The 57021-nt window shown below is 67.7% G+C and carries 50 protein-coding genes (1 of these 50 only partly in view); 35 read left to right on the forward strand and 15 right to left on the reverse strand.

Going from position 1 to position 57021, the window contains the following annotated elements; all coding sequences use genetic code 11:
- The 24 genes from AC07XB_RS21040 to AC07XB_RS21155 all read left to right on the forward strand — a co-directional run.
- Nucleotides 1–96: acyl-CoA dehydrogenase family protein (locus AC07XB_RS21040; RefSeq protein WP_492368639.1), on the forward strand; the 96-nt coding region annotated here is incomplete at its 5' end.
- A 161-nt stretch (nt 97–257) separates the two neighbouring features.
- Nucleotides 258–2102 carry a bifunctional isocitrate dehydrogenase kinase/phosphatase gene (aceK, locus tag AC07XB_RS21045; RefSeq protein ID WP_492812823.1) on the forward strand — a complete coding sequence of 615 codons (1845 nt, stop codon included), beginning with the start codon at nt 258–260 and terminating at the stop codon, nt 2100–2102.
- Nucleotides 2099–2770, forward strand: coding sequence for a carbonate dehydratase (gene can, locus AC07XB_RS21050; protein WP_416050198.1), 672 nt, complete (start codon nt 2099–2101; stop codon nt 2768–2770). Before aceK ends, can begins: the two co-directional genes overlap by 4 nt.
- 92 nt (nt 2771–2862) lie before the next feature.
- Nucleotides 2863–4059 carry an acetyl-CoA C-acetyltransferase gene (locus AC07XB_RS21055; RefSeq protein ID WP_492812825.1) on the forward strand — a complete coding sequence of 399 codons (1197 nt, stop codon included), beginning with the start codon at nt 2863–2865 and terminating at the stop codon, nt 4057–4059.
- An 84-nt stretch (nt 4060–4143) separates the two neighbouring features.
- On the forward strand, nt 4144–4824 hold the full coding sequence (locus tag AC07XB_RS21060; RefSeq protein ID WP_416050200.1) for an SDR family oxidoreductase: 681 nt from the start codon (nt 4144–4146) through the stop codon (nt 4822–4824).
- A 48-nt stretch (nt 4825–4872) separates the two neighbouring features.
- Nucleotides 4873–6003, forward strand: coding sequence for an acyl-CoA dehydrogenase family protein (locus AC07XB_RS21065; RefSeq protein ID WP_492832995.1), 1131 nt, complete (start codon nt 4873–4875; stop codon nt 6001–6003).
- A 97-nt stretch (nt 6004–6100) separates the two neighbouring features.
- Entirely contained in the window at nt 6101–6805 is a 705-nt protein-coding gene (locus AC07XB_RS21070) for a 2-hydroxychromene-2-carboxylate isomerase (RefSeq protein WP_492374272.1), read from the forward strand.
- Complete coding sequence (locus tag AC07XB_RS21075) at nt 6802–7491, forward strand: HAD family hydrolase (RefSeq protein WP_492812831.1); 690 nt, start codon at nt 6802–6804, stop codon at nt 7489–7491. The genes AC07XB_RS21070 and AC07XB_RS21075 overlap by 4 nt, the downstream gene beginning before the upstream one ends.
- Nucleotides 7488–7913, forward strand: a complete 426-nt coding sequence (locus AC07XB_RS21080) for a YchJ family metal-binding protein (RefSeq protein ID WP_174428625.1) — start codon at nt 7488–7490, stop codon at nt 7911–7913. The genes AC07XB_RS21075 and AC07XB_RS21080 overlap by 4 nt, the downstream gene beginning before the upstream one ends.
- Nucleotides 7910–8599, forward strand: coding sequence for a glutathione S-transferase family protein (locus AC07XB_RS21085; protein ID WP_492374273.1), 690 nt, complete (start codon nt 7910–7912; stop codon nt 8597–8599). The genes AC07XB_RS21080 and AC07XB_RS21085 overlap by 4 nt, the downstream gene beginning before the upstream one ends.
- 63 nt (nt 8600–8662) lie before the next feature.
- Entirely contained in the window at nt 8663–9565 is a 903-nt protein-coding gene (locus tag AC07XB_RS21090; RefSeq protein WP_492832998.1) for a dienelactone hydrolase family protein, read from the forward strand.
- A gap of 273 nt (nt 9566–9838) precedes the next feature.
- Entirely contained in the window at nt 9839–11326 is a 1488-nt protein-coding gene (gene bioA, locus AC07XB_RS21095) for an adenosylmethionine--8-amino-7-oxononanoate transaminase (protein ID WP_492374275.1), read from the forward strand.
- Nucleotides 11316–12533: an 8-amino-7-oxononanoate synthase gene (gene bioF / locus AC07XB_RS21100; protein WP_416050206.1), complete on the forward strand. Its 1218-nt coding sequence runs from the start codon at nt 11316–11318 to the stop codon at nt 12531–12533. The genes bioA and bioF overlap by 11 nt, the downstream gene beginning before the upstream one ends.
- Nucleotides 12530–13252 (forward strand): dethiobiotin synthase, encoded by a 723-nt coding sequence (gene bioD / locus AC07XB_RS21105; protein WP_492374276.1) that lies wholly within the window; start codon nt 12530–12532, stop codon nt 13250–13252. Before bioF ends, bioD begins: the two co-directional genes overlap by 4 nt.
- A gap of 57 nt (nt 13253–13309) precedes the next feature.
- Nucleotides 13310–14356, forward strand: coding sequence for a biotin synthase BioB (gene bioB / locus AC07XB_RS21110; RefSeq protein WP_492374277.1), 1047 nt, complete (start codon nt 13310–13312; stop codon nt 14354–14356).
- Nucleotides 14357–14453: 97 nt separating this feature from the next.
- The gene (locus AC07XB_RS21115) at nt 14454–16496 is read left to right on the forward strand and encodes an acetyl/propionyl/methylcrotonyl-CoA carboxylase subunit alpha (protein ID WP_493688088.1); all 2043 of its coding nucleotides are present in this window, start codon (nt 14454–14456) and stop codon (nt 16494–16496) included.
- 95 nt (nt 16497–16591) lie between these two features.
- A complete protein-coding gene (locus AC07XB_RS21120) occupies nt 16592–17533 on the forward strand; it encodes a 2-hydroxyacid dehydrogenase (protein ID WP_492374279.1) in 942 nt (313 codons plus the stop codon).
- 119 nt (nt 17534–17652) lie between these two features.
- Nucleotides 17653–18588 (forward strand): hydroxymethylglutaryl-CoA lyase, encoded by a 936-nt coding sequence (locus AC07XB_RS21125; protein ID WP_183032151.1) that lies wholly within the window; start codon nt 17653–17655, stop codon nt 18586–18588.
- A gap of 25 nt (nt 18589–18613) precedes the next feature.
- Nucleotides 18614–19129, forward strand: coding sequence for a YbaK/EbsC family protein (locus tag AC07XB_RS21130; RefSeq protein ID WP_492830281.1), 516 nt, complete (start codon nt 18614–18616; stop codon nt 19127–19129).
- 69 nt (nt 19130–19198) lie between these two features.
- A complete protein-coding gene (locus AC07XB_RS21135; RefSeq protein WP_492830283.1) occupies nt 19199–19447 on the forward strand; it encodes a DUF1289 domain-containing protein in 249 nt (82 codons plus the stop codon).
- A 33-nt stretch (nt 19448–19480) separates the two neighbouring features.
- Nucleotides 19481–20167, forward strand: a complete 687-nt coding sequence (locus AC07XB_RS21140) for a 2-hydroxychromene-2-carboxylate isomerase (RefSeq protein ID WP_492830285.1) — start codon at nt 19481–19483, stop codon at nt 20165–20167.
- A gap of 19 nt (nt 20168–20186) precedes the next feature.
- Nucleotides 20187–21119 (forward strand): MBL fold metallo-hydrolase, encoded by a 933-nt coding sequence (locus AC07XB_RS21145; protein ID WP_492830287.1) that lies wholly within the window; start codon nt 20187–20189, stop codon nt 21117–21119.
- Nucleotides 21120–21191: 72 nt separating this feature from the next.
- Nucleotides 21192–21788, forward strand: coding sequence for a GatB/YqeY domain-containing protein (locus tag AC07XB_RS21150; RefSeq protein WP_492830289.1), 597 nt, complete (start codon nt 21192–21194; stop codon nt 21786–21788).
- Nucleotides 21789–21959: 171 nt separating this feature from the next.
- A complete protein-coding gene (locus AC07XB_RS21155; protein WP_492830291.1) occupies nt 21960–22562 on the forward strand; it encodes a GNAT family N-acetyltransferase in 603 nt (200 codons plus the stop codon).
- A gap of 10 nt (nt 22563–22572) precedes the next feature.
- Here AC07XB_RS21155 and AC07XB_RS21160 read toward each other — a convergent pair whose 3' ends face one another.
- The gene (locus tag AC07XB_RS21160; protein ID WP_492374287.1) at nt 22573–23310 is read right to left on the reverse strand and encodes a GntR family transcriptional regulator; all 738 of its coding nucleotides are present in this window, start codon (nt 23308–23310) and stop codon (nt 22573–22575) included.
- 158 nt (nt 23311–23468) lie between these two features.
- Between AC07XB_RS21160 and AC07XB_RS21165 the strand changes: the two genes are divergently transcribed.
- Nucleotides 23469–24998: an SLC13 family permease gene (locus AC07XB_RS21165; protein ID WP_492830293.1), complete on the forward strand. Its 1530-nt coding sequence runs from the start codon at nt 23469–23471 to the stop codon at nt 24996–24998.
- A gap of 17 nt (nt 24999–25015) precedes the next feature.
- The gene (locus AC07XB_RS21170; protein WP_492830295.1) at nt 25016–27424 is read left to right on the forward strand and encodes a hypothetical protein; all 2409 of its coding nucleotides are present in this window, start codon (nt 25016–25018) and stop codon (nt 27422–27424) included.
- A 68-nt stretch (nt 27425–27492) separates the two neighbouring features.
- On the opposite strand, the gene AC07XB_RS21175 is transcribed toward AC07XB_RS21170, so the two are convergent.
- Nucleotides 27493–29079: an ABC transporter substrate-binding protein gene (locus AC07XB_RS21175; protein ID WP_492830297.1), complete on the reverse strand. Its 1587-nt coding sequence runs from the start codon at nt 29077–29079 to the stop codon at nt 27493–27495.
- Between the two features lie 291 nt (nt 29080–29370).
- On the opposite strand from AC07XB_RS21175, the gene AC07XB_RS21180 reads away from it, so the two are divergent.
- Nucleotides 29371–30006: a glutathione S-transferase family protein gene (locus AC07XB_RS21180; RefSeq protein WP_492830299.1), complete on the forward strand. Its 636-nt coding sequence runs from the start codon at nt 29371–29373 to the stop codon at nt 30004–30006.
- Between the two features lie 7 nt (nt 30007–30013).
- On the opposite strand, the gene AC07XB_RS21185 is transcribed toward AC07XB_RS21180, so the two are convergent.
- The 10 genes from AC07XB_RS21185 to AC07XB_RS21230 form a co-directional block, all read right to left on the reverse strand.
- The gene (locus AC07XB_RS21185; RefSeq protein ID WP_492374292.1) at nt 30014–31411 is read right to left on the reverse strand and encodes a hypothetical protein; all 1398 of its coding nucleotides are present in this window, start codon (nt 31409–31411) and stop codon (nt 30014–30016) included.
- Nucleotides 31408–37824, reverse strand: coding sequence for an AAA domain-containing protein (locus tag AC07XB_RS21190; RefSeq protein WP_492830301.1), 6417 nt, complete (start codon nt 37822–37824; stop codon nt 31408–31410). The genes AC07XB_RS21185 and AC07XB_RS21190 overlap by 4 nt, the downstream gene beginning before the upstream one ends.
- Nucleotides 37821–38510: a 4Fe-4S single cluster domain-containing protein gene (locus AC07XB_RS21195; RefSeq protein ID WP_492374294.1), complete on the reverse strand. Its 690-nt coding sequence runs from the start codon at nt 38508–38510 to the stop codon at nt 37821–37823. Before AC07XB_RS21195 ends, AC07XB_RS21190 begins: the two co-directional genes overlap by 4 nt.
- Nucleotides 38507–40387, reverse strand: coding sequence for an AAA family ATPase (locus AC07XB_RS21200; protein ID WP_492830303.1), 1881 nt, complete (start codon nt 40385–40387; stop codon nt 38507–38509). The genes AC07XB_RS21195 and AC07XB_RS21200 overlap by 4 nt, the downstream gene beginning before the upstream one ends.
- A gap of 144 nt (nt 40388–40531) precedes the next feature.
- Entirely contained in the window at nt 40532–42697 is a 2166-nt protein-coding gene (locus AC07XB_RS21205) for a TonB-dependent receptor (RefSeq protein WP_492830305.1), read from the reverse strand.
- 167 nt (nt 42698–42864) lie between these two features.
- Nucleotides 42865–43332: a hypothetical protein gene (locus AC07XB_RS21210; RefSeq protein WP_492830307.1), complete on the reverse strand. Its 468-nt coding sequence runs from the start codon at nt 43330–43332 to the stop codon at nt 42865–42867.
- Complete coding sequence (gene zigA, locus AC07XB_RS21215) at nt 43322–44617, reverse strand: zinc metallochaperone GTPase ZigA (RefSeq protein ID WP_492812862.1); 1296 nt, start codon at nt 44615–44617, stop codon at nt 43322–43324. Before zigA ends, AC07XB_RS21210 begins: the two co-directional genes overlap by 11 nt.
- Before the next feature lie 267 nt (nt 44618–44884).
- A complete protein-coding gene (gene dksA / locus AC07XB_RS21220) occupies nt 44885–45304 on the reverse strand; it encodes an RNA polymerase-binding protein DksA (RefSeq protein WP_006164034.1) in 420 nt (139 codons plus the stop codon).
- Between the two features lie 605 nt (nt 45305–45909).
- A complete protein-coding gene (locus AC07XB_RS21225; RefSeq protein WP_492374299.1) occupies nt 45910–47007 on the reverse strand; it encodes a CobW family GTP-binding protein in 1098 nt (365 codons plus the stop codon).
- Between the two features lie 101 nt (nt 47008–47108).
- Entirely contained in the window at nt 47109–47630 is a 522-nt protein-coding gene (locus tag AC07XB_RS21230) for a Fur family transcriptional regulator (RefSeq protein WP_492374300.1), read from the reverse strand.
- 147 nt (nt 47631–47777) lie between these two features.
- On the opposite strand from AC07XB_RS21230, the gene AC07XB_RS21235 reads away from it, so the two are divergent.
- From AC07XB_RS21235 to hslU, 4 genes are all read left to right on the forward strand, one after another.
- On the forward strand, nt 47778–48677 hold the full coding sequence (locus AC07XB_RS21235; RefSeq protein ID WP_492374301.1) for an alpha/beta fold hydrolase: 900 nt from the start codon (nt 47778–47780) through the stop codon (nt 48675–48677).
- Between the two features lie 328 nt (nt 48678–49005).
- Nucleotides 49006–49992 carry a tripartite tricarboxylate transporter substrate-binding protein gene (locus tag AC07XB_RS21240; RefSeq protein ID WP_492374302.1) on the forward strand — a complete coding sequence of 329 codons (987 nt, stop codon included), beginning with the start codon at nt 49006–49008 and terminating at the stop codon, nt 49990–49992.
- A gap of 242 nt (nt 49993–50234) precedes the next feature.
- Nucleotides 50235–50771 carry an ATP-dependent protease subunit HslV gene (hslV, locus tag AC07XB_RS21245; protein ID WP_006162714.1) on the forward strand — a complete coding sequence of 179 codons (537 nt, stop codon included), beginning with the start codon at nt 50235–50237 and terminating at the stop codon, nt 50769–50771.
- 92 nt (nt 50772–50863) lie between these two features.
- On the forward strand, nt 50864–52195 hold the full coding sequence (gene hslU, locus AC07XB_RS21250; RefSeq protein WP_492830310.1) for an ATP-dependent protease ATPase subunit HslU: 1332 nt from the start codon (nt 50864–50866) through the stop codon (nt 52193–52195).
- A gap of 88 nt (nt 52196–52283) precedes the next feature.
- On the opposite strand, the gene AC07XB_RS21255 is transcribed toward hslU, so the two are convergent.
- A complete protein-coding gene (locus AC07XB_RS21255) occupies nt 52284–52835 on the reverse strand; it encodes a YcnI family copper-binding membrane protein (RefSeq protein ID WP_492812870.1) in 552 nt (183 codons plus the stop codon).
- A 255-nt stretch (nt 52836–53090) separates the two neighbouring features.
- Between AC07XB_RS21255 and AC07XB_RS21260 the strand changes: the two genes are divergently transcribed.
- The 3 genes from AC07XB_RS21260 (at nt 53091) to AC07XB_RS21270 (ending at nt 54433) form a co-directional block, all read left to right on the forward strand.
- Nucleotides 53091–53672, forward strand: coding sequence for a hypothetical protein (locus tag AC07XB_RS21260; protein ID WP_492374304.1), 582 nt, complete (start codon nt 53091–53093; stop codon nt 53670–53672).
- Between the two features lie 88 nt (nt 53673–53760).
- Nucleotides 53761–53964 carry a CsbD family protein gene (locus AC07XB_RS21265; protein WP_150989795.1) on the forward strand — a complete coding sequence of 68 codons (204 nt, stop codon included), beginning with the start codon at nt 53761–53763 and terminating at the stop codon, nt 53962–53964.
- A gap of 172 nt (nt 53965–54136) precedes the next feature.
- Nucleotides 54137–54433: a hypothetical protein gene (locus tag AC07XB_RS21270; RefSeq protein WP_492374305.1), complete on the forward strand. Its 297-nt coding sequence runs from the start codon at nt 54137–54139 to the stop codon at nt 54431–54433.
- A gap of 23 nt (nt 54434–54456) precedes the next feature.
- On the opposite strand, the gene AC07XB_RS21275 is transcribed toward AC07XB_RS21270, so the two are convergent.
- Together AC07XB_RS21275 and AC07XB_RS21280 are read right to left on the reverse strand one after the other, a co-directional pair.
- Nucleotides 54457–55080, reverse strand: coding sequence for a response regulator transcription factor (locus AC07XB_RS21275; protein WP_492374306.1), 624 nt, complete (start codon nt 55078–55080; stop codon nt 54457–54459).
- Entirely contained in the window at nt 55077–56480 is a 1404-nt protein-coding gene (locus AC07XB_RS21280) for an ATP-binding protein (protein ID WP_492374307.1), read from the reverse strand. The genes AC07XB_RS21275 and AC07XB_RS21280 overlap by 4 nt, the downstream gene beginning before the upstream one ends.
- A 214-nt stretch (nt 56481–56694) precedes the next feature.
- On the opposite strand from AC07XB_RS21280, the gene AC07XB_RS21285 reads away from it, so the two are divergent.
- Nucleotides 56695–57021: the 5' portion of a copper chaperone PCu(A)C gene (locus AC07XB_RS21285; RefSeq protein WP_416050237.1), read on the forward strand. 153 nt of this gene lie beyond the right edge of the window; only the first 327 of its 480 coding nucleotides appear in the window; the start codon lies at nt 56695–56697; its stop codon lies beyond the right edge, outside the window.

Here is a 57021-nt window from a genome sequence, read left to right on the forward strand (position 1 = left end):
CTGTGGCGCGACGCCAAGCTGTACGAGATCGGCGCGGGCACCTCGGAAATCCGCCGCATGCTGATCGGGCGCGAGCTGTTCTCGCAAACCATGTGATGCCGGCGCAGCACGCGGCCGGGCGCGGCGCCGCAAGGCGGCAGCGCCAGCCTAAGTGCCCCACCGCCCACGCCGAATTGACCGAAAGAGCACTCGCCCGGCCGCCGAACCAATTTACAATCTCCGGAAACCACCTCCAGCCTTAGTCACCGGTCTGCGACATGTCCCACTTCCCCAAGCTGCTGTCCTCGCAGATCGCCTACGACGTGGCCCGGACCATGCTGGACGGGTTTGACAAGCATTACCGGCTGTTCCGCGAAGTCAGCCACCTGGCCAAGCTGAAGTTCGAAGCGGCCGACTGGCTCGGCCTGCAGCAACTGCAGCGCGACCGCATCGACTTCTACAACGAGCGGGTGCGCGAAACCAGCGTGATCCTGGAAGACGAATACGACGCGGAAAATATCGAGGACGAGATCTGGCAGCAGATCAAGCTGCACTACATCGGGCTGCTGACCAACCATCACCAGCCGGAACTGGCCGAGACCTTCTTCAACTCGGTGTGCACGCGCATCCTGCACCGTTCGTACTTCAACAACGACTTCATCTTCGTGCGCCCGGCCATCTCGACCGAGTACATCGAGAACGAGGAGTCGCCCACCCGGCCGACCTTTCGCGCCTACTATCCGGGCAGCCGCAAGGGCATGGCGGCGTGCTTCGAACGCATCGTCCATAACTTCCAGCTCGAGCGGCCGTTTGACGATCTCACGCGCGATATCGGCTATGTGGTGCGCGCCGTCACCGAGTATTTCGGTGACTTCCGCATTGCGCCGAATTTCCAGATCCATGTGCTGTCGTCGCTGTTCTTCCGCAACAAGTCGGCGTTCATCATCGGCCGTATCCTGAATGCCGATCGCACCTTCCCGCTGGCGATTCCCATCGTGCACACGCCCGATGGCAAGCTGTCGCTCGATACGGTGCTGCTCAAGAAGGTGCAACTGCTGATCCTGTTCTCCTTCACGCACTCGTACTTCATGGTCGACATGGAGATCCCGTCGGCGTACGTGACCTTCCTGCGCGACATCATGCCGCGCAAGCCGCGCGCGGAGATCTATACCTCGCTGGGCTTGCAGAAGCAGGGCAAGAACCTGTTCTACCGGGACTTCCTGCATCACCTGCAGCATTCGTCGGACAAGTTCATCAGCGCACCCGGCATCAAGGGCCTGGTGATGCTGGTGTTCACGCTGCCGTCGTACCCTTACGTGTTCAAGGTGATCAAGGACTACTACCCGGCGCCGAAGGAGACCACGCGCGAGCTGGTCAAGTCGAAGTACCAGCTGGTCAAGCAGCACGACCGCGTCGGGCGCATGGCCGATACGCTGGAGTACTCCGACGTGGCCTTCCCGCTGTCTCGCTTCGACGATGCGCTGGTGCGCGAGCTGGAGCTGCATGCGCCGTCGATGATCGAATACCAGCGCGGCAAGGATGGTGGCGAGGAAATTGTCGTGCGCCACGTGTATATTGAGCGCCGCATGACGCCGCTGAACATCTGGCTGCAGGAAGGCTCGGATGCGCAGGTCGAGCACGGCATCGTCGAGTACGGCAACGCCATCAAGGAGCTGATCGCTGCCAATATCTTTCCCGGCGACATGCTCTACAAGAACTTCGGCGTGACGCGCCACGGGCGCGTGGTGTTCTACGACTACGACGAGATCGAGTACATGACGGACACCAATGTCCGCCACGTGCCGCAGCCGCGCAACGAGGAGGAGGAACTGTCGGGCGAGGTCTGGTACAGCGTCGGGCGGCACGACATCTTCCCCGAGACCTATCGCACCTTCCTGCTCGGCGACGCGCGCGTGCGTGCTGCCTTCCTGCGGCACCACGAAGATTTTTTCGATCCTGCCATGTGGCAGGCTCACAAGGACCGGCTGCTGGCCGGGCAAATCCATGATTTCTATGCCTATGATGTTTCTGAACGCTTTATCCATCGCTATGCCGCCGGCGGCGGCGACGCCGAAGCGCGCGCGCACGGCAACGATCCCGCACCCGCAAGGAGAGTCGCATGAGTGACGCTATCGCCCAGCTTTTCCGCAACAACCGCGAGTGGGTGGACCGCGTCAATGCGGAAGACCCGAGCTTCTTCATGCGCCTGGCCAACCAGCAGGCGCCCGAGTACCTGTGGATCGGCTGCTCGGATTCGCGCGTGCCGGCCAACCAGATCCTCGGGCTGGCACCGGGCGAGGTGTTCGTCCACCGCAATATCGCCAACGTCATCGCCCATAGCGACCTCAACGCGCTGTCCGTGATCCAGTTCGCGGTGGAAGTGCTCAAGGTGCGCCACATCACCGTGGTGGGCCATTATGGCTGCGGCGGCGTCAAGGTGGCGCTCAAGCGCCAGCGCATCGGCCTGGCCGACAACTGGCTGCGCCATGTGCGCGACGTGGCCGACAAGCACGGCGCCTACCTTGGCACCATCACCCGCGAGGAAGATGCGCATACGCGCCTGTGCGAGCTCAACGTGATCGAGCAGGTCAACAACGTGTGCCAGACCACGGTGCTGCAGGACGCGTGGGACCGCGGGCAGCCGGTCACGGTGCATGGCTGGGTCTACGGCGTGTCCGACGGCCTGCTGCGCGACCTGGGCATGGCCGCCAGCAGCAACGACGAGCTGCACGCACAGCTTGAGGCCGCCTACCGCCAGTTCGGCGATCCGCCGCAAGCGTCGATCCGCTGAACATCGGTCATCAGTCGTCGGCAAGTACAGAGAGATTCCCGGAAGAGCCAACAATCGCCGCCAGCCAGCGCCCCAATCATTGGAGACACACCATGCATGATCCCGTAGTCATCGTATCCGCCGCCCGCACCCCCATGGCGGCTTTCCAGGGCGAGTTCGCCACGCTGACGGCGCCGCAGCTCGGCGCCGCCGCCATCCGCGCGGCGGTCGAACGCGCGGGCCTCGCGCCGGAGCAGATTGAGGAAGTGGTGTTCGGCTGCGTGCTGCCCGCGGGCCTGGGCCAGGCGCCCGCCCGGCAGGCAGCGCTGGGCGCTGGCCTGCCGCTTGGCGTGGCTTGCACCACCGTCAACAAGATGTGCGGCTCCGGCATGCGCGCCGCCATGAATGTGCATGACGCGCTGATCGCGGGCGCGTTCGAGATCGGCATCGCGGGCGGCATGGAGAGCATGACCAATGCGCCGTACCTGGTGCCCAAGGGCCGCGGCGGCTACCGCATCGGCCACGGCATGATCTTCGACCACATGATGCTCGACGGTCTGGAAGACGCCTACATCAAGGACGAAAAAGGCGGTGGCCGCTCGATGGGCACCTTCGGCGAGGACTGCGCGGCCAAGTACGACTTCACCCGCGCGGCGCAGGACGAGTTCGCCATGGAGAGCGTGCGGCGCGCCCAGCAGGCCACCGAGCGTGGCGACTTCCGCTGGGAGATCGCGCCGGTGACGGTGCCGGGGCGTGGTGGCGACACCATCATCGATACCGACGAAGGCCCGCGCCGCATCAAGGTCGACAAGATCCCATCGCTCAAGCCCGCTTTTGCCAAGGACGGCACCATCACCGCCGCCTCGTCGTCATCGATCAACGACGGCGCTGCCGCGCTGGTGATGATGCGCGAATCCACCGCCAAGCGGCTCGGCCTGGAACCGCTGGCCCGCCTGCTCGGCCACACCTCGCATGCGCAGGCGCCCGGCTGGTTCACCACCGCGCCGGTGGAAGCGATGAACAAGCTCTACCGCAAGCTCGGCTGGACTACCGACAGCGTCGACCTGTTCGAGATCAACGAAGCGTTCGCCGTGGTGCCGATGGCCGCCATGCACGACCTTAAGATCCCGCGCGACAAGGTCAACATCCACGGCGGCGCCTGCGCGCTGGGCCACCCGATCGGCGCCTCGGGCGCGCGCATCATGGCTACGCTGATCGGTGCACTGCGCAAGACCGGCGGCAAGCGCGGCGTGGCCAGCCTGTGCATCGGCGGCGGCGAAGCCACCGCGGTGGGGCTGGAGATCGTCTGAACCCGCGGCATCGACCGCAACTGAGCAGCTGCCGCCACCGCGCGGCAGCCAGGCCGCAAACGATATAGAAGAAGGAGTACTGCCTTGCCAACCGCTCTCATCCTTGGTGCCTCGCGTGGCATCGGTCTCGAATTTGTGCGCCAGTACCGTGCCGATGGCTGGCGGGTGCTGGCCGTCGCGCGCAGCGATGACGGCATCAAGGCCATCGAAGCGCTTGGCGCGGAGGCGTTGCGCGCCGACCTGACCGACGCGGGCCAGGTCGCCGGGCTGGGTTGGAAGCTGGACGGCGAGTCCATCGACGTAGCGATCTACAACGCCGGCGTGATCGGCCCGCGCACCGAAGGCGCGCAGCCGGTCACCCGCGAAGACTTCGACAAGGTGATGCACGTCAATGTGCTGGGGCCGATGATGGCGCTGCCGTTGCTGCTGCCGCTGGTCGAGGCCGGGCGTTCGGGCAAGGGTGGCGTGCTGGCGGTGCTGGCTTCGCGCATGGGCAGCATCGGCACCATGGACAGCAACCGCAGCTGGCTCTACCGGGTCAGCAAGGCGGCGGCCAACGCGGCGCTCAAGGCCGCCTCGCTCGACGCGCGCCACGCTACCTGCCTGGCCTTCCACCCGGGCTGGGTGCAGACCGAGATGGGCGGCAAGGAAGCCGACCTCACGCCGCAGCAAAGCGTATCCGGCATGCGCGGCGTGATCGCCGGCGCGACGCGCCAGGATAACGGTGGTTTTCGCAACTACGATGGCAGCGTGATCCCGTGGTGAGCACGGCATTCATGGTTCCCGACTCCGCTACCACCTTGGTGAATTGACATGCTGCTCACGCCAGAACAGGAAATGATCCGCGATGCCGTGCGCCAGTTCGTGCAGCAGGAGATCGCGCCGCACGCCGCCGCGTGGGATCGCGACAAGACCTTCCCGCAGGCGGTGCACCGCGAGCTGGCCGCGCTCGGCGCCTACGGCGTGGCGGTACCCGAGCAATACGGCGGCGCCGGGCTCGACTATCTCTCGCTGGCGCTGATCCTGGAAGAAATCGCTGCCGGCGATGGCGGCACCTCGACTGTCATCAGCGTCAACAACTGCCCGGTGTGCAGCATGTTGATGGCTTTCGCCAGCGAGGCGCAGAAGCAGCGGTGGCTGGTGCCTCTCGCGCGCGGCGAGATGCTCGGCGCTTTCTGCCTGACCGAGCCGCACGTGGGCTCGGATGCCGCCGCGCTACGCACCAGCGCGGTGAGGGATGGCGACGACTACGTGCTCAACGGTGTCAAGCAATTCATCACCAGCGGCAAGAACGCCGACGTGGCCATCGTGCTCGCGGTCACCGACAAGGCGGCGGGCAAGCGCGGCATCAGTGCCTTCCTGGTGCCCACCGCGACGCCCGGCTACATCGTCGCGCGGCTGGAGGAAAAACTCGGCCAGCATTCGTCGGACACCGCGCAGATCCTGTTCGAGGATTGCCGCGTGCCGGCAGCCAATATGCTGGGCGAGGAGGGCGCCGGCTACAAGATGGCGCTGTCCGGCCTGGAAGGCGGACGCATCGGCATCGCCTCGCAAAGCATCGGCATGGCACGCGCGGCGTTCGACGCGGCGCTGGCGTATGCCAAGGAACGCGAGAGCTTCGGCCAGCCGCTGTTCGCGCACCAGGCCGTGCAGTTCCGCCTGGCCGACATGGCGACCAAGATCGAGGTGGCGCGGCAGATGGTGTGGCATGCCGCGTCGCTCAAGGATGCGGGGCGGCCTTGCCTGAAGGAGGCCGCCATGGCCAAGCTGTATGCCAGCGAGATGGCCGAGGAGGTCTGCTCGGCCGCCATCCAGGTCTTTGGGGGCTACGGCTATGTCAGCGATTTCCCGGTCGAGCGCATCTACCGGGATGTGCGCGTCTGCCAGATCTACGAGGGCACCAGCGACATTCAGAAGATACTGATCGCTCGGGCGCTGGCCTGAGGGCGGCTCGCGCGCAGCACGGAACCAACCTGTTGGCGCATCATCGAATCACCGAAGCATTGAACCCAAACGGCCAGACGCCAGGAGCCCCCAGACAATGACTGCTGCCATCGATTTCTACTTCGATTTTTCCTCGCCCTACGGCTACTTCGCCAGCACGCGCATCGACGAGCTGGCGCAGAAGTACGGGCGCATCGTCGCATGGCATCCGATCCTGCTCGGCGTGGTGTTCAAGACCACTGGCAGCTCGCCGCTGCCGCAGGTGCCGCTCAAGGGCGACTATTCCTGGCGCGATTTCGAGCGCACCGCGCGCTTCCACAATATCGAGTACAAGCGTCCGACGCACTTCCCGCTGCCCACCACGCAGGCCGCGCGCGCCGTGCTGTGGCTGCAGAACCATCACGGCGACGATATCGCCACCGCGTTTGCCAAGTCGGTCTATCACGCCCTGTTCGTGGATGACATCAACATCGCCGAGCCGGCCGAACTGGTGAAGCTGGCCGAGCCGCTCGGCATCGACGCGCATGCCATGGATGCCGGCGCGAGCAGCTTCCAGATCAAGGACCAGCTCAAGGCCGAGATCGACGTGGCCATGGCCAAGGGCGTGTTCGGCTCGCCCTTTGTGATCATCGACGGCGAGCCGTTCTGGGGCTTCGACCGCTTCGACCAGATCGAAGCACACCTCAAGAGCAAGCGCCCGATGGCGCTGCGTGCCGTGCCGGGCATGGACAGCAATGCAAGCCATACCGAAAACAGCGCAGATAACAGCACAGATAGCAGCAAGGAAAAGAAACCCGCATGAATGCCAGCATCAAGCCGATCCGCCATCCCCGTTTCGACTGCGTGATTTTCGATTGCGACGGCGTGCTCGTCGACAGCGAGCCCATCGTCAACCGCGTGCTCAACGAGATGCTCAACGAGCTTGGCATCCGCATCTCGATCGAGGAATCCACCAAGTGGTTTCTCGGCCGCGCGGTGCGCGAAGAGCTCGACAACATCGCCAGCCGGCGTGGCGCGCCGCTGCCGGAAAACTGGCTGTCGGAATGGTTCGTGCGTCGCAACGCAGTCCTTGAGGCGCAAGTGCAAGCGGTGCCGCATGTGCGTGAGGCGGTGCGCGCGATCGTCGCGACTGGCTTGCCGGTCTGCGTGGCCTCGGGCGCGGATCGCATCAAGGTCAAGCTGCAACTGACGCGCACCGGCCTGGTGGAGCTGTTCCAGCAGGACGAGCGCGAGCATATCTTCTCGTCGACCGAGGTCGAGCGCAGCAAGCCGGCGCCCGACGTGTACCTGCTGGCGGCGCGCACCATGGATGTGGAGCCGGCGCGCTGCGTGGTGATCGAGGATAGTCCGACGGGCGTGACCGCAGGCGTTGCCGCGGGCATGACGGTGCTCGGCTACGCTGCGCGCAACGCGGCGCAATCGCTGCTGGCAGCCGGCGCAGTCACTACCTTCACCGATATGCGCGAGCTGCCGGGGCTGATCGGATGAAGGCGCGCGCGTCCGGCGCCGGCACTGGCGGCTGCCCATGCGGCGGGGGCGACTACGCCACCTGCTGCGGGCGCTTTCATCGCGGCGAGGCGCTGCCGTTCAACGCAGAGCAATTGATGCGCTCGCGCTATAGCGCCTATGTGCTGGGCGACGTGGACTGGCTGCGCCATACCTGGCATCCATCTACCTGCCCGGACGATCTTGCCGCGGACACGGACACGCGCTGGCTCGGGCTCGCGGTCAAGGCGCATGCGCAGCAGGACGAGACGCATGCCCAGGTGGAGTTCGTGGCGCGCTACAAGGTGGGCGGGCGCGCCTGGCGGCTGCACGAGCGCAGCCGCTTTGTACGCGAGCCGCGCAGCGCCGGCGAGGCGCCGCGCTGGCTTTATGTCGATGGCGAAATGCTGGGGGAGACACCATGACGGAATCGATGGCTGCTGCTGCTGCGCGGGACACGGAGTACCTGCTGTATGGCTTCGCACAATCCGGCAACACCTACAAGGTGGCATTGCTGCTGGAAACCGTCGGCGTGCAGCGTGGCCGCACGCTGTGGACGCCGCGCTTCGTCGACTACTTCAACGGCGAGACGCATGCGCCCGAGTACCGTGCCATCAACGAAATGGGCGAGGCGCCGGTGCTGGAGTTCGATGGACAGCGGTTGTCGCAATCGGGCGCCATCCTGGACCTGCTCGCGCAGCGCCTCGACGCCTACGGCCCTGCCAGCGAGGCCGAACGCTCCGAGGTCTTGCGCTGGCTGCTGTTCGACAACCACAAGTTCACGTCGTACACCGCAACCTACCGCTTCCTGCGCACCTTCACCAAGGCACCGAACCCGGCGGTGCTGCAGTTCCTGAGGCAGCGCTGCGAGGGCGCGTGGAACGTGCTCAACACGCATTTGTCCGGGCGAGCCTACGTGCTGGGCGAGCGCCCGACCATCGCGGATTTCTCGCTGGCCGGCTACGTGTTCTACGACGACGAGATCGGCGTGCACTGGCGCAAGGAGTATCCGCAACTCCACGCCTGGACCGAGCGGTTGCGTGCGCTGCCGGGCTGGCGTCATCCGTACGACCTGCTGCCGGGGCATCCGTTGCCCAAGCGCACGGCCTGAGGCGGCGGGCAGCAGGCAAGCGGCGCTTCGCGCGGCAGGGGCAAACCAAGGAGCAGGCAAATCATGAGGTGGATGCAACGACTGGCCCTGGCCCTGCTGCTGACCCTGCCATTCGCCGGGGCGATGGCGCGGGCGCCATCCGCGAATCAGGCCACGCAGGCACCAGAGGCGATCACCGCCATCATCCCCGGATCGTCTGAGCAGGTCGCCATGGTTCCCAAGCCCGGCGTCATGTTCTCGCTGGAGCTGGAAACCACTATCTTCAAGCCACCCGGCGACGGCCCGTTTCCGCTGGTCGTGATCAATCACGGCAAGGCGCTGGGCAAGCCAGCCTTCCAGTCGCGCGCACGCTACCTCGTGCAGAGCGCGGAATTCGTCAAGCGCGGCTACGTTGTGGCGCTGCCGATGCGCCAGGGCTTTTCCAAATCCGGCGGCGCCTATATCGGCGGCGGCTGCAATGTCGAGAGCAACGGCCTGGTGCAGGCCGAAGACGTGGTGGCCACACTCGAATACATGATCAAGCAGCCCTATGTGGACAAATCGCACATCGTCGTGATCGGCCAGTCGCATGGCGGGCTGACCACCATGGCATTCAGCACCATCGCCTATCCGGGCGTGCTGGGCGTGATCAATTTTGCCGGCGGACTGCGCGATGAATCCTGCAGTCGCTGGGAATTCAACCTGGTGGACGCATTCGGCGACTACGGCAAAAAGGCGCGCTATCCCTCGCTGTGGCTGTACGGCGATGACGACAGCTACTGGCCGCAGCCCCTGCCGGCAAAATTCTTCGAGGCCTATACCGCGCAGGCGCATGGCCCTGCCGCTAACGCCCGCATGGTGGACTACGGCACATTCGCGGGCGACTCCCATACGCTGTTCGGCGCCCGCGCGGGCGTGCCGATCTGGCTGCCGGAGGTCGAGCGGTTCTTCAAGGAGATCGGGCTTTCGTTCGATCCGCAGCCATGATGCGTGATTATTTTCGATAGACGGATGGAATCGCGCGCCGCATCCGGCTGCGCAGGGTGGAGATAGGCGCACGCAAGTGTCGGGATACGAGGCGGTTAGGTACTTCTTCGTGCTTTGTCGTTCAACGTGTCGTCAACGTGTAAATCCGGCGCTGTTTGCCAATTCACCAGGTAGCTCCCTACCATGACTCTCCCCAACCCGCACGCAAGTGCCGCCACGCCAGGCTTCGCCGGCCTGGGCCGGCCAGCGCGCGGTCAACAAAGGAGGGTTTCCTTGGAAGACCAGTCCAATTCCGCGTCCCTGGCGCCGAGCGCGCATCTTGCCCAGCCCACGCTGGGCGAGCGCAGCTTGCGCGCGGTATGGCATCCGTGCACGCCGCTGCGGCCCGATGCCGGCGAGCCGCCGCTCGCCATCGCCCGCGGCGAGGGCCCCTGGCTGCACGACACCGACGGCCAGCGCTATTTCGACGCCACCAGCTCTTGGTGGGTCAATCTGTTTGGCCACGCCAACCCGGACATCAACGCCGCGCTGCGCGAGCAGCTCGATACGCTCGAGCACGTGATGCTGGCCGGCTGCACGCATGCGCCGGCGGTGGAGCTTGCCGAGCGCTTGTCGGCGCTGACCGGCGGCGCGCTCGGTCATGCGTTCTATGCCAGCGACGGCGCGTCCGCCGTGGAGATTGCGCTGAAGATGAGCTTCCACTACTGGCGCAACACCGGCCTGGGCGGCAAGCGCGAATTCGTCTGCCTGCGCCACGGCTACCACGGCGAGACCGTGGGCGCGCTGGCGGTGACCGATGTGGCGATCTTCCGCGATGCCTACGATCCGATGCTGATGAGCTCGCACGTGGTCATGTCGCCGGATGCGCGCCAGGCCGCGCCGGGCGAGAGCGCCGCGCAGGTTGCGCAGCGCGCGCTGGATGCGCTGGAGGCGCTGCTGCAGGCGCGCGGCGGCCAGATTGCAGCGCTCATCATCGAGCCGCTGGTGCAGTGCGCCGCAGGCATGGCCATGCATGATCCGCTCTACCTGGAAGGCGTGCGCGCGCTGTGCGACCGCTACCGCGTGCATTTGATCGCCGACGAGATTGCGGTGGGGTGCGGGCGTACCGGCACCTTTTTCGCGTGGGAGCAGGCACGCGGCGCGGCCGAGCCCGGCGCACCGCTGCCGGCGCACCTGTGGCCGGATTTCCTGTGCTTGTCCAAAGGCATCAGCGGCGGCTACCTGCCGCTCTCGCTGGTGCTGTCGCGCAGCGCGATCCAGCAGGCCTTCGTGGCCGAGGCGCGCGACCCGGACCGCGCCCGCAGCTTCCTGCACTCGCATTCCTATACCGGCAACCCGCTGGCCTGCCGCGCCGCGCTGGCCACGCTCGACCTGTTCGCCAAGCAAGACGTGGTGGCGCAGAACCGCCAGCGCGCGCAGTGGCTCACGCAGGCCATGGCAGGGCTGGCGGCGGATGCCCGGCTGCATCACGTACGCCAGCGCGGCCTGATCTGGGCCGCCGATGTGCGCGAAGAATACGCGGCCGACGCGGGCGAGTTCGCCGCGCGCTTCCATCATGCCGCGCGCAAGCACGGCGTGCTGATCCGGCCGATCGGCCGCACGCTTTACATCATGCCCCCGTACGTGTTCGACGCGGCGCTTGCGCAATGGCTGGCAGGCCAGCTGCAAGCCACGCTCGACACGGTACTCGCCGGCATGGACCAGAACAACAGCGCTGGCAACGGTACCGGCGCACCCACGGAGATACGCGATGCTGCTTGAGCACTTGACCCTGGCCGCCGCCGAGCGCGACGAAAAGGCACTGACGCGGCGCCGCCGCACCGCGTACTCCGCCTGTGCGCCGCAGCAAGCCGTGAGCGATGCCTGCGGCGGCGAGATGCACTCGTTGCTGACGTTCTGCAGCAACGACTACCTGGGCCTGGCCAACCATCCCGCGCTGATCGCGGCCATGGCCGAGGGCGCGCGCCAGTTCGGCGCGGGCAGCGGGGCCTCCCACCTGGTGAGCGGCCATTCGCTGGCCCACCACCGGCTCGAAGGGGAACTGGCGGCGTGGTTCGCGCCGAACATTCCGCACGCGGCCGCGCTCTACTTCAGCACCGGCTATATGGCCAACATGGCGGTGCTGACCGCGCTAGGCAGCGCCGATGCCACGCTCTTCTGCGAAGCGCTCAACCATGCCTCGCTGATCGACGGCGCGCGCCTGGCGCGGGCCGAGGTCCGCCGCTACGCGCATCGCAACGTGGCCGAGCTCGAAGGCTTGCTGGCCGCCAGCACCAGCCCGCTCAAGCTGATCGTCACCGACAGCGTGTTCAGCATGGACGGCGACTTTGCGCCGCTGGCCGAGCTGCTGACGCTGGCCGAGCGGCACGATGCCTGGATCATCCTGGATGACGCACATGGCTTCGGCGTGCTGGGCGAGCAAGGCCACGGCGTGCTGGAGCACCTCGCGCTGACGTCGCCGCGCTTTATCTATATCGGCACGCTGGGCAAGGCCGCCGGCGTGGCGGGCGCGTTCGTGGCCGCGCACGAGACCATCATCGATCATCTCGTCAACACCGCGCGGCAGTACATCTACACCACGGCCTCGCCGCCGGCGGTGGCGCACGCCCTGTCCGCCAGCCTGGCGTTGATCGCCGGCGACGAAGGGCGGCAACGCCGCGCGCAGCTGGATAAGCTGATCCATACGCTGCGCAGCGGCCTGGCCGGCCTGACGCGGGCGGCTGGCTGGCGCCTGGGTGAGAGCTCGACGGCGATCCAGCCGGTGATCGTGGGCGACAACGTGGCGGCGCTGGCACTGTCCGCGGCGCTGGAGGCCGACGGCATCCGCGTCGGCGCGATCCGCCCGCCCACCGTGCCCGTTGGTACCGCGCGCCTGCGCATCACGCTGTCGGCCTCGCATACCGTGGCCGATGTCGAGCGCCTGCTGGCCAGCCTGGCCAGCGTGGTGCCGCGCAAGGAGGCGTCATGATCGCCTGCTTTGTCACGGGTACCGACACCGGCATCGGCAAGACGCACGCTAGCGCCACCTTGCTGCACGCGCTGCGCGCCGCCGGCCACCTGGCCGTTGGCATGAAGCCAGTGGCCAGCGGCAGCGAATGGCGCAACGACCATTGGCACAACGATGACGTGGCGCAACTGCGCGCCGCCAGCGCGGTGACCGTTGCGCAGGCGCAGACGTGCCCGTTTTTGCTGCGCACGCCGGCTTCGCCGCACCTGGCCGCCGCCATCGAGGGCACGCGCATCACGCGCGAGCCGATCCGCGCCGCGTTTGCCGCGCTGCAGGCGCGGGCCGGCGCGGTGGTGGTGGAGGGCGTCGGTGGCTTTTGCGTGCCACTGGACGGCGCGCCGCGCGACCAAGGCGGCTGGGACACGGCCGACCTTGCCGTGATGCTCGGCCTGCCGGTGGTGCTGGTGGTCGGCATCCGCCTGGGCTGCATCAGCCATGCGCTGCTTACCGCCGAAGCCGTGCGCGCGCGCGGCTTGCACCTGGCCGGCTGGATCGCCAACCGCATCGATCCCGGCATGCAGCTCGCCGACGAGAACATCGACACGCTGCGCACGGCGCTAGGCGCGCCCTGGCTCGGCACGCTGCCGTGGCAGGTCGCGCCGGCCGAAGCCGCCAGCCAGCTCGCGCTGGCGCCGCTGCTTGCCGCTTGCCATGCCGCAGGCGATGGTGTCGCCGCCTGAGCGCGCACCGGACCAAGACTGAAAACACTGAACGAATTACCGGAACAGATCGCAAACATGACCGCAACCACCCACGCCGGCGAAACCGTCGCCACCATTTCCGCCGACACCCTGCGCCAGACCGCCCGCCGCTTTACCGAGCCCGCGCCCGCCACCAAGCCGGGCGACTGGACCGTCGCCGAGGTCGCCGCGCTGTACGCGCTGCCGTTCAACGATCTGCTGTTCCGCGCCCAGCAGGTGCACCGCGAGCATTTCGATGCCAACGCCGTGCAGCTCTCGACGCTGCTGTCGATCAAGACCGGCGGCTGCGAAGAGGATTGCGGCTATTGCCCGCAGAGCGCGCACCACGATGCCGGCGTCACCGCGGGCAAGCTGATGGCGCTCGACGAAGTGCTGGAAGCCGCGCGCGCCGCCAAGGCCAGCGGCGCTGGCCGCTTCTGCATGGGCGCCGCCTGGCGCAGCCCGAAGGAGCGCCACCTTGAGCCGGTCATCGAGATGGTGAAAGAGGTCAAGGCCATGGGCCTGGAGACCTGCGTCACGCTAGGCATGCTGGAAGCCGAGCAGGCGCAGCGCCTGAAGGACGCGGGACTGGACTACTACAACCACAACCTCGATACCTCGCCCGAGTTCTACGGCGAGATCATCGGCACGCGCACCTACCAGGACCGCCTGGACACCATCGGCCATGTGCGCGAGGCCGGTATCAACGTGTGCTGCGGCGGCATCGTCGGCATGGGCGAATCGCGCGAGGCGCGCGCCGGGCTGATCGCGCAGCTCGCCAACCTCGACCCGTATCCCGAGTCGGTGCCCATCAACAACCTGGTGGCGGTCAAGGGCACGCCGCTGGCCGACACCGCGCCGATCGACCCGTTCGAGTTCGTGCGCACCATCGCGGTGGCGCGCATCACCATGCCCAGCGCCATGGTGCGCCTGTCCGCCGGCCGCGAGACCATGGACGACGCGCTGCAGGCCCTGTGCTTCATGGCCGGCGCCAATTCCATCTTCTACGGCGACCGCCTGCTGACCACCGCCAACCCCCAGGCCGATCGCGATCGCGCGCTGCTGGCACGGCTGGATATCCGCACCGAGGGCTACGCAGGGTAAGCTGGCGGCAATGGCGGCGGCCAAGGGCCCATGGTCAATGGCCGCCGTCCCCGCAACCACACTGGCTGCGGGCAGAGGTTCATCAGGGGAGGGCGCCATGTTCAACAAGATCCTGATCGCCAATCGCGGCGAAATCGCCTGCCGCGTGGCAGCCACCTGCCGCCGCCTCGGCATCCGCACGGTAGCCGTCTACTCCGACGCCGACGCCAACGCGCGCCACGTGGCGCTGTGCGACGAGGCCGTGCATATCGGCGGCGCGGCAGCGCGCGACAGCTACCTGCGCGGCGACCACATCATCGAGATGGCCAAGGCCACCGGCGCGCAGGCCATCCATCCGGGCTACGGTTTCCTCTCCGAGAACGACGGCTTCGCAGAAGCTTGCGCCGAAGCCGGCCTCGTCTTTATCGGCCCGCCGGCATCCAGCATCCGCGCCATGGGCAGCAAGAGCGCGGCCAAGCGCCTGATGGAGGCGGCCGCGGTGCCGCTCGTGCCCGGCTACCACGGCGAGGATCAGGATGCCGCCCTGCTGCGCCGCGAGGCCGACCGCATCGGCTACCCCGTGCTGCTCAAGGCCAGCGCCGGCGGCGGCGGCAAGGGCATGCGCGTGGTGGAAGCCAGCGACGGCTTCGAAGCCGCGCTGGCGTCCGTGCAGCGCGAGGCCAGCGCCAGCTTCGGCGACGACCGCGTGCTGGTCGAGAAATACCTGACCCGCCCCCGCCATATCGAGATCCAGGTCTTTGCCGACACGCACGGCAACTGCGTCTACCTGTTCGAGCGCGACTGCTCGGTGCAGCGCCGCCACCAGAAGGTGCTGGAAGAAGCGCCGGCCCCTGGCATGAGCGAGGAACGCCGGCGCGCGATGGGCGAAGCCGCCGTTGCCGCCGCGCAGGCGGTAGGCTACGTCGGCGCTGGCACGGTGGAATTCATCGCCAACCAAGACGGCTCGTTCTACTTCATGGAGATGAACACCCGCCTGCAGGTGGAGCACCCGGTCACCGAGATGATCACCGGGCAAGACCTGGTGGAATGGCAGCTGCGCGTGGCCGCGGGCGAGCCGCTGCCGCTCAGGCAAGATCAGCTTCAAATCCACGGCCATGCACTGGAAGCCCGCGTCTACGCCGAAAACCCCGACAAGGGCTTCCTGCCCTCCACCGGCACGCTGCGCTACCTGCGCACACCGGCAGCGGTCACGTTCGCGCTGGGCCGGGACGGCAACGGCCCGGCTGGCGTGCGCATCGACTCCGGCGTGCGCGAGGGCGACACCATCAGCCCGTACTACGACCCCATGATCGCCAAGCTGATCGTGTGGGGCCGCGACCGCGAGGAGGCATTGGCGCGCATGGCGCAGGCGCTGGCCGAATACCGTGTGGTGGGCCTGTCCACCAATGTGGCTTTCCTGCGGCGGCTGGTGACCTCGCAGGCGTTCCGCACGGCGGACCTCGACACCGGCCTGATCGAGCGCAACCAGGCGGCACTGTTTCCGCCGGCCGCGCCCGTGGGCATGGAAGTGATTGCGCTGGCGGTGGCGGCGCTGCTGGATGCGCAAGCCCGCGCGCGCCGCGTGGACCCGACCGACGCGCACTCACCCTGGCAGCATGCCGGCGCATGGCGGTTGAATGGCGGGGAGCGGCGCGCCCTGCGTTTCTCGGTGGGTGGCCCGGCGGGCAGCCACATCGCCGATGTGACGCTCGCCACCGATGCGCGCGGCAGCACGCTGTTCTTCGCCGACCAGGCCGCGCCGTTCCGGGCGCAGTGCGCGGCGGACGATATTCGTGTCGATCTCGGCACGCGGCGCGCCCGTGGGCAGGTCCACGCGGAAGGTGATACCTTCCATGTATTCAGCGGCCACCGCCATGTGGCCCTCACCTGGATCGACCCGCTCGCGCATGCTGCCGAAGGCGAAGGCGAAGGCGAGGGCGGCAAGCTCACCGCGCCCATGCCCGGCAAGGTCATCGCGGTCATGGTCCAGGCCGGCAGCCGGGTCGCGCGCGGCGCGCCGTTGCTGGTGATGGAGGCCATGAAGATGGAGCACACCATCAGTGCGCCGGCCGACGGCGTGGTGGGCGAGGTGCTGTATGGCGTGGGCGAGCAGGTCGGCGAAGGCGCGCAATTGCTGTCCTTCGATGCCGGCAACGGCTGAGCCGCCCCTTCAGGCGGCGCCCGCTGCAAGAAAACCGCAGGCCGCGCCTATCCTCTGCGAAAATAGAAGAGAAAGAAGACCAGAGTGGAGATGAGATGAAGTTGCAGTTGTATGTACCGGACGGCCGTTACCAGCCCTGGATCGACGGCTTTGCCGAGGCCCTGCCCGAAGCGCAATGCCTGACCTGGGAAGACAGCAAGAACGAGCAGGTCGACTACGCCGTGGTGTGGCGCCCGCCGCTCGAGATGCTGCGCGGGCGTACCGACCTGAAAGCCGTGTTCAACCTGGGCGCCGGCGTGGACGGCATCCTGAGCCTGCGCGACACCGACCCGGACGCGCTGCCGGCCGGCGTGCCCATCGTGCGCCTGGACGATGCCGGCATGGCAGCGCAGATGATCGATTACGTGACACACGCGGTACTGCGCTATTTCCGCCGCCTGGACGAGTACGCGCTGGCCCAGCAGGCCGGCACCTGGCGCTTTCTCAAGCCGCATCGCCGCGCCGATTTCACCGTGGGCGTGATGGGCGTGGGCACGCTCGGCGCGCAGATCGCGCAGGCGCTGGCCGGCTTCGGCTTCCCGGTGCGCGGCTGGAGCCGCACGGCGCGCGATATCGAAGGGGTGCAGGGCTTTGCCGGCGAGGCTGGCCAGGCGCCGTTCCTGGACGGCCTGCGCGTGCTGGTCAACGTGCTGCCGCTCACGCCGGAAACCGAGAACATCCTGGATGCCGGCCTGCTGGGCAAGCTCGCCAAGGGGGCCTACCTGGTCAACGTGGCGCGCGGCCCGCACCTGGTCGAGCAAGACCTGCTGGCCGCCGTGCAGTCGGGACAGATTGCCGGCGCCACGCTCGACGTGTTCCGCACCGAGCCGCTGCCCGCCGAGCATCCGTTCTGGGCCGAGCCACGCATCACCATCACGCCGCATATCGCGGCACTGACGCTGCGCGAAGACAGCGTCGCCCAGATCGCGGCCAAGATCCGCGCGCTGGGCGCGGGCCAGCCGATCGCCGGCGTGGTCGACCTGCAACGCGGCTATTGAGCAAGCCGGGCGCCGGGGCGGAGCATTTCCGCCGCGAGCCCGAGCCCAATGTCCGCACATTAGTTGAATGGCGCGCGCGGCAAGACGCGCGTGCCGCTACCAGACAGCGAGGAGACATCATGACCCTGCCCCACTATGTAAAAGTCGTAGAAGTCGGCCCGCGCGACGGCCTGCAAAACGAGAAGGCCATGGTGCCGACCGAGGTCAAGGTCGACCTGATCAACCGCCTCAGCGACGCCGGCTTCGTCAATATCGAAGCCGCTTCCTTCGTCTCGCCCAAATGGGTGCCGCAGATGGCCGATGGCGCCGACGTGATGGCGCGCATCCAGCGCCGGCCGGGCACGCTGTACTCCGTGCTCACGCCCAATATGAAGGGCTTCGAAGGCGCGGTGGCCGCGTCCGCGGACGAGGTCGTGATCTTCGGCGCCGCCAGCGAGGCGTTCTCGCAAAAGAACATCAACTGCTCCATCGCCGAATCCATCGAGCGCTTTGCGCCAGTCGCCGCCGCTGCCAAGGAGAAAGGCCTGCGCCTGCGCGCCAGCATTTCCTGCGCGCTGGGCTGCCCCTACCAGGGCGAGGTGCCGGTGCACGCGGTGGTGGACGTGGTGCGCCGCATGCGCGATCTCGGCTGCGACGAGATCGACATCGCCGACACCATCGGCGTGGGTACGCCGGGCCGGGTGCAGGAGGTGATGCACGCGGTGGCCGCCGAATTCCCCATCGACCGGCTCTCCGGCCATTTCCACGATACCTACGGCCAGGCGCTGTCCAATATCCTGGCCAGCCTGCAGGTCGGCATCTCGATCTTCCACGCCTCGGTGGCAGGCCTCGGCGGCTGTCCTTACGCCAAGGGCGCCACCGGCAACGTGGCCACCGAAGACGTGCTGTACATGCTGCACGGCATGGGCATCCACACCGGCGTGGACCTGGAGCAGGTGGTGCGCGCGGGCGACTTCATCTCGCAGTCGATCGGCCGCGCCAACAGCTCGCGCGTGGGACGCGCGCTGCTGACCAAGTGGGGCGCCGCCGCGGACGCCGCGCCTGCCTGCGTATAAGGCCTTTCATCCGAACCCTATCGACATGAACTCTCCCGACACCGCCAACGACACCGCCGCGCTGCCCGAAGCGGCGCAGCGCGTGGCCGGCCTGCTGGCCGGCCTTGGCCACGACAAGCCCGTGGTCATGCTGCCCGCCACCGGCAAGACCTCGGCCGAGGCAGCGGCCGGCCTCGGCTGTTCGGTGGCCGAGATCGCCAAGTCCATCATCTTTCGCCGCGTCGCCGACGATGCGCCGGTGCTGGTGATCGCCAGCGGCAGCAACCGCGTCGACGAAGCCAAGGTCGCCGCCGTGGTGGGCGCGCTCGGCAAGGCCGATGCCAGGTTCGTGCGCGAGAAAACCGGCTACGCCATTGGCGGCGTCTGCCCGATCGGCCACGCGGTGGCGCCCGTCATGCTGCTCGACAGCGACCTGTTCCGCTACGACAGCCTGTGGGCCGCCGCCGGCCATCCGCACGCCGTGTTCAACCTCACGCCCCAGGAGCTGCAGCGCATGACCGGGGCCGAGGTGGCCGACGTGGCGCAGCGCCAGTCCGCATGAAGCCGCTGCTTGTACGCGTCGTGCGCGTCAGAGGCGTCATGCGCGGCATCCCGGGCGAGGGCTGAGGCGATGTCGCAAGCCACCCGCCTCGCCGCCGAGCTCACGCGCGGCGCGCAAGCCGCCCAGCGCGCGCAGCCCGTGCCGTCGCCGTGCCGCAACGTGTGCCGCATGGACGCCGCGAGCGGCTATTGCGAAGGCTGCCTGCGCACCATCGAGGAGATCGCCGCATGGTCCGGCAGCGACGAGGCCGAGCGGCGCAGGATCTGGCTGCTGCTGCCGCAGCGCGCCGCGGCGTTGGCCGCAAGGGCGGCGCCATGATGCATCCCACCCGCAACGTAGCGTGACCCGGCCATGACAACCGCCATCGACTGGTACTTCGACCCGATCTCGCCGTTCGCCTACCTGGCGTTCGAGCGCTTGCCCCGGGCCTTGCCAGCCGATGTTTCGGTGCGCTACGTGCCGCTGCTGTTTGCGGGGCTGCTGCGCCATTGGGGCAACGTCGGCCCGGCCGAGATTGCGCCCAAGCGCCGCTTTACCTTCGAGCACGTTGCCTGGATCGCGCACCGCGACGGCACGCCGCTCGCCATGCCCGCCGTGCACCCGTTCAATCCGCTGCCCTTGCTGCGCTTGGCGGTCGCGCTGGAGCTCGAAGGCCGGCTCTCGCACGCCACGCTGGCACCGGTTTTCCGCTTCGTCTGGCAGCAAGGCCACGTGCCCCAGCAGCAGGCCGAGTTCGACGCGCTATGCGGTGCGCTGGGCGTACCTACCGCAGCGCTGGCGCAAGATGCGGTCAAGGCGCGCCTGCGGGAAAACGGGGACGAAGCGCTGGCGCGCGGCGTGTTCGGCGTACCTACCGCTGCGCTGCAAGGGGATACCGAGGGGCAGTTGTTCTGGGGCCTGGATGCGCTCGACATGCTCACCGCGCGGCTTGCCCAGGATCCTTTCTTTGCCTCGGGCGCATTCCGTGCCGCCGCCGCATTGCCGGTTGGCGCGGGGCGAGCCGATGCACCGCCACCTCCCACGCCGCGCGCTGACTAGCTGATTTGCCGACACCCCAATGCCAACCACTTTCACGCCTCCAAACCTGCCCGGCACCATGCGCGTTTTCGAGCGCGGCTGGCTATCCGCCAACAACATCCTGTTTGTCGATGGCGATGACACCGCGCTGGTCGATTCCGGCTACGTCACGCATGCGCCACAGACGCTGGCGCTGGTCGAGGCCGGCCTTGGCGGGCGGGCGCTGCGGCGCCTGGTGAACACGCACCTGCACTCCGACCACTGCGGCGGCAACGCCACGCTGCAGCGCCGCTGGCAACCGCGCACGCTGATCCCCGCCGCGGAGGCCGGGGCGGTGCGCGCGTGGGACGTGGATGCCCTTAGCTACCGCGCCACCGGCCAGCAGTGCGACCGCTTCACTTTCGATGACGTGGTGCAGGACGGCGACACCTTGCGCCTGGGCGGGCTCGACTGGCAGGTGGTAGGCGCGCCCGGCCATGATCCCCATGCCGTGATGCTGTTCGCGCCTCAGGAGGGCATCCTGATCTCGGGCGATGCCCTGTGGGAAAACGGCTTTGGCGTGATCTTCCCGGAACTCGACGGTGAGAGCGGCTTCGCCGAGCAGGCGGCCGTGCTGGCGCGCATCGCCACGCTGGATGTGCGCGTGGTGATTCCCGGCCACGGGCGGCCCTTCACCAACGTGGCGGCCGCGCTTGAGGTTGCTGTTGGGCGGCTGGCTTACCTCAGCGCCGATGCCGGGCGCAACGCCACGCATGCCATCAAGGTGCTGGTGAAGTTCAAGCTGCTGGAGCAGCAGCGCATGCGGCGCGACGCGCTGCTGGCGTGGATGGCGCAGGCGCCGCTGATGCAGCGCATCCATGCGCGCTTCATGCCCGCGCAGGACTTGTCGGCCATCCTTGAGCGGATCCTGGCGTCGCTGGCCGCCGCCGGCGCGCTGGCGCTGGAAGGCGGCGAGGTGTACAACCGGGATTGAGCGGTAACACCGGTAACGCGGGCGCCACCATGCCCTGGCGCCAGTCCCTGACCCTTTGCGAGGAAACCGTCGATGCCTGCCTTTCCCGTCGCACTGCTTCACCCCCTGGTCGCGCATCTCTCTCCTTCCACGATCCACGCGCATGGCGCAGACCTCGAGATCGAGCTGGCGCCGTTTGTGCTCGGTGGTGAGCCGGTGCGTACGGCGATCCGGCTCGACGGCATGAACCTGCCTACCTACAGCCTGGAACAACTGGCCGGCAGGCGCCTCGTGTTCCCGCTCAACCCGGAGCCCGGCTATATCGACGGCTCGCTCTACTTCGACGGCCGCCACCACGCGGTCGACATCCGCGAGTTGTGCTTCGGCAAGCTCGACCCGCACGGCTTGCCGGTGAGGATCGAGGGCCGCATTCATTTCGACGACGGCGCCCGCTTCGACGACACGGCACTGAGCCTGGCCGCCCGCATCGCCCGTCCGCTGTCCGACGCGGAGATCGACGCGCTGATCGACCGCGCCGCCGCCGAGGCCGGCGTGGTCTCGATCCAGCAGTCCGGCAAGGTGATGGCCGCGCTGAGCCGCCACCCGAGCCTGCGCCATGCCGACATGGCGCTGCTGCATGCGCGCGTGCAGGCCAGGCTGCTGATTGGCGAGGCCATGAGGCTGAGATGAGGCTGAGAGACGAGGCCGACAGATGAAGCGGGCGTGCGCGCCTGCGGCCGAAAAGCGGGTCATTTGCCGCGATCTCCCGGACCGCTACACAGAGATGCAGACTGAGCTGGTTACGTTGCTAGAAGGCCGCGCCGGCAAGTTCCCGCGCTGACCGAGTCCCAAGGATGCACCATGCAAGCCCTTCACGGCCAAGGCTTCCTCCTTCGCCCCTTCCGCTATCCCGACGTGCCCCAGTTCGTGGCGGCCGTGCACGAATCGCTCGAGACCGTGGGCAAATGGCTGCCGTGGTGCCACGCGGGCTATAGCGTGCGCGATGCCGAGAACTGGGTCGACCTGTGCACGGAGAGCATGGCCATCGGCGAGGCCTACGACATCGGCGTATTCGCCCCCGATGGCAGGGAGCTGTATGGCGGCGTCTCCATCAACCAGATCAACCGCGACTATAACTTCGGCAACCTCGGCTACTGGATCCGCCAGAGCCGGCAGCGGCAGGGACTGGGCGCGCGCGCGGCAGAGCTGATGGCGTGCTATGCCTTTCACCGCCTCGGGCTGACGCGCCTGGAAGTGGTCGCCGCCGAGCACAACATGGTCAGCCGCGCCGTCGCGCAGAAGATAGGCGCGCAGTTCGAATGCATCGCCCGCAACCGGCTGGTGCTGCACGGCGTGCCGTGCTCGGCGGCGATGTACTCGCTGGTGCCGCCGTGGTACGGCAATGCCGGCCCGTCCAGGGACAAGGACAAGGGCAAGGATCAAGACAAGGGGGAGGCGAGATGAAAGGAGCCACTCACGCCGGCACCCGCACGCCGCCCGCGCTATTGAGCGCGAACTCATACCGCTCCGACCGTATGGAAAACAGCGTGTGCTCGCAAACCGTGCCATCCGCTGTGAACGATGTGCGTTCCAGTTCCAGCAGCGGATGCGTGCGCGAGGTCTGCAGCACGGCCGCCAGGTGCTGGCCGGCCGAGCGCGCGCGGATGACGAGGTCGGCCCGGTCGACCGGCATGCCCAGCAACTGGCCGATCAAGGTGTAGGACGGATTGCGCTCGGCATCTTCCCAGCCGGGCGTGGCATCGCAGGCAATGTGGGTCTCGGCGAGCGCAATCGGCTCGCCATCGAGACGATGCAGGCGCTGCAAGGCGATGCAGTGGCCGAGCGCGGCGGGAAAGATACCGCGTAGCCGGGCCGGCACGGCGATCCGCTCCAGCGCGACCAGTTGCATCTCTGGCGCGTGTCCCTGCAGCACCAGCGAATCGTAGAAGCCGCGCAGCGTATCCAGGCCATGGCGCAGCCGCTTGTCGACCACGAAGGTGCCTTTGCCTTGCTTGCGCTCGACCAGGCCAGCATCAACCAGCCGCGTGATCGCGAGGCGCACCGTGACCCGGCTCACCCCGAAGCGCTCGCCCAGTTCGGCCTCGGAAGGTAGCTTTCCGGACGGGTCGAAGCGCCGCTTCTGGATTTCTTCGCGCAACAAATCTGCGATCTGCTCGTACAGTGAAATGGCGTTCTCACGCGCAACACTCATGTAAAACCCTGTTGTATCAAAGGCTTGTGAAAAACAGCATAACAATATGCCAATGCCTTCGTTGGACATCTTGTATTAAAACGTATTATTTCCTTCCAAGGCCGGACTGACCAGTGCGGCGTCTTACGTGCGTATCGGGAAACCGCCAAGGAGCCGCAGTGAACTCTCCCCTCAACCCGTCATCGGCGCATTCGCGCGCCGGTTGGCAAGCATACCTGCACAAGCCGCCGGCCTGGTTCCGGCCGGGTCCATTGCGCAAAGCGCAGCTGGGCTTCGTGGCCGCGTGGATCGCCTTTTTCGCCATCCTGTTCGTGCTCCCGCAGCCGGAGGGCTTGCCGCCCGCGGGCCGCGCCACGCTGGCGGTGGTGGCCTGGGCGAGCCTGGTCTGGATGAGCGAGGCCGTGCCGGTCGGCGTGAGCGGCATGCTGATCCCCGCCTTGCTGGTGCTGGCGCATGCGGTGACGCCGTTCTCCAAGGCGGCCAGCGGCTTTGCCACGCCCGTGGTGTTCCTGTGCCTGGCAGCGTTCATCTTCTCGGCCATCATGCAGGCGGCCGGGCTGGACCGGCGGATCGCCTTGTTCCTGCTCGACAAGCTGAAGACGCGTACCGCCAATGGCGTGATCTGGGTGATGTTCGTGGTCAACTTCGTGCTGGGCTTTCTCGTGCCGGCGGCCAATGCGCGCGCGGCTACGTTGCTGCCGGTCGTCAACGGCATCGTGGGCCTGTTTGGCGACTCGCCGCGTGAGCGCAGCGCGAAGAAGGCCATCGTGATTCAGTCGCTGGTGTATGGCTCGATGATCAGCGGGATGTGCATTCTCACCGCGCACCTGCCCAATATGGTGATCGCCGGCCTGCTGCAGAAGAACCTTGGCCTGCACATCTCCTATCTCGACTGGTTCAAGCTGCAATGGCCGTACCTGGGCATGTTCGTGCTGACCCAGTTGTGGGTGCAGTTCTACTTCAAGTCGCGCGCGGTCCGGCTGCCTGGCGGCCAGGCGGCGATTGCCGCCGAGCGTGCCGCGTTGGCGCCGGCAGGTGTGCAATCCAAATCGATCCTGGCGGTGTTTGCCGTGGTGGCCGTGCTGTGGGCGACCGAGTCGTGGCATGGCCTGCCTTCCGAGATCGTGGCCTTGCTCGGGCTGGCGGCGCTGTTCGTGCCCGGGGTGACGGGACTGGGCTGGAGGGACATCCAGGCACGCACGATCTGGGGCACGTTCTTCCTGCTGGCCGGCGCGCTGAGCCTGTCCTCCGCGATTGGCGAGACCGGCCTGGCGCCGTGGGTGGCCGACTGGCTGTACCGCTTCGCGGCGGGCCATCCGTGGTGGCTGGCGTTGCTGATCGTCATGCTCGGCACGCACGTGGCGCGCCTGGCCATGCTGTCCAACGTGGCCGCCGTGACGATGATCGCGCCGATCATGCTGGCGCTGGCACCCAAGCTCGGGCTGCATCCCGCCGCGTTCACCTTGCTGGTGTGCGACAGCGACAGCTTTGCCTACATCTTGCCCACGCAGATCACCGCGGCCGTGGTGGCCTATAGCAGCGGCACCTTCACCACGGCGGACTATGCCCGCGTGGGCGTGGTGTCGGTGCTGATCGGCATTGCCTACGGCCTGCTGGTCATGGCGCCCTGGTATGCCTACCTGGGCATCCCGGTGTGGGATGCCAGCGCGCCGTGGCCATTTCATTGACATCGGAGTTCCCCCCAATGACCGACAAGACAACACTGGCCGCGCGTTACGCCGCGCTGCGCGAGCGCCTGGGCACGCATCACGCGCCCGCCGGCCTGTACGAGAAGAACAAGGCGCTGCCGTTCGCCGGCCGGGTGAGCTGCTCCGTGAGCCGGCTGGAAGCGGGCGAATGGGCCGAGATCATCCTCGACTACGAGGTCGGTGCCTCCGGCGTGGCGGATGGCGCGTGGCTCAAGGCGACGTTCAAGTTCTACTCCGACTGGGCGCTGTTCCAGACCACCGACCCGGGCGGCGCCAATTACATCAGCGCCGAGTACCAGGCCGCGCCGCTTGTGCCTGGCCAGAGCCCCGCGAGCGTGCAATCGCTCAACGTGCGCTTCGAGCAGAAGGGGCATGAGCGCCCGTTCCAGAAAGCGATCATCGTCGATGTGGTCGATGGTTACCTGAATGCCGGCGATCACATCCTGATCCGCCTTGGCGACCGGCGCCGCGGCGGGCCCGGCACGCGCGTGCAGACCTTTATCGAAGACAGCTTTCGCTTCCGGCTCTATGTGGATCCGCTAGGCACTTCGCGCTTCGTGGCGGTGCCGGGCGATGCGGTGATCGATATCCACGCCGGGCAGCCGGCGCAGGTCCTGCTGCAGGCGCCGCGCTTTGCCCGGCCGGGCACGCCGTTGCCGCTCAGGGCTTCGCTGATGGACAGATGGGGCAATATCTGCGCTGCGGCAGGCGGCTCGATACGCCTTGCCGCGTGGCAAGGCTTTGAGCTTGTCCACCAGCGCGATTATCCCGTGCCCCAGGCGGGCTGGGCATCGGTGGGCATCGACGACCTGCCCGCCAGCGCCGGCACGCTTCGCCTGGAAGCTTCCCTGACGGATGCGCCCCGCGTTGCCAAGGGCTCGGCGTGGCTGACGGTCTTCGACGCAGCCGATGCGCCGCGCGCGTTTTACGCCGACTTGCATGTGCATGCGCACGACACGGTCGGCACCAATAGCCCGGCCTACAACGTGGCTTATGCGCGCGACGTGGGCGGCATCGATGTGTTCGGCTACACCGTCAACGATTTCCAGATCACCGATGCCAACTGGCAGCTTGGGCTGGAAGCCGTGGGAACCTTCAACGAGCCCGGCCGCTTTGTCGCTTACCCGGTGCAGGAGTGGTGCGGCAGCTCCACGGCCGGCGGGGATCACAACGTCGTGTTCCTTGGCGACGGCACGCCGGATTTTCCCTACAACGCCCGCGGCGAACACAATCGCACGCTGGTCTGGAACGAGGACATGAAGGGCACGGCGGCCGAGCTGGGGCGCTGGCCGGTCGAGGAGCTATGGGACGCCTATGTCGGCGCGCCCGAGCAGCACCTGATCATGCCGCACGTGGGCGGGCGGCGCTACATCCCGGACTGGCATCATCCCGAGCTCGAACGGCTGGTGGAGATCGCTTCCAGCTGGGGGCATTTCGACTGGCTGTACCGCGATGTGATGGCGCGCGGCTACCAGCTGGGCGTGGCAGCCAGCGGCGACGAGCACCGTGGCCGCCCCGGCGGAGGGCCGCCCGGCGTGCAGGTGTTCGGCGTGCGCGGCGGGCTGACCGGCGTGCTGGCCGAGCGGCTGGACCGGCAGGCGATCGGCCGGGCCCTGCGCGCGCGCCATACCTGGGCCAGCACCGGCGAGCACACGGCGCTGCTGGTGCGCTGCGGCGACTTCGTGCAGGGCGATGCGTTCTCGCTGCCGGCCTCGCATCGCGGCCCGGCCCGGCTCGACTATCGCTTCCTCGGCCAGACCGGCTGGGAGTACCTGGCGGCCTATGATCACAATGGCTTGATCTGGGAGCGCAACCTGCATCGGGAGGCGGGCTTCTCCGAGCGCCTGATCCGCGTGCGCTGGGGCGGCGCGCGGATCCGTGACCGCTATCGCTGGGCCGCCTGGCAAGGTCGCATCCGCATTCTCAATGGCACGATCAACCGCTTCGGCGGCCACGGCTTCGAGCATCAGGAAGAAGCCTGCTGGCGCGAAGGCGCGACCGACATCGGTTTTCGCAGCGATACCTATGGCGATGCGGACAGCGTGGAAATCGACGTGAGCAACCTCGCTGCCGCGCGCATCGTGATCGAAGGGCACATCGACAGCTTCATCAAGGTGGGAGATCCGCTGCAGCGCAACCCCTTCGCCCATGCGCCGGATTTTCGCTGGGAGGTCAGCGGCGCCGAACTGCTCGCCAATGACGGTCTGCGGCTGGAGCTGGGCGGCACGGAACTGTTTATCGCGCTGGAGCGGCTCACCGACAAGGCATTGCCGGTGGACGTGAGCGGCGTGGTCGACGTCGAGCCGGTGAACGGGCCCCATGGCCACCGCCCGGTGTACTTCCATGGCCGGGAACGAGACGACGGCAAGGTGTGGTCGTCGGCTCAGTTCATCACCTTCGCGTGAGGCATGGCGCGCGGCGATGGCGTGACCGGCGCGCTGGCGCGCCGGTCATCGAGGTGACGGGCTAACGCTCAGGAGCCTTTGGTGATGGCGAATGCGTAGGTACGCTCATCCTGGCGCGGCACCACCTTGTACCCCTTCTTCGCCGCCCATACGTTGATCTGGAAATACAGCGGGATCACACCGTAATCCTTGATCCCGATCTCGGTCGCGTCCTGCAGCAACTTCTCGCGCGCGCGATCGTCGATGGTGGTCAGCGCCGTGGCCAGCTTGGCATCCAGCGCCGGATTGCTATAGCGGCCGCGATTGGATGCGCCCCAGCCCTTGGCCGGATCGTAGGTGGCCAGCAGCGACTTCAGCGACGAGCCAGCCTCGCCCGTGTCCGCACCCCAGCCGGCGAGCATGAAGGAGAACTCCAGCTTGTTGGCGCGCGTGAAGAAGGTGGCGGACGGCATGGCTTCAACCCGGGTCTGGATGCCGACGCGCGCGAGCATGGAGGCAATCGCCTGCGCGACTTGTTCGTCGTTGACGTAGCGGTTGTTGGGCGCGTGCAGCGTGAGCGCGAAACCGTCGGGATAGCCCGCGTCCGCCAGCAGCTTCTTGGCGCCTGCGGCGTCGAAGGTGTCAGGCTTGAGGCTCGGCACATGGCCGAACAACGTGGAGTTCACGAGCTGCCCGGTGGGCTCGGCGGCGCCTTCCATCACGCGGTCGACGATGGCCTGGCGCGAGATGGCGTGCGAGATGGCGGCGCGCACGCGCGCATCCTTGAGCGGGTTCCTGGCGAGCGGCTTGCCGGCCTTGTCGGTGACGAAGGGGGTGACGTCGCGGTTGCTGTCCAGGTGCAGGTACATCATGCGGAAGGTCGGCACCTTGAACACGCTCACGCCGGGATCGGCGGAGAGCTTGCGGATATCCGAGGTGGGCACGTTCTCGATGACCTGCACGTCGCCGGCGAGCAGCGCGGCCACGCGCGGCGCGTCGTTGGTGAGGATGCGCAGCGATACGGTGTCCCACTCCGGCTTGTTGCCCCAGTAGCTGTCGTTGCGCGTCAGCTCGATGCGGTCGCCCTTGCGGAAGCTGACGAACTTGTACGGGCCGGTGCCGACCATCGCGCGGCCGCTGTTGAAGTCGTCGCCGCTGGCGTTCTCCGCGACCTTCTTCGACAGCATGTAGATGGTGGAGAGGTCATTGGGCACCAGCGGATAAGGGCCGTGGGTGGTGATGCGCACGGTCAGCTTGTCGACCGCGGTGATGTCCTTGAAGCCCTTGGTGTAGATGGTGTACGGCGACGGGCTGTTCTTGACCGTGGCGGGGCGGTTCAGCGAGTAGACCACGTCGGCCGAGGTGAACTCGCTGCCGTCGTGGAACTTCACGCCGGGGCGCAGCTTGATTTCCCAGGTGGTGTCGTCGACCGGCTTCCACGAGAGCGCCAGCGCGGGCTTGAAGCGCATCTTCTCGTCCTTGGCGATCAGGGCCTCGAACATATGCTCGGCCACGTTCGCGTTGGGCGTGACGTTGTGATAGTGCGGGTCCAGCGAGGTGATGTCCCCCGACATGCCGATGGTGAGGCTGGCAGCAACAGCGGTTGGGGAGAGTGCGGCGCAGGCGAGGCTTGTGGCAAGTGCTGCGGCGCCAAGGGCGCGGCGGATGATCGTCATCGATGGGTCCCTGGTAGGCAAGATGCTGTGCAGGCATTGTCAGGAGATGCAGACATCCATGTCAAGGCGGGCAGACCCGCAGCGCCGGATGCACCGGGGTGAGGCGGCCGCGCACAGCGAGCGTGCGGTTTTGCGCAGTGCTTGCCCTGCCGCGTGGCACAAACTTCCGATTGCCCAACTCTCAAATGTCAACTGTCAGGCCGCAAACCGGCGCAACTGTGCCTGTGCGGCCTGACAGCCCGGCTTTATATTGGAAGCCATTCTCTTTGCGCCACGCGCGCCTCCCCGCCCATGCTGAAGATCCTCGGAAAGGCCTCCTCCATCAATGTCCGCAAGGTGCTCTGGTGCTGCGACGAACTCGGCTTGCCGTTCGTGCGCGAGGACTGGGGTTCGGGCTACCGCGCCACCGATACGGCGGAATTCCTCGCGCTGAATCCGAACGCGATGGTGCCGGTGCTCGATGACGACGGCTTTGTGCTTTGGGAATCGAACACCATCATTCGCTATCTGGCGTCACAGTATGGCGATGGCGATGGCGATGGCGCCATCTACCCGGTTGCGGCGCGCGAGCGCGCGCGGGTGGACCAATGGATGGACTGGCAAGCGACGGAGCTGAACAATGCGTGGCGCTACGCGTTCATGGCACTGGTCAGGCAATCGCCTTTGCATCAGGATGCCGCGGCGCTTGCCGCGTCCGTCGGCGACTGGTCTCGGCATATCGGCATCCTGGAGCGGCAACTGTCAGGTACCGGTGGCTATGTGGCTGGCGATCGCTTCACGCTGGCGGATATCCCGATCGGCCTGTCGGTGAACCGCTGGTACGCCACGCCACAGCCGCATCCAGACTATCCTGCGGTAGCCGCCTATTTCGAGCGGCTTGGCGGCCGGGAGGGTTTCGTGCGCCACGGCCGCAACGGCATTCCCTGACGGGTGGCTACGCGCGTGGCAGCGTGCGCTGCAGCGGCGCAGCCGTCGCGGGGGCAGCCTGCGCGGGATCGTTCTCCAGCGTCGCGACCCGCAATGGCGCGGCGCCCACCGGCAGCGCGCGCTCGATCTCGATGCCTGCGCCACGCTGCGCCACCAGTGCCTGCAAACGGGTGAATTCGCCGCACCAGAGGGTCTCGATATCACGGTCGCGGCTGGTGTCGCGTGTCTCGGAGAAGGCCACGGCGCGCACTTGCAGCCGTGCGCTGTCGCCGGCGCCACCAAGTTCCACGCCATAGCCCGGCGTGGCAGTCTTGCGCAGCGCCACCTTGCCGTGCTCTGCCCATGCGGTCGCCATGCCTTCGCGCACCTCGTAGCCAAGGCTGGCCAGGCCTCCCAGCACGGCCTCGCGGCGGGCGAGCGCGGCTTGACGCTGGAGCAGGGTTTCGAGCATTGCTTCGCCGTGCTCGCATTGCGCACCGATGGTGGCTGCGTCCGCCGCCTGGCGCGCAATGTCGATGATTTTGCGCAGGGCGAGAGCGTCCTGATCCGGGGCGCCGGATCCCAACGTGCCAAGGCTGTCCAGGCGCGCCGCCAGCGTATCCAGGCGCAGCAGGCAGGCGGCACGCACCTGGCGCTCCCGCGCTGCCGCGGCAAGATCCAGCAACAGGCTGTCCAGCAGCATGCTGTGCCGTGCCGATGCCGTCTCGGCCTGGGCGTTGGCTGCGCGCGCGGCGAAGCCGGCGGCGGCGTCGTGGTCATCCAGCGCTTCCAGCATGCCGATGTGACGATCGATCTGGCGCAGGCGCGCATCGGTGGCGCCGGGCTGGCGCGCCTGCCATTGCGACAGCGTTTCGGTGGGCTCGCCAGCCGACAGGGCGTTGGCGAGCGCGCGCTGCGCATCGCTCAGCGCGGCTTGCTCTTCCGGCGGCGCCATCAGGGTGAAGCCGCGTGCAAGCGCAGCCTGCGCTTGCGGGCCATGCAGGGTGCCGTCTTCGATGGCCTGCAGCGCCGTCAGCAAATCCGCTGGCAAAGCCCGTTGCTGACCCCGCTGCTGATCCGCGCGGCGCAATGTGGCGGCGTTCTGCATCAACTGCCGCTGCTGCTGGCGGGCCTGTCCGGCTTGCTCCGCGCAACGCTGCCGGCATGCCTCGAGATCGCCCTGCAGGAAGGCAAGCTCAGCCGCGGCGCCGCGCTGCAGCGCCTCGAACCGATCGGCTTCCAGCAGCGCCTGCAGGCCGGCGCGGCGCTCGCGCGTGGCCGCCAGCGTGGCTTGGTCGAGCTGTCCCAGGCGCTGTCCTTCGTGGCTCCAGTTGGCGATGGCGTGGTCGAGTCGCGCGAGCTGGTCGCGCCCGCGTGCGATGCGCTCTTCCCGGGTGACTACCCGGACTACCTTGGGGCCGCTCATGGCGTCGCTCCTGTCGATGCCGCTTCGGCGGCGGCATGCGTGGCGGTTTCGCCCAGCGCTTCGTCCAGCTGCACCGCCGGGCGCGTGGCGGCTTCGATCGCTGCCTTCAGGCGTGCACGCTCGCTCTCGCCATCGTGGTACCAGCCGTGCGAGGAAACGCGGTGCATACGCGCGATGGCGCGCGCCAGGACCGAAGGGCGCCAGATCTCGCGGGCACGGGCGCGGGCCAGCAGCGCGTGGCGCGGCGCATCGCATTCGATGCCCAGCGCATACAGGCCGGTGCGCGGGTCCTCGATGGCATAGTCCAGCCCGAAGGCGTCGCCTTCGCTGGCCGGCGCGAGCTCCCATCCGAGGCTGCGGACATAGCTGGCTACCGCGGCCTTGAAACCGTCCTGGGGTGCATCGTCGACTTCGCTGCCGGCGCTGCGCGCGCTTTCCGCCCGTTCGCCTTGGAGCCTGCCGAGCAGGCCTTCGCAGGCGGGGAATTCACCGGCGGACAGCGTGCGGGCATACTCAAGATAGCTTTGCAGGAAGTCTCGCGGGATGGCCGGCGCGCGGCGCGTGGACAGCATGTCGGAAATATCGGAGATGGGCATCGAGGTCACCATTACCACCTTGCGGCGTGCCCGCGTGACGGCTACATTCAGGCGGCGCTCGCCGCCCTTCTGGCCGAGCACGCCGAAGTTGCGGCGAAAGCTCCCCTGGCCATTGCGGCCAAAGGTGGTGGAGAACACGATGATGTCGCGCTCGTCGCCCTGCACGTTTTCCACGTTCTTGACGAATACCGCCATGTCCTCGCCGCCTTCGCTGCGTTCGCGTTCCTCGCGGTAGGCGGCGCGGAAATCGCCGTCGCGCGAGGCGCGTGCCTCCAGCACTTCTTCGATCAGGTCGGCCTGCTTGCGGTTGAAGGTGACCACGCCCACCGAGGGCCGCTCGGCGAACGGCGCCTGCCATAGCGTGGCGAGCAGGTCTGCCACCTTCTCGGCTTCAGCGGGGTTGGTCTGGTTCTGGTAGAGGCCGTCCACGCGGATCAGCTCCACGGGCTTGTCCTGCAGGATGCGCGTGCGCGGATGGCGCACCGGCACGCTGAGCCGGCTGCCATAGAACGCAGCGTTGGAAAAGCCGATGAGTTCTCGGTAGGCCGAGCGGTAGTGGATCTGCAGCGTGGCGCTGGGCAAGGTGGTGCGGGCCAGTTGCAGCAGGTCGGGGCAATCCTTGATCTCGCGCCGGTTCCACTCCTCGTCAAAGGCGTCCTGCACGGCCTCGTCGGCGTTTTCGTCAGGGGCCTCGCCGTCGAACAGCTCGGCCTCGTCGCTCTCGATGCGGCTGGAGAAGAAGCTGGTCGGCGGCATCTGCTTCTCATCGCCGCTGACCACCGCGACGCGGCCGCGGAACAGGGTCGGCAACGCGTACTCGATGGGCATCTGCGAGGCTTCGTCGTAGATCACGGTGTCGAAGAGCCCTGCCTTGAGCGGCAGCACGCGGCTAGCCACGTCGGGGTTCATCAGCCACACCGGGCGCAGCGCCATGAGCCCCAGCGGCGCACCCAGCTCGATGAACTCCCGTAGCCTGCGCGCGCGCCGTCCGGTGAGGCGGGTGATGTCCTCCCATTCCTTGAGCGGGCGCACGCGGCTGCGCTCGATGCCATGAACCAGCAGTGCGCGGTTGAGCCGCCGCATCTCGACGTCGGCGGCGGCCAGCGCGCTCACGCGCGCCTCGGTTTCGCCGCGTTCGAGTTGCAGCGCCGGGTGATGCAGCTCAAGTTGCCGCTTCCAGGCGAGGCGCGCCTCCCGGTTGAGCAGGCGCCGCACCTCGGCCTCGAGCGTGTCGGCCGGTATCGCTTCGAGCGCTTGCTGCTTGTCGCGCAGCGTGGCGAACACGGCCAGCGCGTCAGGGCCGAGCTGGCTGGCGCGGCTGCGGAACCGCTGATAGGCCGGCAGCGTGGGCAATGCCGCCGCAAGCGGCGCCGTCAAAGGCGCGCTGTTCTTGTTGCCGCCAATGGCTTCATCACAGGCGGCAATCCAATCCGGCTCGCACCAGCCGGCCAGGCGTTGCAGCGCGGCGTGGCTGAGGCGGCGTGCTTCGCAGCGCGCGAAAGCCGCGTCGAATCCGGCCAGCAAGGCGACCACCGTCTCGCGCCGTCCGCTGGCGAGCGCGGCTTCGACCTGCTCGGCGCGAGGGGCTTGCGCGAGGCGATCGCACATTGCCGCTGCATCGTGCAGGCGGGCCTGCGCGTCGGCGCATAGCGCAGGGAGTGCCGGGCCGGCGTCGGTGGCGGGCGCGGGTAGCGAGAGGTGTTGCAGGATGTCGCGCAGGGCCTGGCGTGGCGCGCGCCATTGCTGTTCCAGCCGCGCTGCCATGGCCAGCGCCGTCAGCCGGCTGGAATCCGTCCCGGCCGCGGCATTGCCGCTGCAGCGTTGCAGCAAGGCCAGTTGCTTGCGCTGGCGCAGCCAGCGCGCCGGGCTAAGGCGGCCAAGCAGGCCGGCGGGCGTCGCCAGTTGCTCGGCGCGTGCGACCGCTGCGGCGAGTTCGCCTGCGTCGAGTGCGGCCAGCGCGGGCGACAGCACGGCATCATGCGCGTCCTGCGGGCAGTCGGCGAGCTGCTGTTGCACCTGCGCGAGCTGCGCCAGCAGTGCGGCGCCGCGAGTGGTCGCGCAAGAGGCCGTGCTGGCCGGCGCTGCGCCCAGCGCACGGAACAGTGGCAGCCAGCGTGCCAGGTCGGCGCGGCGCCCGTCGTCGAGCGCGAGCAACGCGTCGCCGTGGCTGGCGAGCCATGCGCGATGCGGGCCGGGATCTTCGACTTCGAATGCCGCGGGACGGTGCGCGAGCACATCGGCGCGCGCTTGTTCAGTTTGCACCAGGCGCTCGAAGTTCTCGCTGAAATCGGCGAGCGTGGCGCTGTCGGTGGCGAAGGGGCGCAGGCGCGCCAGCGGGCTGCCTTCGAAACGCGCGGGCAGCCAGTGCCGGGCCAGCGGTGCGCAGGCTTCTTCCAGCGCTGCAAGGCTGGCGGTGTCGAGCGGCTCCAGCCTGGCGCGCAGCGCCGGCACGTCCAGCGGTGGCCCGCCTTGTTCCAGCGCCACCAGTTCGCCCAGCAAGGCGCGGTAGCTCAGGCCAATGCGCGCATCGACCTGGTGCAGTGCTTGCTGGTGGCGGTCCAGTTCTCCCTCCAGCGCTTCGATGCGCGCGGCGACGCGCTCGCGTTGCGCGCGCCATGCGGGCGGACCGGCGTCAGGCGTCTTCAACAGCGCCTCGAGCTGCTCGCGCACGCCACGGATCACCGGCTCGCGGTCGCGGTTCACGTCGCTCAACATGACGATGCGCTGCTCCAGTCCTTCGGCAACCAGCCGCTTTCGCACCACGTCGAGCGCGGCCTGCTTCTGGCACACGATCAGCAGGCTGCGCTGGCGGCCGAGCGCATCGGCCACCATATTGACGATGGTCTGGCTCTTGCCGGTTCCGGGCGGGCCTTCGACCAGCAGGCCCGGCGCCTGCCGCGCCTGCAACACTGCCGCTTCCTGCGAGGGATCGCTCGCCACGGTGAAGTAGCGCTCGCGCTCTGGCGGCTGCGTGGCGTCGGTGGCGTCGGCCGCTTCGGTTGCAGCGTCGGCATCCGGCGCGGCAGCATGGCCCGCGCCCAGCCGCAACGCGGTCTCCAGCCCCGTGCCGCCGCCAGGCAGGGTCTTGAGCTGCCGCAGGTCCTCGCCGACCGCCTGGCCCATGAAGGTGACATGGAACAGCACTGCCGCGCACGACAGGGCGTCCTGATAAGGCTGCACCTGCGTGTCGAGTCCGGGCAGGCGCCCCAGCACACGCTCGCTCGCGCTGGCCAGCGTGCCGAAGGCGTCCATCACCTCGCCGGCCTTGAGCGCGGAGCGCCCCAGCAGCTCGTCGGCGGCGTCGCGCCAGCGGCGGCTGGCCTCCATGCCCAGCAGCGCTTCCAGCGCCGGGTTCAGGCGCACCTCTTCGCGCTCGCCGTCGAAGGCCAGCGCTGCCTGGCCCCGGCTGCCGACTTCCAGCAACAGCTTGACCGGCCACAACAGCACTGGCGCGATGCGGGTCTTGGTGTTGCCGCGCGCGTCGCGCGTGAGTAGGAACGGAAAGCCGAGGTAGAGGCCGTCGATGCCGGTATCGCGACGGTAGAGCGTGCTGTGCCGGTACAGGCTCTGCAGGCGCAGCTCCAGCTCGGGGCGCTCGCCGAAGAGGGCGGGGTCCAGCGAGATCGGCTGCGCATTGCGCTGGAGCAAGTGGTCGAGCAACGCGCCGGCGGGACGGCGCGCGCTGTCGAGCTCGCGCAGGTCGATGCGCGCGGTAGTCTTGCCGATGCTCATGCGCACCAGCGGCCCGCGCAGCACGGCGGTGGCCACCTTCTTCTGGAAGAAGTCGAGGATGTCGGCCACGTATTGCTGCTTTTGCGGCGCGAGCCATTGCTCTGGCGGCACCGCCAGCAGCACCAGCGCCTGCGCCAGCGGCAGCCGCCGCTCCAGGCGGAACTGCGCGGCCCAGCCATCGACCGCGGCCACGCTGCTGCGCGCGAAGCCTTCCAGGCGCGCGTCCACCGCCTGCCAGATCACCTGCCGGCCCTGTTCGAGCCAGGCGCGCGCGGTGTTGTCGCTGAACGCGAGCACGTCCTCGCGCCGGGCCAGCGCCGCGGCTTGCTCGACGATCGCATCGATCGAGCGGAACTGGCCGGGCGCGGCGGACAGCAGCACGATCAGGTCTTCCTCGCCAATCAGCCGGCGCTCGGCCAGCGACAGCACGCCGGCATGGCTGCTGTCCGGTAGCAGTCGCCGGCGCGCCTCCCACAGCGCGGCGAGACGCGCGCGCGAGCTCGACAACAAGTGGATGCGCAGGCTGTCCTCGTCAAGCTCGATCTCCAGGCTGCGCGCGCGCTGGCGCACCTGGGCCGCGCGGATCTTGAGGCGGACCAGCCAGTGCTCGTTGTCGAAGCGGGACAGCAGGTCGGGCGCCAGGCCTGCGAGCAGCGCGTAGCCCTGCTGTGGATGCTGCAGCAGCCAGCCCGGCGTGACAATGTCGCCGCGCAGGATCAGCGGCATTTCCGGGTTGAGCAGCTTGAGGGCGAGCATCAGGCGGAAATCGTCTTCCAGGCCCTCGTTGCGCGCCACTTCGCGCAGGCCGGACAGGCGCTGCGCGGGCAGCGCGGCATCCTGCGCCCAGGTCACGATGACGCCGCGCCGCAGGTGGTCGCCGGCCTGGTCCCAGTTGCCGGCTTCCGCGGCGGCGAGTGCAAGCTGCGCCGGGCTGCGGTAGCGCCGGCCGCCCAGTTCGATGGCGCTGGCGGCGCTGCTGTCGTGCTCGGTGGCCTGCTCGCTGCTGTCGGCGGGGGTATCGACTGCCTCGCCATGCAGCCATGCCTGCACCTGCGGCCATTGCCAGCGCTGATTGCGGTCTCGCGCCAGCAGGCCGCGCAGCAGCAGGCGCAATTCGGGATCGAGGTCATCGGGCAGCGCCACACCGTTGGCCAGCACGTGGATCAGGAAGGCCTGCGGATGGATGTCCGCGAAGCAGGCGCCGCCGGTGACCTGCTCCAGCAGGATCATGCCCAGGCTCCACCAGTCGGAGGCGGCCGCGACGCCGCCGGCGATGGCTTCGGGCGCCATATAGCGCGAGGTCTCCAGCGGCGAGACGATGTCGAGGTCGAAGTCCGACAGCCGCGCCGAGCCGAAGCCGCTGACCACCAGGTCGAGCGGCTCGCGCTGGCGCACCAGCAGCGTGCCGGGGCGCAGGTCGCGGTGGCGCAGCCCGGCTTCCGAGAACACATGCAGCGCCTCGCCAAGCTCGCGCACGATATGGCGAATCCGCTCGAGGTCGCCGGCGACGATGCCAAGGTCGGCCAGCGTGCCGCCGCTGAGTTCCTCGGCCACTTCATAGGCACGCTCCTGCCAGCGCCCGGTGGCAAGGATCTCTGGCACGTGAGCGCGCGGCAGGCGTTGCAGCAGCGCGTAGACGGCCGGGTCGGGCTCGGCGCCGGCGCGGTAGAGCGTCAGCACGGCGTGGCGTTGCGTATCGACCTGCTGCGCGGCATATCGCTCGCGCACGCCGTCGGTGCTGGCGATGCGGTGCAGCAGGCGCCAGCCGGCGATGACGTTGGCTTCGGCGTTGGCTTCGGCGTTGGCGTTCAGCACATCGCCTGCCGGATCGGCTCCGCATTGCAGGCAGATCAGGTCGTCGGCGGCCATCGGGTGGCCATTGAGGCAGTGGCCTGGCACCACGCCGGACGCCTGCTGCGCGGCGGCAGGCGTAGCGGTGGTTGCCGTTGCCGCGGGGCGCCAGCCCGGCGCATGGATCGCTTCGCCAGACAGGTCCCAGCCGCAGGGCGCGTGGCCGAACAAGCCTTCACAGAAGATCTCCGCCAGTGAACGTTCGGTCTGGCAGTTGGGGCAAAAACGCATCATGGCTGGGAGTATCCGTTGGGTTCGGGCCGCCTGGCGGCGCGGTCCTCGGTGATGGTGATGGTGTGGCCCTGGGCCTGCAGCAGCGCGCGCAGCCGCCCGAGGTCGCCGCGCCGGGGGATGCCGGCCAGCCACACGGTACCGTCGTCGTCGAACATCAGGTCGAGCGCGCGATCGTGTGCGGCCAGCGGGCGCTCGAAGGCGCCGAAGCGCGCGCGGCCAAGCGGGGTGAGCAGGTGCAGGCGCTGGTTGTCGCTGCCGCGCAGCGCCAGCGTCTGCGGCGCGCGCAGCGCGAACGGGTCGGATATCAGCGCGTCGATCAGGCCGTCGGCGCGCGCCAGCACGGGTGCCAGCGCCTCGATGGGATGGCCGCTGTAGACCAGGATGTCGAGCGGGCAGGCCGCGCGCAGCGCATGCAGCAGCGCCATCAGGCCCTCCGGCTGCTCGAACGGCTCGCCGCCCGAGATGGTGACGCCCTCGGCCTGTGCCAGCCAGGGTGCCAGCGTCGCCATCAACGTTGTCACGCTCACGCTGCGCCCGCTACCGGCCTGCCAGGTGTCTGCCGAGATGCAGCCGGGGCAGCGGATCGAGCAGCCTTGCAGCCAGATGCCGACGCGCTGCCCTGGGCCGAGCGTCGTGACGGGGAAATGCAAGCGCGACAAATCCAGCGCTGCCTCGGCGCCGCTCACAGGCGTTGCAGGCTGAGCTGCGTGAAGGCGCCGGTTGTCAGGCCGGCGATCTCGAAGCGCTCGCCCGGCTGCGCGTCCTGGTCGAACAGCGCGCGCGCCAGCGGGTTTAGCAGGTGGGCTTCGACCTGGTTGCGGATGCCGCGCCCGCCGTTGGTGAGATCGGCCAGGCAGCGCTCGCGCAGCGCTTGCAATGCACCGGCGGCCAGCCTCAGGTGCAGGTCCTGGCGCGCCAGGTCGGCCAGCACGTTGTCCACCATCTGCGTGAAGATCTGCGCGGCGATATCGGCGCGGATGAAATCGAACACGATCACGTTCTCGCCGATGCGGTTGAGGATCTCCGGGCGATTCAGCTCCAGCTTGAAGTAGCGCTCGATCTCGCTGCGCACCTTGGCCTGTACCGCCTCGAAGGGCTCGGCCGGGTTGACGTTGGCCACCCGCTGGCCATCTGCGCCGGTGCGGTAGATGCCCAGGTTGGAGGTGAACACGATCAGCGCCTCGGAGAAATACACGCGGTCGCCGCGCCCCGAGGTCAGCACGCCGTCGTCCAGGATCTGCAGGAACTTGTCGAGGATGCGCGGATGGGCCTTCTCGATCTCGTCGAACAGCACCACCGCAAAGGGCTTTTCGCGGATCGCGTTGGTCAGCTCGCCGCCCACGTCATAGCCGACGTAGCCGGGCGGCGCGCCGATCAGGCGCTGGTCGGCGTGCTCGGCGCTGAACTCGGACATGTCGAAGCGGATGTAGGCGCTCTCGTCGCCGAACAGCAGGCTGGTGATGGTCTTGGCCAGCTCGGTCTTGCCCACGCCGGTGGGCCCGGCCAGGAAGGCCACGCCGCGCGGCCGTCCGCCGCGCCGCCCGCCGCCCACGCCGGTCATGGCGCGCTTGACGATATCGAGCATGTGCGTGGCCGCGTGGCCCTGGCCCTTGACCCGGCGGCTAATGAATTCGCTCGCGCCGCGGATGCGGTTGCGATCGATCTTCAGCCAGGGGTCCTCGGTGACGCCCACCTTGTAGCGGCGCACCGCGTCGGTCACCTGGGCCAGCGGCACGCCTTCTACGCGCGCCAGTTGCGCGATGGCGTTCAGATCGAGCAGCAGCATGCCCTCGGTGTCATCGACGAAAGCCTGCTGCGCCTGCTGGATGGCCTGCGCATCGGCGTCCTGCGCGCCCGCCAGGCCGCGCAGCAGCGCCGGTGCCAGCGCGCGGCGGGCGTGGTGATCGGGCTTGGCCACTGGGATATGGCGCAGGCGCGGGTTGCCCACCAGCAGCCAGTCGGGGAGGTCGCCTTCCTTGTCGACCACCCACAGGATGCTGTTGAAGAAGGGCTTGCGCGCCGTGCCGGCCGGGCGCGAGCGGACCTGGTGCGACAGCACCAGCGCGCGGGTGAACAACTGGTGTTCGGCGGGGCTGGGGTTGTCTGCGCGCGTGAGCAGCCGCGAAGCGAAATCCACAATCAGCGCCAGCGGCTCGCCGGGGTGCGCGGCGAAGCGCTCCAGCGTGGCGCCGAGCAGGTCGATGCCGGCATTGGCGCGGCCTTCGCTCACGGTCAGGCCGAATTGCTGCAGGATGGCCTCGGCCGGTTTGCTGTCTTCGCCGGGCGCGCACAGCGCCTGGAAGCCTGCTATCGGGTCGTAGAGAAAAACATGGGCGTAGCCCGCTTCGCGCAGGGCGCCATGCATGGCTAACGCGAAGGACTGCGGCGCGATGACGCCGGGCGCCACCTCGCAGGCCTGCAGGTCGCGTACGCTGCCCGACAGCACGAATTGGCTCTTGAGCGGCAGGAAGCGCAGCAGGTCGCGCAGCCAGCGCGGGCGGGTGAAGGCGGGGGCAGCGGCGGCTGCAGCCGCTGAAGCGTTTGCGGGTTCGGTACCGGACATGGGCGGGCTCGGGAAGATCCAGGAGCGCGCGGCCGTGTGCCGCGCGCGCACCATGCGGATTCTATCCCCCGTGCGCCATCATGCCGGCACCGATACCAGATTGTTACCACGCGGGGCGGGCAAGACCCGCCGCCGCGGTGCTGCTTAGAACGTTGTGCGCACGCCCAGCTTGACGCTGCGCCCTGCCAGCGGCGCAATGTCGCGCAGGATCGAGGTGGCGCTGCGGGCGTCCTGGTTGGTCAGGTTGTCGCCGCGCAGGTAGACCAGCGTCTGGGTGCCCGCCATCTTGAACTTGTACGTGATGGACACGCCCAGCAAGGTGTACGCATCGGTGGGCGTGTCGTTGGACGGCACGCGCGTCTGGCGGGCGGCGTAGGTCACGTCCGCGCGCGCGCCCCACGGGCCGGCGCCGTATACCACCGCGCCGCCCAGGCGCAGCGGGGACAGGCGCGGCAGCGGCTGGCCGGTGTTGCGGTTCTCGCCGTGCACGTAGTCCGCGCGGGCCTCCAGGTCCAGCGTGTCGCTGCCGGTCAGCAGCTTCTGCGCGACGCGCGCCTTGCCTTCGGCCTCGAAGCCGTACAGCGTGGCGGGCACGCCCATGTATTGCATCACGGGCAATGCGCCGGCGCCGCCGGGCGCGACGAAATCGCCTTCCGCGTCGCGCGCGCTCCCGGTGTTGGTGAGCGCCAGGTAGTTCGCGAAGCGGCTGTAGTAGCCCGACAGGCCGGCGCTGTGCGGGCCTGACTTGAAGCGCACGCCCAGGTCCAGCGAGGTGGCGCGTTCCTTGGCGGCGTTGGGGTCGCCCTGCTCCCACGAGCCGGTGGCCACGTGGGGGCCATTGGCGTACAGCTCGTAGAAGGTTGGGGCGCGCTCCGTGTAGGCCAGGTTGGTGGTCAGCGACCAGGCCGGCGCCAGCTTGTAGAGCAGGCCGGCCGAGGCGCTGCCGGCGTTGAAGCTGCGGCTGGCGTCGGAGAAGCGGTCGTTGCCGTTGGCCTGCGCCTTCACGCTGGTGTGGTCCATGCGGCCGCCCAGGTTGAGCTTGAGGTCGCCGCTGGCGGTCAGCGGCATTTCCTCGAAGATGAACAGCGCGGCGTTGTCGGTGTCGGTGCTCGGCACGAAGGCCTCCTCGCCAAGCGCCGAGAAGCGGGTCGAGCCGAACTGGGTGCCGATCACGCCAGTCATGTTGCCGATGCGCGCGTGCTTGGCCTCGAAGCGTGCGTCCCAGCCGTTGTTCTTGAAGATGGTGCCGGTCTGCCCCGCGTCGATTTCCTTGTGCTCGTAGTCGGTGTAGCTGAACTTGCCTTTGACCGACTCGATGAAGCCGCCGGTGTTGCCGGCCAGGTTGCGCGCCTCGCCTTCGAGCGCGAAGCGTTGCTGGCGCATCTGCAGCCGCACGGTGTCTTCGGCGGGGGTACCGTATTCGCTGTGGTACTCGCTGTAGTTGGCGCCGACGAAGCCGTCAGCCCAGGTGTAGGCGCCGCCCAGCGAGCCGCCCGACTGCTGCGCGTTGCTGTTGGGCAGGCGGCCGTAGGCCTCGCTTTCGCCCTCCGGCAGCGGCTGGCTGTTGCGCACGCTGGCGCTGCGCGCGTAGCCGGGGATGCGCAGGTTGCTGGTCTTGCGGGCGAAGGCGTCGGCATGGATGGCGATCTGGCCATTGCCGGCCTCGAGCAGGCCGCTGGCGTTGCGCGCGCTGTCGCCGCCGGCGGTGGCGCTGGCGTCCACCGCGCCGCCGATGCCCTGGATTGGCTCCTTCGGGATGCGGTTGTCGATCACGTTGACCACGCCGCCGATGGCGTTGCCACCGTACATCAGCGCGGCGGGGCCGCGCACCACTTCAATGCGCTCTGCCACCAGCGGATCAATTGGCACGGCGTGGTCGTTGGACAGGGTGGAGGCGTCGACCGTGGTGCCGCCGTTCTGCAGCACCTTGATGCGGTCGCCGTCCAGGCCTCGGATGATCGGGCGGCTGGCGTTCGGGCCGAAGTAGCTGGAGGACACACCCGGCAGCTTGTCCAGGGTGTCGCCCAGCGTGCTGCCCTGGCGCACGGCAAGGGCATCGCCGCTGAGGGTGGAGACTGGCGCCACCAGGTCGGTGAGCTCGCTGCCCAGCGGGTTGGCTGTGATGACCACCTCGCGCAGCGTGGTCGGGGCGGAGGGTGCTGCCGGCGCGGCTGCTGCCGCAGCCGTCGATGCAGCCGGGGCGCTTTGCGCGAACACGCCTGTGGAAACGGAGGCGGAGGCGATCAGGGCCGCCACGGCGGCGAGCGGCGTGCGCCGCAGGATATGGGTTTGTTGGAGGCGGAAAGACATGGCTCGCATTGTTCTTGGGTGCTTTCGAGCGCGTGACGCCAGCGTCCGGATGCCGGCCGCGCGCCGTCCGGCGCTAAATGCGCGGGACGGCGGCGGGCAGCAAGATTCAGGAGCGCGGCGCGATGCGACAGGCGGCGGGCGGCGGCTTGGCAACCGCGGCCCGGGTTTCAGGCGAGAGCGTGAACGGCCGGAGGGGCGCGCGAGCGGAAAGGCTGGGGATGTTGCAGGTCGGGCCGGCGCCAGCCCACGCTGAACGGCACCGGCGACTGCAGGTGCGTGAGCGCCGGCATGGCCGGCGTGCCGCAATGGCTGGCGGCCACGGTGGCGCCGTCGAACAAGACGCAGAAGTGCCCCGCCAGCTTGAGCGAGAGCGGCAGATCGGGATCTGCCTGGGCGCTATCGGTGACCTGGATCTCGTTGTCGTTGGCGCCGGTAACAGGCAGGGCAGCCTCGCCATTGCCGGCGGCGGCCTGTAGCGTCGGGCTGAACAGCCCACCGTGATGAATACGGTGTGTCAGTCCGGCATGCTGGGCCAGCAGCAGGCACAGCGCCAGCCAGAGCGCCGGCCACAGGCCGAGGCCGCGCTCGCGCCGGCGCTCTAGGCGCTGCCAGGGCCGAACGGCCTCAGTGGCCATGGCCGCCGTGATCGTGGCCAGGGTCATCGCAACCGCAGTCGTCGCCATGCTCGTGGCCGTCATCGTCCAGGCCGTCGTCCCAGCTCGGGAACGGGTCGGCGTACTGCGCCCAGGCATCCGGGCCAGCAGCCATTTCCGCGTCGGTCAGCAGGCAGGCGTCCAGCAGCGCTTCGAGCGTGGGGCGGTCAAGGTCCTGGCCGATCAGCACCAGTTCCTGGCGCCGGTCGCCAAATGGCGCGGGTTTGCCATCCACCGTCATATCGGCTTCGAGCTCGGCGCGGCCTGCTTCGTCTTCCGGCCATTCGGACGAATCCAGCGCGGCCCACCAGGCGCCGGCGCCGCCGTGGCGGCACACGCCGCCTGCCTGGCCCCAGGTGCCGGCTGCGTGCATGCGCGTGGCCAGCCAGAAGAAGCCCTTGGAGCGCAGCACATTGCCATGCTCGCGCAGCCACTCGGTGTGGATCAGCTCGGCGAAGCGCTGCGGATGGAAGGGGCGGCGGCGGCGGTAGACGAAGCTGCCGATGCCGTAGGCCTCGCTCTCCGGCACGTGTTCGCCGCGCAGTTCCGCCAGCCAGCCCGGGGCGGCGGCGGCGGCGTCGAAGTCGAAGCGGCCGGTGTCGAGGATGCTGTCCAGCGGTACCTTGCCAAAGCTGGCCGGCACGATGGCCGCGCGCGGGTTGAGCGAATGCAGGATGCCGGCGAGGCGCTCACACTCGGCCTCGCTGACGAGGTCGAGCTTGTTGAGCACGATCACGTCGCAGAACTCGACCTGCTCGATCAGCAGGTCGACCACCGTGCGGTCGTCGTCCTCGTCGCGCGCCTGGCCACGGTCCTGGAGGAAGTCGGCTTCGTTGAAGTCTTGCAGGAAGTGCGCGGCATCGACGACCGTCACCATGGTATCCAGGCGGGCGACGGTGTCCAGCGCCACGCCTTGCTCATCCTCGAAGGTAAAGGTCTCCGCGATGGGCAGCGGCTCGGCGACCCCGGTCGACTCGACCAGCAGGTAATCGAAGCGGCCCTCGCGCGCCAGCTTGCCGATCTCGGTCAGCAGATCCTCGCGCAGCGTGCAGCAGATGCAGCCATTGGTCAGCTCGATCAGGCGCTCGCCAGCCTGCGCCAGCATGCCATCGCCAAGCAGGCGGGCGTCGATGTTGACGTCGGCCAGGTCGTTGACGATCACGGCCACCCGCTTGCCTTCGCGGTTGGCCAGGACATGATTGAGCAGGGTTGTCTTGCCGGCACCGAGGAATCCGGACAGCACGGTGACGGGCAGGCGATCGGCCATGGCATCGAGTCGCGCCGGGGTTGGGGCGCGTGTTATTGCAACAAAGTTGCGACTGTATCAGAAAGCAAGGGGGAAAGCAGGCAATTCGGGGCGCGCGATGGCCGCACGAATCCCGCCGTTCCTAATGATAGGCCCGTGCCTGTGACACCACAAAGGCGAATGATGAATGGCAGGCGATGCCTGCCGGTGTCGTGCCGCTCAAACAAAACGGCCCGGAGAACCGGGCCGTCTGGCGCGCGGGGCGACAAGCCCCGGGCAGTCGCGGAATCAGTCGCCGAACAGCTTCTGGCGCAGTTCGCGGCGTTGCTGGGCTTCCAGCGACAGCGTGGCGGTGGGCCGGGCCAGCAGGCGCGGCACGCCGATCGGCTCGCCGGTTTCCTCGCACCAGCCGTAGTCGCCGGACTCGATGCGGGCCAGCGATTGCTCGACCTTCTTGAGCAGCTTGCGCTCGCGGTCGCGCGTGCGCAGTTCCAGCGCGTGCTCTTCCTCGATGGTGGCGCGGTCCGCCGGATCCGGCACGATGACCGTTTCGCGCAGGTGCTCGGTGGTCTGGTCGGCGTTTTTCAGGATATCGTCGCGCAGCTGCTCAAGGCGATGTTTGAAGAAGCCAAGCTGCGCTTCGTTCATGTAATCCTTGTCGCCCATCTTCAGGATTTCAGCTTCAGTCAGAAGTTTATTGCTGCTCATGGTTGCTGCTGATTCTCTTGTTGGTGCGACCGGCGGCGTCTTGGTCCGCTCGGGTGCAGTGTCCGGCCGCTTGCGCGGCGCGGAGGTTTCGCTCTGGCTGGCTGCAGACTGGCTGCTGTGCGTGCCTCCCTTGGCCTCGCCCGCACCGGCGTGCGCCGTACTGCCGCGGGGAGCAGGCGCAGCCTCCATGGACTGCGCCTTCAGCGTCTCGGCCGCAGCGTTGCTGCTTTTGCTGCGGCTTTGTTTCGTTTTCGTTGCGGCTACCATGGGACACCTCTCTCTCGCGTCGATCGATGACGGCGCGTGACGGGTGCCCCAAGCGGAGGGCGGTCTCCGCATAAAGCACTGCGACCGCACCTGCCGGCAGCCCGCCTCATGCTGACGACGACCGCCGCCCTGCATTGCGGGCACCATCGCCAAATGACCAAATGACCAAATGGCCAAAAGACAAAAGACAAAAGGCTACGTTACCCGCACTAAATCCAGCCTATTGTACTTGAACAAAAATTTTGGAGATATGGGAGAAAAGCGGGGAGTTTTCCCTGATATCCCGGCCCCCCTCCGACGAGGGGGGGCGGCAGGGCGGGCGGCGCTGCCTGCCGGCTTTAGGCCAGGCAGGTGGCCAGGCCCTTCAGGATGGCGTCCTTGGGCAGGTCCACGCCAATGAAGACCATCTTGGTGCCGGGGGTTTCATCGCCCCATTTTGCGCCAATATCGCTGCCCATCAGCTGATGCACGCCCTGGAAGACCACTTTCCGGTCCACCGCGTCCATATAGAGTACGCCTTTGTAGCGCAGCAGGTTTTCTCCGTAGACCGACAGGATGCCAGACAGGAATTCCTCCAGCTTGGCGTAATTGAAGGGTTTTTCGCTACGGAAGACGAACGAGCCGATGCGGTCGGTGTGGTGGTGGTGATGGTGGTGGTCGTGCTTGTGATCATGGCCGTGACCGTGCTGGTCATGATGATCGTGGCCGCAGTCATCGGCGCAGTGGTCGCCGTGAGTGTGCTCGTGCGCATGGTCGTGATCATGCTCTTCGGCCTCGGCACGCAGGAAATCCGGGTCGATTTCCAGCTTTTCGTTCAGGTTGAAGCCCCGAAGGTCAAAGATTGTGTCGATCGGCGCTTCGCCGAAATGCGCCGTGCGCACGGGCGCGCGCGGGTTCATGTGCAGCAGGCGGTGGCGCAGGTCGGCGATCTCGCCTTCCGGCACCAGGTCGGCCTTGGTGACGAAGATGGCGTCGGCAAAGCCCACCTGGCGCTGCGCTTCTTCCTGCTTGTCGAGCTGCTGGTTGGCGTGCTTGGCGTCCACCAGGGTGATCACGGCGTCCAGCAGGTAGCGCTGGGCGATCTCGTCGTCCATGAAGAAGGTCTGGGCCACCGGGCCCGGATTGGCCACGCCCGTGGTTTCGATCACGACGCGGTCGAAATCGATCTCGCCGGCGTCGCGGCGGGTCATCAGCTGGGACAGCGCCGCCACCAGGTCGCCGCGGATGGTGCAGCAGATGCAGCCGTTGCTCATCTGCACGATCTGCTCGCGGCCATCCTGCACCAGGATCTCGTTGTCGATGTTCTCTTCGCCGAACTCGTTTTCGATCACGGCGATCTTCATGCCGTGCTGCTCGCTCAGGATGCGCTTGAGCAGGGTGGTCTTGCCGCTGCCGAGGAAGCCGGTCAGGATCGTGACCGGGATCAGTTTGGACATTGTTTTCTCCGGGAAGGGATGCCGCTTTGGCCTGTCGTGCGCGGGGTAAGTCGGGTTTGGGTAACTTGTTCGTTTATCTAGCGAGCGGGCGGTGACGCCGCTCAGCCATGCTTGCCAGGGGTGCGTGCGCCGCATTCGGCGCAAACGCCGTTCACGGTCAGCTCCACATGCTCCACGGCAAAGCCGCTCGGCACCTTGGGCGCGGCTTGCGCCGGCGCGCTGACGCCGTCCAGGCAGAAGGTGCGGTCGCAGCGGTTGCAATGGAAGTGGCTGTGCTGCCGGTGCACCTGCGCGCGCGCGGCCTCATGCTCGACCAGGCTGAAGCGGAAGACCCGGTCGTGGCCGGCCCGTTTCTGGGCCAGCCCTTGCTCGACCAGCCAGTCGAGCACGCGGTACACGGTCACGCGGTCGATCGCTTCGCCATCGGCCGGCATGCGGTCGATCACGGCCTGGTGGGTCAGCGGCTCGTGGCTTTCCATCAGGCAGGCCAGGATGCCAAGGCGCGGTTGGGTCACACGCGCACCCAGCTCGCGCAGGCGTTCGTGGGCTGCGTCCAGGGTGGCCGGCGCGGGGGGCATGGCGGATCCAGGCATGGCCTGGGTGGGGGAGGGGCTGCTGCTCATGGACCGATTTAACCATAGCGCCCCGGGTGATGCAATTCAGTTGCGTCAACTCGGCACCCTGGCGGCCGTCCTCGGCCCGCGCGCCGTCGCGCCAGCGGTTTGCGTCTATCATCGCCAGCAGGCCCCCGAGACCCGAGGAGACACTACATGCAGAACGACGCCAGCGCCCTGCTGTTCCCCAATTTCGAGCCCTTTCGCCTGCACATCGGCGACCTGGAGATCGCCGGCGTGCGCGGCGGCTCCGGGCCGCCGCTGTTGCTGCTGCATGGCCATCCCCAGAGCCACCTGATCTGGCACAAGGCGGCACCCGCGCTGGCCGACCACTTCACCGTGATCGCCACCGACCTGCGCGGCTATGGGAGCAGCAGCGCGCCGCCGGGCAAGGCCGGCTTTGAAACCTACAGCAAGCGCGCGATGGCGCAGGACCAGGTGGCGGTGATGGCGCAGCTGGGTTTCGACCACTTTGCGCTATGCGCCCACGACCGCGGCGCGCGCGTGGCGCATAGGCTGATCGCGGACCATCCCGGCCGGGTCACGCGCGCCATGCTGCTGGACATTGCTCCCACGCTGGCCATGTACGAACGCACCAGCATGGCATTTGCCGCCGCCTACTGGCACTGGTTCTTCCTGATCCAGCCGGCGCCATTCCCGGAAACGCTGATCAACGCGGAGCCCGAGTTCTATCTCAACAAGCTGATGGGCCTGCGCCACGCCGGGCTGAGCCCGTTCGCGCCCGAGGCGATGGCCGCCTACACCGCCGCCATGCGCGATCCGGCCCACGTGCATGCCATGTGCGAGGACTACCGCGCGGCAGCCACCATCGACCTGGACCATGACCGGGCGGACCGCGCCGATGGCCGCCGGCTGGATTGCCCGCTGCGCGTGCTGTGGGGCGAGCATGGCGTGGTGGCGCGTTGTTTCGAGCCGTTGGCGCTGTGGCAAGAGGTGGCGAGCGAGGTCAGCGGCCGCGCGGTGCCCTGCGGGCATTACATCCCCGAGGAGGCGCCGGGGGTGCTGCAGGAGGAAATGCTCGGCTTCTTCCGTTGATCTTCTGTTGAGCTTCCGTTGGTCTCCTGTGGTTCTCCCGTTGCGCACCGATTCCCGCAGGCTGCGTCGAGTTCGATACATTTAGCGCACCTTTGCGAAGAAATGTCTTAGCGGGTTATTCCGGATATTTGCCACTTTTCGACATTGATAGCATTGCGCTCCGGTCGCGCGGCCCAAGCCGCCGCGGCCGTATGCGCTGTGCCCGCGTCATGGTCGGCGCTGCCGCCCGGATCGGGCCGGCAGCGCAGGAATGGCAGCGCCCGACAGGGCGCGCCACTCCGGCCGGGGCAGTGTCGGGACGGGAATAGCAGGGTATCCAGGAGATAGCATGAAACGAGTTGCACAGTTTGTGGCTGCCGCGCTGACGGTCGGCGTGATGGGAGTGCATGCGGGCGCGCAAGCAGAGGAATTCCCCGGCAGCAAGCCGGTATCGGTGGTGGTGCCTTTTGCCGCGGGCGGCCCAACCGACAAGGTCTCGCGCGAGCTGGTCATGATCATGTCCAAGCACCTGGGTACCACGATGGTGATCGAGAATCTGGGCGGCGCTGGCGGCACCATCGGTGCCAAGAAGGTTGCGCAGGCCAAGGGTGATGGCTACACCATCCTGATCCACCATATCGGCATGTCCACCGCGCCGGCGCTGTACCGCAACCTCGGCTTCGATCCGCTCAAGGACTTCGAAACCGTGGGCGAGATCGCCGACGTGCCGATGGTGATGATTGGCAACAAGAACCTGCCGCCCGCCAGCTTCAAGGAACTGCTGCCCTATATCAAAGCCAATGCCAGCAAGCTGTCGCTGGCCAACGCTGGCATCGGCTCGGCCTCGCACCTGTGCGGCCTGCTGTTCCTGAGCGCGATCCAGACCGACCTGACCACGGTGCCCTACAAGGGCACGGCGCCGGCGCTGACCGATATCCTGGGCGGCCAGGTCAACCTGATGTGCGACCAGACCACCAATATCGCCGGCCAGCTCAAGGCGGGCGCGCTCAAGCCGTACGCCGCCATGCAGAGCCGCCGCGTGGAAGCCTTCAAGGACATCCCGACGGCCGCCGAGCAAGGCCTGCCGGGCGTCGAAGTGAAGATCTGGCACGCCATGTACGCGCCCAAGGGCACGCCCAAGCCGGTGGTGGACAAGCTCTCGGCAGCGCTGCAAAAAGCAGTGACGGACCCCAACTTCCGCGCCAAGATGGCTGAGCTGGGCGCCGAAGCCGTGCCCGCGCAGCGCGCCACGCCGGAATCGCTGAAGGTCTTCCTGGCCGGGGAAATCGGCAAGTGGAGCCCGGTGATCAAGAAGGCCGGCGTCTACGCAGACTGACCAGACGCAAGATCCGGTTCGTCCGCCGGCACCCGCCCGCGGATGGTGAAAAGGCCACGCGCAATGCGTGGCCTTTTGTCTTCCAGCGGCGTTGGCCGCGCGCAGCCAACGCCGCCTCGTCTATATTGTTCTGGTTGCCTTCGGTGCGGCAACGGATGCGCACGCAGAGCCGCTTGCGCCGGCCCTTGAATTCACCGCAGCCGTCGCCACCTACCTCCCTGACACATTCTCGCGAAGCCATCATGGAACAGTATCACGGCACTACCATCGTCAGCGTCCGGCGCGGCAACCAGGTTGCAGTCGGCGGTGACGGCCAGGTCACACTCGGCAATATTGTGATGAAGGGCACGGCACGCAAGGTCCGCCGCATCTACAACGGCAAGGTACTGGTTGGCTTCGCCGGCAGCACTGCCGATGCCTTCTCGCTGCTTGACCGCTTCGAAGCCAAGCTGGAGAAGTACCAGGGCAACCTGACCCGCGCCGCCGTCGACCTCGCCAAGGACTGGCGCTCGGACCGCGCGCTGCGCCGGCTCGAGGCCATGCTGATCACCGCCGACCGCGACACCACGCTGGTGATCACCGGCAACGGCGATGTGCTCGACCCCGAAGGCGGCGTGGCCGCGATCGGCTCGGGCGGCGCTTATGCCCAGTCGGCCGCCAAGGCGCTGGTGGAGAACACCGAGCTTTCGCCCAAGGACATCGTCGAGAAGTCGCTGGGCATTGCCGGCGAGCTCTGCATCTACACCAACACCAATTTCGTCATCGAGACGCTGGAATGAGCGTCGGCCGGCCGCGCAATGACCTGTTGCGTGGCCGCCTGGGCCCGGATGCCGCACCGCTCCGGTCCGTCGTCTTCCTCTGAACGGATACCATGTCGCATACCATGACCCCGTCGGAAATTGTTTCCGAACTCGACAAGCACATCATCGGCCAGAACAAGGCCAAGAAGGCGGTAGCGGTTGCGCTGCGCAATCGCTGGCGCCGCCAGCAGGTGGAAGAACCCCTGCGCCAGGAAATCACGCCCAAGAACATCCTGATGATCGGGCCGACCGGCGTCGGCAAGACCGAGATCGCGCGCCGCCTGGCCAAGCTGGCCGATGCGCCGTTCATCAAGATCGAGGCCACCAAGTTTACCGAGGTGGGCTACGTGGGCCGCGACGTGGACACCATCGTGCGCGACCTCGCGGAGATGGCGGTCAAGCAGGCGCGCGAATCCGAAATGAAGAAGGTGCGCGCCAAGGCCGAGGAAGCCGCCGAGGACCGCCTGCTCGACGTGCTGCTGCCGCCGCCGCGCGATATCGGCTTCAATCAGCCCGAGGAAAAGGATTCCAATACGCGCCAGGTCTTCCGCAAGAAGCTGCGCGAAGGCCAGCTCGACGACAAGGAGATCGAGCTTGAGGTTGCCGCCGGCTCGCCGAACATGGACATCATGGGTCCCCCGGGCATGGAAGACATGACCGAGCAGATCCGCACCATGTTTGCCGGCCTGGGCCAGGGCAAGAAGGCACGCCGCAAGATGAAGGTGCACGAAGCCTTCAAGCTGCTGATCGACGAGGAAGCCGCCAAGCTGCTCAATGACGAAGAGGTCAAGCACAAGGCTGTCGCCAACGTCGAGCAGAACGGCATCGTTTTCCTCGACGAGATCGACAAGATCGCCAGCCGCAGCGACGTGGGCGGTGCGGAAGTGTCGCGCCAGGGCGTGCAGCGCGACCTGCTGCCGCTGGTCGAGGGCACCACGGTGAACACCAAGTACGGCATGATCAAGACCGATCACATCCTGTTCATTGCCTCGGGCGCCTTCCACTTGTCCAAGCCGAGCGACCTGATCCCCGAGCTGCAAGGCCGCTTCCCGATTCGCGTCGAGCTGGAATCGCTGTCGGTCTCCGACTTCGAGGCCATCCTGACGCAGACCGACGCCAGCCTGACCAAGCAATACCAGGCGCTGCTGAACACCGAGCAGGTGCAGCTGGTGTTCGCGCCGGATGGCATCCGCCGCCTGGCAGAGATCGCTTTTTCGGTCAACGAGAAGGTCGAGAACATCGGCGCACGCCGCTTGTACACGGTGATGGAGCGGCTGCTGGAGGACCTGTCCTTCCATGCCACCAAGTCATCGGGCGAGACGGTCACCATCGACGCGGCCTATGTGGAGGAGCGCCTGGGCGACCTGGCCGGCAACGAAGACCTGTCGCGCTACGTGCTGTAAGCCTTAGCCCGGTTCAGCGGCATCCAGACGATCCAGACGACAAAGGGCGCACTTCGGTGCGCCCTTTGTCGTTTTGCAATACGCCCGCTCAGTGCGCGTGCGCATGCCCCGCCGGCATCGGCGCGGTCAGCTCCAGCGCTGCCGCCGGCGTCTTCAGCTCGCGCAGGCTCTGGCCATCCGCGGGGATCTGCGTCCATTCGGTGCGCCCGTCCTCGCATTCCTGCACCACCGGGAAATACAGCTTGCCGGCCTGCTCGGGCAGCTTCATCAGCATCACGAACTCATCGAAATGCGCGTCGGCCAGCGAGCCGGCAAACCAGCGCAGCGTGCGTACGTCCTCGCTAACGGTCTTGCCGTGCGAGGTGTAGGGCTTGGCCAGCGGCGCGCGTTTCACTTCCAGTTGCCAGCCTGCCTTGGGCTGCGGATGGGCGCCTTGCACGCCTTCCGGGATGGTCACGGTGATGGCGCGGGTGGCGCTGCCGTTGCAGCCATGCCCCACCATCAGCGCGCCTTTGAAGTAGCTGCCTGCCGTCGCGGCCTTTTGCTCGAACACGATGTGCGCGAACGCGGCGGGCGTCCAGCTTGCGCCAAGCGAGGCCAGCGCGATGGTCACTGCGGGCAGCAGGCGGGATGCGGTCATGTGGATTCTCCTCGGAAGCGCGTCAGTCTAGCGCCGAAGGACGCCTGCGGCCCTGCGGCGCAGGGCCGCAGGCGTCGTGTGCCCCGGAAATCATGTCGGAATTGTCTTACGCGGCTTTCGGAGCGTCACGCCTGATTGTCGGAGGCGCCCATGCGTACTCTGTACTTACGGTGTGGGCAAACGCGGATCGCACCCGGCATAGGCCAAGAGCGAGACTGCCCTCCACAATATCCGCCACTGAAAAAGGAGCACGACATGATGAAGAAATGGCTGAGCGCAGCAGTGTGTTCGATGATGTTTGCCGGCCCTGCGGCCTTCACGCTGGCGCATGCCGCACCCGCGGGTTCCAAAGCGGACTACGACGCGGCCGTGAAGACCGCCAGCGCCAACTACAAGGCCGCGCGCGCCCAGTGCGACAGCCTCAAGGACAACGCCAAGGACGTGTGCGTGAAGGAAGCCAAGCGCGACGAGGACGTGGCCAAGGCTAACGCCGAAGCGACCCGCGATGGCACCGCCAAGGCGCGCGCCAAGGCGGACAAGGTCAAGGCCGATGCCGACTACAGCGTGGCCAAGGAAAAATGCGACGACGCCAAGGGCAATGACAAGGATGTGTGCGTGAAGGAAGCCAAGCTTGCCCACGAGCGGGCCTTGGGTTCGGCCAAGGTCGAGAAGGCTGCCGCCACCGGCACCAGCACCGACGTCGCCGAAGCGCGCGCCGACGCCAAGAAGGACACCATGGACGCCGCCTACAAGGCTGACAAGCAAAAGTGCGATGCACTGTCCGGCGACGCCAAGGACAAGTGCCTGGCTGACGTGAAGACCAAGTACGCCAAGTAACTGGCCTGCGCGCTGGCTCAGCAGGTTGAGCCAGCACGCCAAGTCGGCACGTCACCCATCCACGACATCCACGATAGAGGAAGCGACCATGAATTGGGATCAAATCGCAGGCAAATGGGACCAGGCCAAGGGCAAGGTCAAGGAAAAGTGGGGTCAGCTCACAGACGACGACCTTACCCAGATCCAGGGCAAGCGCGATCAGCTTGCCGGCCGGATCCAGGAGCGCTATGGCTACACCAAGGAGCGCGTGGAAGAGGAAATGAAAGCGTGGGAGCGTGATTCACGCTGGTAAGAGACCCGGATAAGACACGCTGGTAAAGAGAAGCGTAAGACAGGTAAGCATTCGTAAGCACGCTGGTGCGTGTTGCGATGCAATGCCAAAGTGGCGGCCGGCACGATCGAAGGATCGTAGCCGGCCGATTAGCACCCGCATCCCCAACCACCAACCTGGCAGGAGAAACGAAATGAAACGCGAGCTACTGTCCTCGTTCGGCGTACTTTGCGGCCTTGCCGCGGCCACTGTCTTTCTCTGCGTGCGCCCGGAGGCCGCGCCCGTACATCGCCAGGCGAGCGCGCCAGTGGTGGCGAAGCCCGCCGTGTTGGCCGGCACCACGCCGCAAGCCGCGGTGGAACTGGCCGTGCAGGCCGGCGATCTCGGCTCGCGTGCCGACCGCCATGCCAGCGACGCGCTGCGCATTGCCGAGCAAGCCGCCGGGCAGGAAGAGGACCTGGACTGGGACTACGTGCAGTTGCGCCTCTGAGCTTGCGGATTCGCGGCGAACGCCTAGCGCGATACCGGCCGCTTGCCCAGTTTGCGCTGCAGCGTGCGCCGATGCATATTGAGCGCGCGCGCGGTGGCCGAGATGTTGCCCTCGTGTTCGGACAGCACCCGCTGGATGTGCTCCCACTCCAGCCGGGCCACCGATAGCGGCACCGGCTCTTCCATGGCGGCTTCGGCCGCGTCTTCCGATACCCCGGCCATCAGCGCCGTCAGGATCGAATCCACATTGGCCGGCTTGGCCAGGTACTCATCAGCACCGTGCTTGACCGCGGCCACCGCGGTGGCAATGCTCGCATAGCCCGTCAGCACCAGGATGCGCGCATCGGGCAACGCCGCGCGCAGCGGCGCGACCAGTTGCAGGCCAGACTCGGCTGGCGCGGTGCTGCCGGCTTCCGGCGGCGCGCTCAGGTGCAGGTCCAGCGTGATGTAGTCAAACGGCGTTTGTGCCGCCAGCGCCAGCGCCTGCTGGCGGTTATGGGCGATCTGCACGGCGTAGCCGCGGCGCGTCAGCGCGCGTGCCAGGGCGCCCGCGAACACGGCATCGTCGTCGACGACCAGGAAGGGAGCGGCATCGCTGGCGCCGGGCTGTGCGCCGGCGGCGGCGGGATCGTGGGGGGCGTCGGTCATCGCGGGCTCGTTGTCAGGGGTGAGGCAAACGGTGAGGCGGCCGGTAAGGCTGCCAGGGAAGGCGCGGGCAGGCGCAGCTCGGCCACGGTGCCGCCCTCGTGGTGGTCATGCCAGGCCAGCCGGCCGCCCATCTGCTGGGCCGCGCTTTGCGCCAGGTACACGCCAATGCCCTGGCCGCCGTGCATGCTGGTCATCGGTGCTTCGCCCAGGCGCGCGCGCTGGGATTTTGGGATGCCCAGGCCGCGGTCGGTGACGCGGAAGATCAGCGTCGGCAGCGCGCGGTTGTTCTCCAGCGCGATGGCCAGGCGCAGCGGAATCTGCTCGTGCCCCGCGGCCAGCTGGCTGCGCGCGGCGTTGTCCAGCAGGATCGTCAGGATCTGCCCCACGCGCGCGGCCTCCACCGGCAGGGCCGCGGCTTCGCCAATGGCATTGGCTTCCAGCCGGGCATGGGGGTGGCGCAACTGCCAGCGTTCCACGTAGCCGTCCAGCCACGCATCGATGCGCTGCGGCGCTGCGGTCTCGTGGTCGTCGCGCAGGCGGGCCAGGATCGATTTGCACAGCTCGAGCTGTTGTTCCATGGTCTGCAGGTCCGGCAGGTAGGCGGACACTTGCGTGGTGGCCAGGCGCGGGTCCGCCGCATCGGCGCGCAGCTCGCCGGCGATGACCGCCAGCGTGGCCAGCGGCGTGCCGATCTCGTGGGCGACCGCCGCGGCCTGGTCGTTCAGCGCTTCGATGCGCGCGTCGCGCAGCAACTGTTCGCGCGCCAGGTTGAGCTCCGCGTCGCGCTGGCGCAGCACGCCGGACAGGCGCGCCACGAAGACCGCGATCATGGTCGCGCTGGCGACAAAGTTGAGCCACATGCCGGCCAGGTGATAGTTGATGGCGTTGTCCGGGTTGTGCAGGTTCAGCGGCACATACTCGATCAGCATCAGGCTGTAGCAGGCCATCGCGTAGGCGGCGAGCGCGATCACGTTGCGCCACGGCAGGATCGCGGCGGCGATCGCCAGGCCCGGCAGGTAGAACGAGACAAAAGGGTTGGTCGCGCCGCCAGTGAAGAACAGGTTGGCCGACAGCGCCGTCAGGTCGACCATCAGCTGGCCCATCAGCTCGGCGTCGCTCGGCATGCCGCCGCGGCTGGTGTGCATGCGCAGGCGCAGGCCGGTGAGCAGGTTGAACACCGCTTGCAGGGACAGGATCGCCAGCAGGGGGCTGTATGGCAGGATCACGCCGGCCACGGCCTCGCACGAAACCAGCAGCACCGCTTGCCCGCCCATCAGCGCCCAGCGCAGCCAGAACAGGCGGCGCAGGCTCATCAGGTTGTGACGGACCGGGATGATGCTCGTGGCGGAGCCGGGGCGGGAGGGGGCCGTGTCTGGCGGCACGGCTGCGATGGTATCCATGCCGCGAGTTTAACAACGACCGGCGCCCGGCCTGCCGCGTGCGACACCGTGCCGCATTGGTTGGCGCCGGGGCCGCTGCCAGACTGAACGGTTCGCTGCCGGGTAGCCAACCGGCCGGTTCCTCGATTTGCGCCGCCTGGCTCACGTCGCCAGGGACGCCATGGTCTAATGTTCTCTTTGTGCAGTCCTTTGAATCTCAGTGGAGATAGTCCAGATGCAAGCCAGATTCCTCGCCGCGGTGCCCGCCGCCCTGCTCGCCGCGCTGTGCTCGAACGCGGCTTTTGCCCAGGTCGATGTCAGCAACGCCTGGGCGCGCGGCACCGTGCCGGCGCAGACCGCCACCGGCGTGTTCATGACCCTGCATGCGCACGAGCCCGCCAAGCTGATCGGCGTCAGCACGCCGGCGGCAGCCACAGCCGAAGTGCATGAGATGAAGATGGATGGCAACGTGATGCGCATGCGTGCCATCGGCGCGCTCGACCTGCCCCGCATGCAGGACGTCGAGCTCAAGCCGGGTGGCTATCACGTGATGCTGATGGGT

The sequence above is a fragment of the Cupriavidus sp. GW821-FHT02F09 genome (genome assembly GCF_059421605.1).

Bases quoted from the DNA above. Each gene is read 5' to 3' on its own strand.
- AC07XB_RS21070 (WP_492374272.1), top strand. From the start codon at position 6,101: ATGACTGCTGCCATCGATTTCTACTTCGATTTTTCCTCGCCCTACGGC.
- AC07XB_RS21280 (WP_492374307.1), bottom strand. From the start codon at position 56,480: ATGGATACCATCGCAGCCGTGCCGCCAGACACGGCCCCCTCCCGCCCC.
- AC07XB_RS21205 (WP_492830305.1), bottom strand. From the start codon at position 42,697: ATGTCTTTCCGCCTCCAACAAACCCATATCCTGCGGCGCACGCCGCTC.
- AC07XB_RS21265 (WP_150989795.1), top strand. From the start codon at position 53,761: ATGAATTGGGATCAAATCGCAGGCAAATGGGACCAGGCCAAGGGCAAG.
- AC07XB_RS21080 (WP_174428625.1), top strand. From the start codon at position 7,488: ATGAAGGCGCGCGCGTCCGGCGCCGGCACTGGCGGCTGCCCATGCGGC.
- AC07XB_RS21270 (WP_492374305.1), top strand. From the start codon at position 54,137: ATGAAACGCGAGCTACTGTCCTCGTTCGGCGTACTTTGCGGCCTTGCC.
- hslU (WP_492830310.1), top strand. From the start codon at position 50,864: ATGTCGCATACCATGACCCCGTCGGAAATTGTTTCCGAACTCGACAAG.
- AC07XB_RS21200 (WP_492830303.1), bottom strand. From the start codon at position 40,387: ATGTCCGGTACCGAACCCGCAAACGCTTCAGCGGCTGCAGCCGCCGCT.
- zigA (WP_492812862.1), bottom strand. From the start codon at position 44,617: ATGGCCGATCGCCTGCCCGTCACCGTGCTGTCCGGATTCCTCGGTGCC.
- AC07XB_RS21125 (WP_183032151.1), top strand. From the start codon at position 17,653: ATGACCCTGCCCCACTATGTAAAAGTCGTAGAAGTCGGCCCGCGCGAC.
- AC07XB_RS21075 (WP_492812831.1), top strand. From the start codon at position 6,802: ATGAATGCCAGCATCAAGCCGATCCGCCATCCCCGTTTCGACTGCGTG.
- AC07XB_RS21160 (WP_492374287.1), bottom strand. From the start codon at position 23,310: ATGAGTGTTGCGCGTGAGAACGCCATTTCACTGTACGAGCAGATCGCA.
- AC07XB_RS21230 (WP_492374300.1), bottom strand. From the start codon at position 47,630: ATGAGCAGCAGCCCCTCCCCCACCCAGGCCATGCCTGGATCCGCCATG.
- AC07XB_RS21170 (WP_492830295.1), top strand. From the start codon at position 25,016: ATGACCGACAAGACAACACTGGCCGCGCGTTACGCCGCGCTGCGCGAG.
- bioF (WP_416050206.1), top strand. From the start codon at position 11,316: ATGCTGCTTGAGCACTTGACCCTGGCCGCCGCCGAGCGCGACGAAAAG.
- AC07XB_RS21225 (WP_492374299.1), bottom strand. From the start codon at position 47,007: ATGTCCAAACTGATCCCGGTCACGATCCTGACCGGCTTCCTCGGCAGC.
- AC07XB_RS21260 (WP_492374304.1), top strand. From the start codon at position 53,091: ATGATGAAGAAATGGCTGAGCGCAGCAGTGTGTTCGATGATGTTTGCC.
- bioD (WP_492374276.1), top strand. From the start codon at position 12,530: ATGATCGCCTGCTTTGTCACGGGTACCGACACCGGCATCGGCAAGACG.
- AC07XB_RS21275 (WP_492374306.1), bottom strand. From the start codon at position 55,080: ATGACCGACGCCCCCCACGATCCCGCCGCCGCCGGCGCACAGCCCGGC.
- AC07XB_RS21135 (WP_492830283.1), top strand. From the start codon at position 19,199: ATGTCGCAAGCCACCCGCCTCGCCGCCGAGCTCACGCGCGGCGCGCAA.
- aceK (WP_492812823.1), top strand. From the start codon at position 258: ATGTCCCACTTCCCCAAGCTGCTGTCCTCGCAGATCGCCTACGACGTG.
- can (WP_416050198.1), top strand. From the start codon at position 2,099: ATGAGTGACGCTATCGCCCAGCTTTTCCGCAACAACCGCGAGTGGGTG.
- AC07XB_RS21235 (WP_492374301.1), top strand. From the start codon at position 47,778: ATGCAGAACGACGCCAGCGCCCTGCTGTTCCCCAATTTCGAGCCCTTT.
- AC07XB_RS21180 (WP_492830299.1), top strand. From the start codon at position 29,371: ATGCTGAAGATCCTCGGAAAGGCCTCCTCCATCAATGTCCGCAAGGTG.
- AC07XB_RS21240 (WP_492374302.1), top strand. From the start codon at position 49,006: ATGAAACGAGTTGCACAGTTTGTGGCTGCCGCGCTGACGGTCGGCGTG.
- AC07XB_RS21185 (WP_492374292.1), bottom strand. From the start codon at position 31,411: ATGAGCGGCCCCAAGGTAGTCCGGGTAGTCACCCGGGAAGAGCGCATC.
- AC07XB_RS21065 (WP_492832995.1), top strand. From the start codon at position 4,873: ATGCTGCTCACGCCAGAACAGGAAATGATCCGCGATGCCGTGCGCCAG.
- AC07XB_RS21055 (WP_492812825.1), top strand. From the start codon at position 2,863: ATGCATGATCCCGTAGTCATCGTATCCGCCGCCCGCACCCCCATGGCG.
- AC07XB_RS21190 (WP_492830301.1), bottom strand. From the start codon at position 37,824: ATGATGCGTTTTTGCCCCAACTGCCAGACCGAACGTTCACTGGCGGAG.
- AC07XB_RS21145 (WP_492830287.1), top strand. From the start codon at position 20,187: ATGCCAACCACTTTCACGCCTCCAAACCTGCCCGGCACCATGCGCGTT.
- AC07XB_RS21175 (WP_492830297.1), bottom strand. From the start codon at position 29,079: ATGACGATCATCCGCCGCGCCCTTGGCGCCGCAGCACTTGCCACAAGC.
- AC07XB_RS21130 (WP_492830281.1), top strand. From the start codon at position 18,614: ATGAACTCTCCCGACACCGCCAACGACACCGCCGCGCTGCCCGAAGCG.
- AC07XB_RS21115 (WP_493688088.1), top strand. From the start codon at position 14,454: ATGTTCAACAAGATCCTGATCGCCAATCGCGGCGAAATCGCCTGCCGC.
- AC07XB_RS21210 (WP_492830307.1), bottom strand. From the start codon at position 43,332: ATGGCCACTGAGGCCGTTCGGCCCTGGCAGCGCCTAGAGCGCCGGCGC.
- AC07XB_RS21155 (WP_492830291.1), top strand. From the start codon at position 21,960: ATGCAAGCCCTTCACGGCCAAGGCTTCCTCCTTCGCCCCTTCCGCTAT.
- AC07XB_RS21120 (WP_492374279.1), top strand. From the start codon at position 16,592: ATGAAGTTGCAGTTGTATGTACCGGACGGCCGTTACCAGCCCTGGATC.
- bioB (WP_492374277.1), top strand. From the start codon at position 13,310: ATGACCGCAACCACCCACGCCGGCGAAACCGTCGCCACCATTTCCGCC.
- AC07XB_RS21085 (WP_492374273.1), top strand. From the start codon at position 7,910: ATGACGGAATCGATGGCTGCTGCTGCTGCGCGGGACACGGAGTACCTG.
- AC07XB_RS21150 (WP_492830289.1), top strand. From the start codon at position 21,192: ATGCCTGCCTTTCCCGTCGCACTGCTTCACCCCCTGGTCGCGCATCTC.
- dksA (WP_006164034.1), bottom strand. From the start codon at position 45,304: ATGAGCAGCAATAAACTTCTGACTGAAGCTGAAATCCTGAAGATGGGC.
- AC07XB_RS21090 (WP_492832998.1), top strand. From the start codon at position 8,663: ATGAGGTGGATGCAACGACTGGCCCTGGCCCTGCTGCTGACCCTGCCA.
- hslV (WP_006162714.1), top strand. From the start codon at position 50,235: ATGGAACAGTATCACGGCACTACCATCGTCAGCGTCCGGCGCGGCAAC.
- AC07XB_RS21140 (WP_492830285.1), top strand. From the start codon at position 19,481: ATGACAACCGCCATCGACTGGTACTTCGACCCGATCTCGCCGTTCGCC.
- AC07XB_RS21255 (WP_492812870.1), bottom strand. From the start codon at position 52,835: ATGACCGCATCCCGCCTGCTGCCCGCAGTGACCATCGCGCTGGCCTCG.